A 57,671-nucleotide genomic window follows, 5' to 3' on the forward strand; every position below is an offset into this window, starting at 1 on the left:
CTTTCCGCGGACGAACTGGCAAGCCTCCTCACTCGTACCTCGCTGCGGGGTCTTGCCAGCCCGTTTTTCCGCAGGAGTCTCGCAGATTCCCTTCCCAAAAACAACATTATCGTTTAACAGAGCCTTTATTTTAAAAACGGATCGCAAAGTATATCTATCATTCAGAAAAAATGTAAAATTTTTCAATCTTAGAAAACGTGCTCACAACAAAGTATCCTATCTAATAATTATAAGTAGACTAATATTATACAGCTACTAAAGACAGAAGTGAGCTAGGTAAAAATAAGACAAATATAAATTTATGGGATAATCCATGCAGTACACGAAATTACAGTCATCCTATATCAGGGAAAAATTCGGTTTCTCTTTAGGAAAAACTCCGACATTTATAAAAAATAAATTGTTATAGAATATTAAGTAGGATCGAAAGACAACATAGGAAGGGTTTAGTGTTTTACATTGTTGAAAGGTGGCATCATTTTGTACAATTCAATCGTTAAAACAATCCCCAACCTATTTACGATGGGAAATTTATTATGCGGTGTTTTCTCGATCACTGCAAATATGAATGGATTTTTAAGAGTAGCGGCCATGCTAATATTCCTCGCCGCCTTTTTAGATTTGCTGGACGGACGCATTGCCAGGAGGTTAAAAGTAGATAGTGAATTAGGGGTGGGTTTGGACTCCTTAGCGGACATTATTAGCTTTGGTGTTGCGCCTATCTTAATATTCTATACATTGACGTCACATTCCTGGTTAACCTCATTTGCTTTTATGATTTATCCAACAATGGGGGCACTGAGGTTAGCGAGATTTAATGCTAAGCCGACATCAGGTTATTTCAGCGGGATACCGATCACATTTGCAGGGCTGGTTATGTCGGGAATGGGGGCTGTTCTCTACAGCAATCCATACATTACGATTGCTCTTTCTTTATTGATGGTGAGTCCGGTCAAAGTAAAAAAACTTTAGGAATTTCAGTATCAATTTCCTTTCGATAATTTTCGACAAAATTTTCAGGGACTTTCTCCTCAGAGAATCAGGGAATTCCCCTAGATACAGTATTGTTAAATTCTTGTAGTCTTAACTTTATATTCATGTTTTTACAACTTAATCGTTTGGGGGACTTACATTGAAACTTTCATTAGGAAAAAAACTGATTTTCGGGTTTCTAACTGTTGCCATCATGCTGGGGGTCATAAGTGGGATATTCTATTATTCTTTGATTAAGACCGATCGTGCTTATTCGGACCTGATTGACAGGAGAGCGGCCATTGCATTAAACGCCAAGGACATGCAGGCCAAATCTTTGGAACAAACTACTAACTTGCGTGGGTACATAATAACTGGAGAAACACAATTTCTCGATAATTTGAAAGCTGCAAATTCCGATATGGTTGAATTGATTAACAAAACAAGCCAAATGGTTCAGACGGAAGATAACCGAAAAACACTAAGAGAACTTGAAGATTTAAATGCACAATTTCGTACGAAATATGAACAGTTACTGGACATGCCCCAGGATGACAAACAAGCGCTTGCAGATTTTTTTATCAAAGAAATTTATCCTACCGGCAAAAAACTGTCTCCAAAAGCTAACATTATTTCCGAACGACAAAGAGAAACGATGGATACAGTTTCCCAAGAAACAAGCGATCAGGTGGATTCTTCCATTGTTTTGGTAACGGTACTCAGCATAATCGCATTCATTGCTGCCATATTAATTGGAGTTGTTCTTACCAGGATAATTTCACGTCCGGTCCAAACGGTTTCACAGGCGCTCACCCAGGTGGCTGAAGGAGACCTTACAGTAGAAGAAATGAAGGTTAAATCACAAGATGAAATTGGCGACCTTACGGCCGCCACAAATAAGATGGTCTATGATTTACGTGCAATCCTTTCGCAAGTGAGGGATGCGGCCATCCAGGTGGCAGCATCTTCCGAAGAATTGACTGCGAGTGCGGAACAAACGACAAAGGCGACAGAGCAAATTGCCTCCGCAACCGGGGAGTTAGCAGCAGGTACAGAGGACCAAATGAAGTCTGTGAGCGATACCGCTACTGCAGTCAATCAGATGTCAGCTGGAATTGAACAAATTGCCGTAAATAGTGAGGAAGTCTCGAGTCTTGCAGAAAACGCGTCACACGCGTCCTCTGAAGGTATACAAGCAGTAGATTCAGTACGGGTGCAAATGAATGATATTAAAACGGCTGTCCAAGAAACAGCTGCTATTATTACATTACTTGGCAACCACTCCAAAGAAATAGGGTCCATTGTGGACATGATTACCCAAATTGCCAGCCAGACGAATCTGCTTGCTTTGAATGCGGCGATCGAGGCAGCCCGTGCCGGTGAATCAGGACGGGGATTCGCGGTAGTGGCTGATGAAGTAAGGAACCTCGCCGAAGAATCGGCTAATTCAGCGAAGCAAATTTCGGGATTGATTGGAGAAATTCAAAAAGAAACCGAAAATGCCGTGGCTTCCATGAACCGCGGAACGGAAAAAGTGGAAGAGGGGGTTTCTGTCACCGAACAGGTGAGTGACGCATTCTCGGTAATAGAGACGGCAGTGTCAAGTGTTACCGGTAAGGTACAAGAGGTTGCTGCTTCCGTACAGCAAATATCAGCAGGCAGCCAACTGATCGTGGATTCGATGGATACCGTCAACCGAACAGCGATGGAAAGTGCCTCAGTGAGCCAGCAAACGGCATCCGCAAGCCAGGAATCCTTGGCAACAATGGAAGAAGTCTCATCATCCGCACAAGCGTTATCCCATCTTGCAGAGAATCTGCAGTTGACATTGACGAAATTCAAGATTTAATTTAAGTGTTATAAATACCTATAGGGAAAGGCTGCCGGAGTTTCTCCGACAGCTTTAATCTGTTAGTCCCGACCACTTTATTATTCGGACTCTTTCACTAGGAATGATATAATGTGATATTAGATTGTTTAAAAAATTCTTGCAATTCAAAATGTAACCGATTACTATAAATTTAAAGGTTTAGTTTTATAGTTCTAACTACTTACTACTTCCTTTATTTTATTAATCAGTTTTAGTAAAAGAAAATTTGTTGTATCATACAACGCAAAAATGTAACCGATTACATATTTAATTTTTAAAATGATTTTATTCTTATAGGAGGTGATTACGGAATTGAAGTGTTAAAAGAAACTTTCCATATCATTTCAAGTTAGAGGGGGAATGATTTTAAGAGATTAAAAGAAACCACTAAGGAAGTGATTACCCATTTGCAGCATTCATTTCGTAAAGGGGATCCTATTAACTTCGATATGGATTAGCAGATAGTGAAAGAAAAATAAAGTGGTCTATCTAGACTATAATTTTTAAAGGAAGTTTTTGGCCATACAAATATAAAATGTTGAGCTTAAATCCACAAAAGGAAACAGAGCTTAGCCACTAATTTCTTGTATTTTCATGAATAAAGTTTGAGTTTATTTGTTTAATAACTGGAGGGGTTATATGAAGAAGTTATTTTCGGTATTGTCCATTGTCATGATAATTACAGTATTAGCACTAGTTGGATGCAGCCAGGGAAGTTCAACTGGCTCTGAAGGAGAAAAGAACTCGATGCCAAAAGAAGCCGCTGCCACATCGGGACCTTTAACAATAAATAAGGAATTACCGAGTGATCAGGAAATACTTAGTAAAGGTCCGCATGGGGAAACTGCAGTATCAGCAAAAACATTAGAACTATCAGAACAAGATCTGGAGGAGATTAAAAAAGGCAAATATACTGCTGCATTAGTAATGCATTACGCCGGTAACGATTGGGCAAAAGCGCAAATCGATGGCTTAAAAGCGTCCTTCAAAAGAATGGGCATCAAAGTCGTAGCAACTACGGACGCACAATTTAAAGCAGAAAAACAGGTTTCAGATATTGAAACGGTCTTAGCGAAAAAGCCTGATCTTATCGTCAGTATTCCAGTGGATCCTGTTTCTACAGCAAGTGCATTTAAGAAAGCAGCAGAAGCCGGCGTCAAACTCGTGTTTATGGATAATACACCAAGTGGTTTAGAAGCAGGTAAGGATTATGTAAGTGTAGTTTCTGCTGATAACTATGGAAACGGCGTGGCTGCAGCAGATATTATGGCTGAAAAACTGAACAAAAAAGGTAAAATCGGAATGATCTTTCATGAAGCTGACTTCTTTGTAACAAAACAACGAACAGATGCATTTGAGCAAACCTTAAAGGACAAGTATCCTGATATGAAAATTGTTGCACGTGGCGGCATTACAGATCCGAATCAGGGTGAGAAAGTTGCTTCAGGTATGTTGACAAGAAATCCTGATTTAGATGGTATCTTTGTTGTTTGGGATGTACCGGCTGAGGGGGCGTTAGCAGCTGTTAGATCTGCGGGAAAAGAAGATATTGTAATTACTACAATTGACCTAGGAACAAATGTTGCTTTGGACATTGCTTCCGACGGACCAATAAAGGGACTAGGCGCACAGCTGCCATACGACCAGGGAATCGCAGAGGCTATTCTGGCAGGATATGCTTTACTGGGGAAAGAAACACCACCGTATGTTGCAGTACCTGCTCTAACTGTAACAAGTGAAAATATTCTAGATGCATGGAAACTTGTGTACCATACAGAAGCTCCTGACACAATTCAAAATGCGGTAAAGTAATCTTCACTCAATCCTGAATCTTATAAATAGGAGGGACAAGCATGAAAAAATTAAACATAGGAATGATTGGCGGAGGTTTTATGGGAAAAGCGCATGCTCTTGCATATGCCGGGATGCCCATGTTTTTTTGGCCGGCTCCGGCAATCCCCCATCGCCACACTGTAGTGGATGTGACGGATGAACTAGCCAAGGATGCCGCGCTTCGTCTCGGATTCGACAATTATTCTACTGATTGGAGAGCGGTAGTGGAAGATCCAAACATCGATATCATCGATATTGTTACTCCAAATGATTCACATGCTGAGATTGCTATTGCTGCTGCAAAGGCGGGAAAGCATGTTATTTCAGAAAAGCCTTTAGCTAGGGATGCGAATGAAGCAAAAACAATGCTAGACGCTGTAAAGGAAGCTGGAGTCAAGCATATGGTGGCTTTTAATTACAGAAGAACACCAGCGGTTGCTTTAGCCAAAAAATATATTGAAGAAGGAAGAATTGGAAAGATATTAAACTTCCGGGGAACTTACCTTCAAGATTGGTCTGCAGACCCAAATTCACCATTATCGTGGCGCTTCCAGAAAAAAATTGCTGGTTCCGGAGCATTAGGAGATATCGGAACACACGTAATCGACTTTGCCCGTCATCTAGTTGGTGAGATAACGGATGTCAATGCAATGACAAGGACGTGGATTCCTGAAAGACCAATGCAGACAGGAGGTGTAGATAAATTAGGTACCGTAAAAAGTTCTGAGGATGTCCCTAAGAGTGCTGTAGACGTAGACGATGAGTTTACTACAATGGTAAAGTTTGCAAATGGGGCGATTGGAAGCATTGAGGCAACACGTAATGCATGGGGACGAAACAATTTCTTAACTTTTGAAATTCATGGCGATAAAGGTTCCATATGCTTTAACTACGAGCGCCGTGATGAACTTCAAGTATGTTTCTCTGACGATCCGGGAGATGCCAAAGGATTCAGAACAGTTTATACCGGACCAGCCCACCCATACGGAGAAGGTTTATGGCCAATTCCAGCGTTAGGAATCGGTTACGGAGAAACCAAAATAATCGAAACTTATGATTTTCTTAAATCTATTACAGAAGACATATCGGTTTCACCAGACTTTAATGATGGATACCAGATTGCCGTTATTTCTGATGCTATCCTTGAGTCTGCTGAAAAAGGTGCATGGGTAAATTTGCAAGAAAACCTAGTAGTTTCAAAATAAAATCAATTAAAAGATGACTTTATTTTACGGCTAATATCCCCTATATAGTAGACAGTAAAAAGAAAGTGTTACATTGTCTACTATAATGGGGATTTTTTATGGTGAAAATTAGAAATGCATATCCCCTTGCGTTTAAAACAAACGTCTATAAATATGTATATAACTCAAGATGGAAGTTAAATTAAATTTAAAGAGTTGGGTCGCCTATTCAATACATGATTGTAATCGCTCATCAAAAAAAAGGTGGGATTCAAGTGTTAGTGGAAATTTTAATGAAACTATTTTAATTGTCTATTTTATGAACTCCTATATTATTAGAATCCTTGTTTTAAAGTCCTTAAATTAATAGCATTAGATTTCTATGCGGAGAGCTTAAATCATGCCATATAGCTAAAATTCTCAGATATCGATGAATCATTCATTAGTTAGCTTTAACCACGAATGAAAAATAAGAATAATAGATTGCTTTATAAATTTCGAATAAGTATTAAAAGTTTTAACTTGCAATTCTGAATGTAATCGATTACAATAATTCTTGAAAGAGACGAGTTAATATACTGATGAGATGAAGAAACAAAGATTTGTTTTTTTAATAGTTCATGTAATCGATTACATATTCTGTCGTTGTTAGTATAAAACAATTGCTACTCTCCAAGTAAAATAGGCAAGAAATGCAGAAATCCTTTACCTTTTGTGGAGGTGGTTGTGTTCAGAGAAAATAGTCTGAAATGCCAAAATACAATGAATCTTAATAATGGAGGGAACAATATGAAGTTAGGATATCAAACAAACACATGGGGAGGCGTTGTCGGACACCCAGGAGGAGTAACATCGGTGAAAGACAGCTATTACCTTGCCAATGGTTCTACTGAAGAAGCATTAAAGGATATTAGTGCAGCGGGATATAAGGGCTTTGAATTATTTGACGGAAATCTGATGCAATATAAGGAGAAGAAAGAAGAATTCAAGGCATTGATGAAAAATTACTCTCTCGACTTTATCGGAGTTTACACAGGCGGTAATTTTATTTTCCCGGACATCTTGGAAGAAGAATTGATCAAAATTGAAGATGTAGCATCTTTAGCCTCAGAGTTAGGAGCAGAACATCTTGTAATAGGCGGCGGGGCAATCCGTGCTAATGGCATTTTAGAAAGCGATTACACTGAGATGGGCAATGCTTTAAATCAAATAGTTGAAATAGCAGAGAAATATAACCTGATCGCAAGTTATCACCCACATATGGGTACAAATGTTCAAGCACCTGATCAGTTGGACAAGTTAATGCCATTAACAAAGATTAATTTAGTTCCTGATACGGCCCATATTGAAGCTGGCGGTGGAGATCCGGTAGAAGTCATTAGGAAATATGTAGATCGCATCAAATATGTCCATTTAAAAGACTATCAAAATGGTGAGTTCTTGCCGCTTGGAGAAGGACATCAAAAATTTGATGAAATGATTCAAATATTAAATGATGCACAATATGACGGGTGGATCACTGTGGAACTTGATAGCTATCCCGACCCGAAAAAAGGCGCTGAAATAAGCCATAAATTCCTGTCAAAGCTTGATATTAATAACTAGAATTCATTTTGTTGGATATCAGCTCACACTCACTGTTTTAATTACTAGTCTCATATGATTAATGAAAGCGCTTCTAATTTGACTTTAGTGATCAGAAGTAGAAGTTTCAACCTAGATACAAAAACTTTTACATGCTACTTAATTTGAAGGAGGACATTAAAATGAAAAAATTAAACATAGGTATGATTGGCGGAGGATTTATGGGGAAAGCGCACGCACTTGCGTATGCAGGCATGCCGATGTTCTTTTGGCCGGCACCAGCGATTCCACATCGCCACACATTAGTCGATGTTAATGATCAATTAGCACAGGATGCAGCAAATAAATTGGGATTTGAAAACTACTCATCTGATTGGAAAAAAGTAGTCGAAGACCCTAACATCGATATTATCGATATCGTCACTCCAAATGATTCTCATGCTGAAATCGCGATTGCCGCGGCTAAAGCCGGCAAACACATTATTTCTGAAAAACCGTTGGCAAGAACAGCCGAAGAAGCAAAAACAATGTTGGATGCGGTAAATCAAGCCGGTGTCAAGCATATGGTCGCTTTCAACTACAGAAGAACGCCTGCAGTTGCCCTTGCTAAAAAGTATATTGAAGAAGGCCGAATCGGTAAAATTCTGAACTTTCGTGGAACATACTTACAAGACTGGTCTGCAGATCCTAATTCACCTCTATCATGGCGTTTCAAGAAAAAAATTGCCGGTTCTGGAGCATTAGGGGATATCGGAACACATGTAATTGACTTTGCTCGTTACCTTGTCGGTGAAATTTCTGACGTCAATGCTATGGCAAAAACATGGATCCCTGAAAGACCAGTTCAATCGGGCGGTGCAGATAAATTAGGGACAGTGAAAGCGGAAGCCGATGTTCCGAAAGATGTTGTGGATGTTGACGATGAATTCATGACGATGCTGAAATTTGAAAACGGAGCCATCGGCAGCATCGAAGCAACACGTAATGCCTGGGGTCGCAATAACTTCCTGACTTTTGAAATTCACGGTGAAAAAGGTTCTTTATATTTCAACTATGAGCGCCGTGATGAATTGCAAGTTAGCTTCTCTGATGATCCAAGTGATGCAAAAGGTTTTAGAACCGTATACACTGGCCCGGCCCATCCATACGGTGAAGCGCTATGGCCAATTCCTGCACTTGGAATCGGTTACGGAGAAACAAAAATTATTGAAACCCATGATTTCATCAAATCTATCGTCGAAAATGCAGAAGTTTCCCCAAACTTCAATGATGGATACCAAATTGCGTTAATAAGTGATGCCATCCTTGAATCCGCCGAAAAAGCTGCATGGGTGAGTCTTGGGCAATCTGGAGAAAATCGATAAGAGTAGATTTTTGTTTTAAACTTTATAGAGGCTGCTCATAATGAGTAGCCTTTTCTAAAAAAGGTTCGTTCATCCGGACTATATTATTGAAGGAAATCTTTAATGATGGAAACAAAGTATCCATAAAGAATCTGCAATTCGATTTATACATTCTATACCGATTAAAATTAATCTACCCATGACTCGGTTGTAAAATAGTTACCTGAACAGGAGGAAAACAATTTTGGAAAAAATAAAAGTTGGAGTTATCGGGACAGGGTTTATCGGTCCAACTCATATTGAGGCAATTAGAAGGTTAGGATTTGTGGAAGTAGTTGGACTTGCGGAAAGCAGCCAGGAGTCGGCTGAAAAGAAAGCGGCTGAGCTACGGATTCCGAAAGCGTATGGTGATTATCGTGAGATGTTAAAGGATCCTGAGATCCAGGTTGTCCATAACTGCACGCCGAATCATCTTCACTTTTCGATAAATAAAGATATTATTTTAGCCGGCAAGCATGTAGTATCAGAAAAACCTTTGGCGATGTCAAGTGTGGAATCAGCTGAATTGTTAACGCTTGCAAAAGAACATAAAGTCGTACATGGCGTGAACTTTAATTATCGCCAATTCCCAATTATGAAACAATTGGCTGCCATGGTTAAAAATGATCAGTTAGGAAAAGTGAATGTAGTTCACGGTAGCTACTTACAAGATTGGTTATTGTACGAAACAGACTTTAACTGGCGTTTAGCTCCTGAAGTGGGAGGAAAGTCACGAGCCATTGCTGATATTGGATCTCACTGGTGCGATACCATCCAATATGTAACCGGTAAACGAATTGTAGAAGTCTTCGCCGATTTGGCAACGGTCATACCGGTAAGAAAAAAACCTAAGCATAATGGTTCGACGTTTGGTAACGAAAAAGCGGCAGAGGAAAGCTACGAAGATGTTTCAATCAATACAGAAGATTATGCGTCAGTCCTTGTGCGCTTTGATGACGGGACAAAAGGTGTGTTCACTGTTTCGCAAGTAAGCGCTGGGAGGAAGAACAGACTTAGCTTTGAAGTGAATGGCAGTCAAGCCTCAGCCTTCTGGAATCAGGAAGAGCCGGCGAAGCTATGGATCGGGCATCGGGATAAGCCAAATGAGATTCTTCACGCTGATCCAGCATTGTTCTTGCCGGAAGCAAGAGAAGCAATCCATCACCCTGGAGGCCATAACGAAGGCTGGCCGGACGCTTTGAAAAATATGATGCTTAATTTCTATACATTCATTCGTGAAGGCAAAGACCCTCTGCATGATCAGGCTAATTTTGCCACCTTTGAAGACGGACATTTATCCATGTGCATTACCGATGCCGTTCTCGAAAGCCATGTGCAGCAAAGATGGGTGAAAGTGGAGGTATCGAAGTGAAACTAGGGGTATTTACCGCTTTATATCAAAATATTCCGTTTGAAGAAATGCTTGATAAGTTAAAAGTCATGGGAGTTGAGGCTGTTGAACTGGGAACGGGTAATTACCCGGGAAACAGCCATTGTAATCCGGATGAGCTATTGGGAAGTCCCGAGAAACTAAAGTCTTTTAAACTGGCAATCGAAAACAGAGGCTTGACCATCAGCGGTTTAAGTGCCCATGGAAATCCTCTCCATCCGAATAAAAAGATTGCGAATGATGCCCATGAAGTATGGAGAAAAACTGTTTTATTGGCTGAACGTTTAGAAGTTCCTGTCATTAATGGGTTTTCCGGTGCTCCCGGCGATCACCCAAATGCAAAATATCCAAACTGGGTAACGTGCTCTTGGCCGCCGGAATATTTGGAAATTCTGGACTGGCAGTGGAACGATGTAGTCATTCCTTACTGGAAAGAAGAAGCCAAATTTGCGGAATCGCATGGTATCAACCAAATTGCCTTTGAAATGCATCCCGGATTTGTTGTCTATAACCCGGAAACATTGCTGAAATTAAGAGAACATGCCGGAGAAAGCATTGGAGCGAATTTTGACCCAAGCCATCTGGTCTGGCAAGGTATCGATCCGGTAGAAGCCATCAAAAAGCTTGGCCGCCAAAATGCAATCTTCCATTTCCATGCAAAGGACACTTATTTAGACGAAGCTAACATAAGTGTAAACGGTGTCCTAGATACGAAACACTACAGCAATATTTTAGACCGCTCATGGACGTTCAGATCAGTCGGATATGGACATGACGAAAAAATGTGGAAGGACATTGTAAGTACTCTGCGTGCTGTCGGATATGATTATGTTGTCTCCATCGAGCATGAGGATATGCTTGCCTCGGTTGATGAGGGGTTAAGTAAAGCAATCAGTCTACTGAAAGGGATACTCTTCAAAGAGCAATTGACTGAAATGTGGTGGGCATAAGACATTTGAAGTTGTCTTAATGCAAGAACCTAGTAGAAAACTTTAGTGGAGTCCTAGCTGATGTAATATGGATATGTTTCTGACACCATTAAGAACAACATACGATTTTGGGGTGATTATATTGAACACAGTTTTGGGAAAAGAACGAACAATCGGCGGACTTCCTGCACCATTGATTTGGGGCTATGTCGCTACATTACTATTTATGGTAGGTGACGGTCTTGAGCACGGGTGGCTGTCCCCCTATCTCATTGAACAGGGGCTGACCGTTCAACAGTCAGCCACACTTTTCACAGCATACGGAGCAGTGCTGGCCATTGCCTCATATTTTTCGGGAGTTCTTACGGAAGCGTGGGGACCGAGAAAAGTTATGCTAGTAGGTATGGTCACCTGGCTAATCGGTCAAATTCTTTTTATTGAATTTGGTTTAAAAGATCTTAATTATGCTGTCATGTTACCGACTTACGCCATTCGCGGGTTTGGGTATCCTTTATTCTGTTATTCATTTTTAGTTTGGGTTACTTATCGAAGCCCTGAACGTATACTGGCTACTGCAGTAGGTCTGTTTTGGGCTGCATGGAGTGGCGGACTCTATGTTGTAGGAAGTTATTTTCCGGCCTACATGATTCCGAAAATCGGGTACATTGGATTAATGTGGAGTGCCATCGTTTGGGTATTAGTCGGGGGAATAGTTGGTATTTTGGTGGTCAAAGACACCCAAATGAGCAAGAGCCCGAAAGGCAACGCGAAGGATAAGCTCAAGAGTTTATTAAGCGGCTTGACGATAAGTATTGAAAAACCAAAAGTCGCTATCGGCGGGATTGTCCGTATTATCAACTCGACTGGAATCGGTGCTTTTCCTATCTTTTTTCCTCTTTATTTGTCTTCTGAATACGGATACACCACTGAGGAATGGCTGCAAATCTGGGGGACGATGTGGGTGGCAAACATTGCATTCAATCTTGTCATTCCGTACATCAGTGATAGATGGCTGGGCTGGCGCAATACGATCATGTGGATCGGCAGTGTTGGTTGCGGAGTAATGACATTGGCCATGCTTTATACACCCCAAATCTTCGGTTATAATTACTGGGCGATGATGCTGGTAGGAATTTTCTTTGGAATCGTACTTACAGGCTACGTACCCCTTACGGCTTTGGTAAGTTCAATGGCGCCAGATCAGAAAGGCTCTGCCATGGCTGTCGTTAATTTTGGAGCAGGATTAGCTTACTTTATTGCACCGGCAATCGTTGGAGCTTTCATCGGTAGCCTCGGTGTGGATGGCGTCATGTGGATATTCGCTATTTTGTACTTTATCAGCGCGATATTAATGATTTTCATGAAATTACCTAATGAAGAAAATCAGGACGAAAGCATCGCCGAGAAACAACCGGTTAAAGGAAGGAAACTTGCAGAAATTAAATAAAATCATGCCGATTTGTGTTTAAAGGCCTTGTAGTAAATTAGCTACAAGGCCTTTACAATTAACTTAAAACCGCACCAGCTTCTGCCTTCACAAAATCAACCTCAAACCCTAAATCCGTAAGCATCCGATGGTCAGCAGTGCTTTCCTGTCCGGCGGTGGTTAAGTAATCACCTACAAATATCGAGTTTGCTGGATATAGGCCGAGCGGTTGCAGGCTCCGTAGATTCACTTCTCTTCCACCTGAAATTCGAATTTCTTTTGTTTGGTTGATATAACGCATCAGGCACAGAACCTTTAGGCAGTATCTTGGATTGAGTTCGTCGGTTCCTTCAAGAGGAGTTCCGTCAATGGCGTGCAGAAAATTAACCGGAATTGAGTCGGCATCCAGCGCTTTTAGGCTTCTGGCCATATCAATAACATCTTGCATGGTTTCTCTCATTCCGATAATGACACCGGAACAAGGGGAAATACCGGCTTCTTTAATAAGCTGCACAGTATCTACTCTGTCTTGGTACGTATGAGAAGTGGTAATCGATTCATGATGGCTTTCTGAGGTATTGATATTATGGTTGTAGCGCTCAACGCCTGCTTCCTTTAACCTTGTTGCTTGATCAGGCTTAATCAAGCCGAGGCAAGCGCAAATTTTAAGATTATAGTTAGCCTTAATTTCCTCTACAGCCGAAACGACGGTGTCAATTTCCTTATTGCTTGGTCCTCTTCCACTGGCCACAATGCAATAGGTGCCGACATTGAGATTATGGGCTTGCTCGGCGCCTTTTAAAATCGATTCTTTGTTCATCATTCGGTACTTTTCGATGGGGGCTGTTGAGACGCTGGACTGTGAGCAATACCCGCAGTTTTCTGGGCATAGGCCGGATTTTGTATTGATGATCATGTTTAATTTTACTCTGTTGCCATAGAAGTGCCGGCGAATTGTATAGGCGCCCTGCAACAGTTCCAGCAGTTCGTCATCAGGACTATTCAAGATAGCAAAAGCCTCGTCATCATTCAGTTCATAGCCATTTAAAACATGGAGTGCGAGCTGTTTCCAATCTCCCATTTTATTATCTCCCTTCTTATTTAAGCTGCCCGTTTTACATTTCTGAATTGGCTTTTAGATAGCAATGTCTTTTCTAAGCGGCGCGCCATAAATCCGGCACAAACAGCCAGGATGATGTCTTTTGGCAATGGAGGAATCATCCACATCCAGGCCAATTTGTATGTAAACCCTTCCGGTGCAGCGGCCCACAAATCATAAGCAAAGTACATCCAATTAGTACCGAATAAATAATTAATGATCATCCCGATTAAAGAAGCAAACACATATGAAGGCAGGCTATCATTCTTTTCGATGATTTTTCCGACAGCATACGCCGTAAAGATAAACGAAATGATAAAACCAAAAGTCGGTTTGATAATCATAGAAACACCGCCGCCAAATTGAGCAAAAATCGGAGCTCCAACTAGGCCTACAGCAGCATATACGATCATGGCAATTGCGCCAAGCCTGCTTCCGAGAATGGCCCCTGCCAAAATGGCAAAAAAGGTTTGCAATGTAATGGGAACCCCGCCTACCACCATAAATGGTGCGAAAGATGTAATGTTAGCACCGATAGCCATCAACGCAACAAACATCCCAACTAATGTTAAATCAATTGTTCTTAATTTACTGTTCATATTGAAGCTCCTTTTCAAAGTATTAAATTTAGAATAATAGAATTCTGAAGTTAGTGTCAACTAAAATTTATTCTTAGTTTACATATATAATGGGTATTTCCTAAAAATAGTAATTTAGTATGAATTTAAAATAGGTCTTTGTCATTGTTTTTAAATAGATTCATTGTTAATCCTTGAGTCGTAATTACCCATTGGAGTAAAATGAATTGACCATAATTTTACATTTAACGAGCGGTTAAGTATGGAAAATCTCCCCCGAATTTGAAGATAGAATACATTGTTTATATTTGATTTAGAGGTGATCATTGTGGGTTATTCAGAAGTATTACACTCCATCCATGCAGCCATATCCAGTCAATCAGCGGATCTTGGTGCGAAAATTGAGAGGTTAAGACGAGCCAAAAATGAGATTGACAATGAACAAAATGTAAGTCTGGGAGAAATAAAAAAAACACTTCAGCCTGAATTAGGGGACTCCTGGAATGGAACACTGGCGAGAAAATACGATGACGCCCGAGATGAGGCTTTTAGCGTAATGCAGGAAATCATAAATGATGACTATGAGCGATATAAAGAAAGAATAGAAACAAAGATTAACATGCTGGAAGTGGAGAGAACGGCTATGAGTCTTGCTAGCGCCATTGCCCATGAAGCAAACGGGCTGCTTTCAAAAGGGGAAGAAGCGGTCGATAGACTGGAAAATACCATAAGTGATTTGAAGAGGCGGGTATTCTAATGGAAACAATCAAACTAAGATACGATACGGTAATGAAGTCCTTGGATCAGGTACAACATGCCCTCGACTCTGTTAATATCCCGGGACCATCCTCAGGCGCACTGGGACAAAACAAGCTTGAATTCACTGATAAATGGCTGGACCGAGAAGCAAATATTCAAAAAATGGTAAAGCAATATATGGACGTCGTCTACAAAAACCTCGAAGATACCCGGGCAAATGTGGAGTTGCTGAAGGATCAGGATGAAGCCATGGTAAAAAAATAGATTGAGGGGCATGTGGGTAGATGGCAAATAAAATATATGAAGCGGAAACCTTGCTTTCGACAATGGAAGAGCGGGTTCAACAGTATAATGATTTAAAGGACCAACTAACTGGTTTGAAAAAAGAATTTACGAATATTGTAAACCTCGATGATAGTTTCCAGGGCCAGGGGGCTGAAGCGGTCAAAGGCTTTTTTCAGGCGCAGATTGAAGTAGTTGACGCCTGGATTCGTCTGATAGACCGGAATGTAGCCTTCTTTAACGGCATCCCGGGTTCTGCGTCAGATTTATCATTATCAGGAGATACTGTAGTCCAAGTTCCTTTTCTAGAAGATGAACTGCCCAATGCATACCAAAGAGCCAATAACATCGTAACGGCCCAGCAGGATGATCTGCAGAAAATCTTCAATACCATCGACGATTTAGTGCCACTGAATGTTTTTTCAAGAGAAGCCTTTGACGAGCACATTGACCGGGCGGAAAAGAAACGAAAAGAGACAATTGAAAAAGTAAACACATTCGACCAAGAATTGAAAAGTGAATACGAATCCTCGGAAAACGAAGAAATCTTCCTCAATGTACTGTTCAGCAATCTGCTCGAATCAAGCAGTAAAGGCGGCACCGTTTCCCCGTTATATTTCGATGTGCATTCCTACAAAAGCAGCGAGGTTTACAAACTCACAGAAGAAGCCAATCAACAAACAAAGGATTACCTGACCTTCAAGAAAGACCAGGGAGAAGCTCGGCGCATCGAAAAAGAAATGGAAGAGCTTGAAAACCGGCCATGGTATGAGAAAACATGGGACACCGTGGCAACTTTTACCGGGGAAGTCACCGGATATTATGATTTTAAGAGATCTACAGAGGGAGTGGACCCTGTCACGGGCCGAAAACTTTCAACAGCTGAGCGCGTGACAGCAGGTGCCATGGCCGCAGCCGGTTTTATTCCGATCGTTGGCTGGGCAGGAAGAGCCTTCAAAGGCGGCAGAGCCATTTACAGCACAGCCAAAGGATTTAACGCAGCCAGCCATGCGCTGGATGCCTACAAAAATGCGAGATCCTTCAGCGTCCTCCAGCAAACGGAAATGGGCATCTACGGACTAGTCGCAGCCAATGGACTGAGCGAGGCAGCTACCGGCAAGGACATGTTCGGCAATACACTAACGGAAGAACAGCGGCAAAACAGCCTGCTTCAGGCACTAGGGATTGGTGGCGTTGCGGGAACAGCTCGTTTCTTGGATCATCGTGCATCAAAAGGAGTAATATTACCGTACAGCAATCAAAATGCACAAAAAGTGGTAGAGCAGGGCAAGCAAACTATTTCAAACCTTGGAAATAGAATTGGGCAGATTCAAATGCCGGTAAAAATCCGTGTACAATCCGTAAGTTCAGAAACAGGCATTAAGGTTAATGTATATGGGGTTGAAAAGAAATCTATCAGTGAAATGGTACAGCGGTCTTCTAACAACAGTGTTAATACTAAAGATAATAGTAAGCAATCTGTTAATAATGAATTGACTATGAGTACTAAGAGTAAGGATAATCACGGTTCCCCATATACTGGAGTTAAAGAAGCTTCCCAATTTTTAATATCTGAAGGGGTACCACGTCGATTTAGGAAGCAAATTTTGGAGTCATTTGATATTCGGACAATAAAGATGGCTGTTGCAGATCAAAATACTTATGGTTTAAGGTTCTATGACAATGTAAACGCTAGTGCAAAAGGAAGATATTTGTTTGAAACTTTTACACATCAAACCAATCGTAGAAATTTGGCATTACCTCCTGAATGGAATGGTATGACGGGAATTCAGCAGTGGAAAATTAGACCAGATACTACTATTATCAAGGGAGACGCTGGACCACAATTTGAACAAGGTAATCAATATATTGGAGGTAGTGAGCAATGGTATATAAACAACTTGGAAGATCTGATAAAACCCTGAAATTTATAACACTAGCAAATAAAACAATAAAAGAAATAGAAAAAGAGATAATTGCGTATCAAAATAATAATGGAAAAGATGGGAATTTACCTCAATTAGAAAAAATACTACTAGAAGTTAAACAAATGCTGGACTTACAATCTCCGAAGAGATACATGCCGTCATATCCTAGAACAATCGTTGACTCATGGGACTATAAAAGTATATTAGGAAATATGTTACTAGAATTGAATGATTTATATAAGAATTTAGATTGAACTTCTAACTTTAAGAAATATATGAGGTTCGAAAATTAACAATAAGCTGTATAAATGTGGGTTTGAAATCGGCAGGCAGCGGATTTGAAAATCAAGAAGTGCTGCCAAGTCGGAAGCCATATGCTCCTGGTAAACTGCAGAAATAAACTGATTAATATGGAGTGATTGTAATGAATAATTCAGAAGAAAAAAATGAGCAAAATGTTACCGATGAACTAATATCAGCTGTTGTAAAGCATGTAAGGGCCCACAATGATGTCATTATTTTTGAAGACGGCGGAGTCTTGCGGTATTACACAAAAGAAGAGGTTGAAAGTCACAATCAGTTACTAGCATCCGGCACAATTACGCTGACCAACAAAAATTATGATACGGAGTGATAATAACGAATAAATCAGAAGAAAAAGTAATGGATCTCTTTGAACCCCACTTATCATATTGAGGAACAAGATTATTCGGTTGGTGTTGTTCTTCATTAAATCTATTAGTAACCGATATAGAGTGAAATATTAACGAATCAGGTGGTGTTCCTACTATGAAATTCATTGTTTTATTAATCGTATCCCTATTAATCCTTCCTTTTACCAAAGCAGGTTTTCTTAGAGGCCGAGCAATAATAAATTAGATTAATTAAGAAAAGACTTACTCTGTTAGGGGATAGTATAACCTAGTGAAAAGTGAATACGAATCCTCGGAAAACGAAGAAATCTTCCTCAATGTACTGTTCAGCAATCTGCTCGAATCAAGCAGAAAGGCGGCACTGTTTCCCCGTTATATTTCGATGTGCATTCCTACAAAAGCAGCGAGGTTTACAAACTCACAGAAGAAGCCAATCAACAAACAAAGGATTACCTGACCTTCAAGAAAGACCAGGGAGAAGCTCGGCGCATCGAAAAAGAAATGGAAGAGCTTGAAAACCGGCCATGGTATGAGAAAACATGGGACACCGTGGCAACTTTTACCGGGGAAGTCACCGAATATTATGATTTTAAAAGATCTACAGAGGGAGTGGACCCTGTCACGGGCTGAAAACTTTCAACAGCTGAGCGCGTGACAGCAGGTGCCATGGCCGCAGCCGGTTTTATTCCGATCGTTGGCTTGGCATGCAGGGCCTTAGGCGGCAGAGCCATTTACAGCACTACCAAAGGAATTAATGCGACCAGCCATGCGCTGGATGCCTACCGAACTCCTAAATCCTTCAGCATTCTCCAGCAGACTGAAATGGGGATATATGGCCTGGTAGCCTCCAACGGTTTGAGCGAGGCCATGACAGGCAAGGACATGTTCGGCAATACACTAACGGAAGAACAGCGGCAAAACAGCCTGCTTCAGGCACTAGGGATTGGCGGGGCTGCGGGAGCGGCGAGGTATGTGGATCACTTGCAGGCGAAGAATGCGCCGTTTATGGTTAATAAACCGAAAGATATTTTGACAAAGAATAAAGTAGTTAAACAATGCTCTAAAGAAATTGTGATCCATCCCCAAAAATTAGCGGTGGAGGAAGTAATTCGTTATGTAATTAAGAAACAAGAATCTGTAGATTCAGATTTACTATTAAGTGGTTCGGCAATTAAGAAGGTTATGGAGAAAGTAGGCCCGGAAACTACCCGTAGAGATATTGAAAAATTTAAGAGTGATCTGGTAGAAGAATTAACAATTAAAAATAAAGATAAACTAACACCTTCCCAAAGGGCAAGGCTCTGGCAGGGTTCGAATCCATATTTTGGTTTAGATGAGTATGAAGATATTATCTTGAAAAAGGAGATGTTGTTTATACTGGCTATCCTTTTCCAACTGGTTATAGTTTTCCAAAAGAGGTACTGGATGATCCGAATGTTATTAAGTTAAGTAATTTTCAAATAGATGCTGCAGAAGTTCAAAGAATACAAAACAGCATAAGCCTTATTGAGGATAGTGATGGAGGTATTAGATAATGAATGATTTGAAGAGTGGATTATTAGATATTGCAGGAGTTTTAATAAATCCTAACTCAAAATTGAGTGATATTAAATCAAAATTACCTTTGGATAAGGTGAATATCATTAAAGTTGACCAAGAAAATGAATCAATCAGATTACTAGGCCCTGTCGAAATAGGTAATAAAGATTTTTATGTTGTATTAGCTTTTTTCAATAAAGGGATACGCAGAATTGAATTGAGAACTGCTGACCCGACCATAGACGAATGGGATTATAAATCGATGTTGGCTCAACATGGTGATTGGCTTGTGGAACAAATTGGACATCCTGAGGGGATTTTAGATGAGAATATTTTTCAATGGGGTAAGATTATACAATGGGATGATCCGAGAGCCCATGATGCCGGAATAAAGATTCTATACTTCCAGCATCAATAATGAAAAATATGTAAATTAGTCATTAAAGACATCGAGACACAAATTGTAAAATAATTAGGAGTCTTATATTCTTAATTAATAATGTAATTGAGCAAGTCACTTCCAAAAAAGTTAAAAATATGGGTTGCTCTAAGAAGAGTTTTTAATTCGTTAACTTATGGTTTTAATTATTTTCTAAATGGATATATGTACCTGAAGTATAAGATAAGTATGTAGAACCCCCAATCATTTTGTTAAATGGGGATTCTTTTTTTTGTTACTATAAGTTACCAATTAAACCCTTTACTTTGTAAAGGAAATGAAAGAGCTTGAAAACCGGCCATGGTATGAGAAAACATGGGACACCGTGGCAACCTTTACCGGGGAAGTCACGGGATTAAGAGATCTACAGAGGGAGTGGACCCTGTCACGGGCCGAAAACTTTCAACAGCTGAGCGCGTACACAGCAGGTGCCATGGCCGCAGCCGGTTTTATTCCGATCGTTGGCTGGGCATGCAGGGCCTTTAAAGGTGGCAGAGCCATTTACAGCACTACCAAAGGAATTAATGCGACCAGCCATGCGCTGGATGCCTACCGAACTCCTAAATCCTTCAGCATTCTCCAGCAGACTGAAATGGGGATATATGGCCTGGTAGCCTCCAACGGTTTGAGCGAGGCCATGACAGGCAAGGACATGTTCGGCAATACACTAACGGAAGAACAGCGGCAAAACAGACTGCTTCAGGCACTAGGGATTGGCGGGATTGCGGGAGCTGCGAGGTATGTGGATCACTTGCAGGCGAAGAATGCGCCGTTTATGGTGGATAAGCAAAAAGAAACATTAGATACTAAGGGTACTAATGGGGCCGCAGACGATATTTTGAGAAATACAAAATGTACCAAATCGGATTTGCATGGATATCTGAAAAATATTGATGAAAAACGAGCAGATGAATACTTGAAAACAGGAAATTGGCCTGGAGAGATTCAAGTACCTAAAGATCCGAGTGTATTAAAGCCTAATGGTAAAATAGATTGGTCACAGGTTCCACATGATGGATTTAGGCTTGATGAGACTGGATATCCAATTAAAGAACCATATATTCCAAAGGTTGGAGAAGTAATTGATAGATATGGCCCTACTGAGGGGAGATTTACTTCACCGGTTATTGATGGAAAGCCATATACGTATGAACAGCGCTCTTTACCTTATCTCGAAGATACCTCAAAATATCATCAATATAAGATTACGGGCGACTTTAGTAAGATGGAGTCGTATATAAAAAATTGTCCTAACAAAGACTTAATAGCTGCGATTGATGGTTATATGAAAAAATATTCCTTAACATTTGATGATATAGTTATTCAGAAAGGGGATATCGCTTCAGGTTTTGGAACAGCAGGTGGAGGTATTCAATATCAATTGCCATTACCAGCAAAGCTTTTAGAGGATTTGGGTTTGATAAAAATCTTGTTCTAGGTTAGGAGAAATAGTATGAATAACGATGAAGCTAAGAAAATAATTAATAATGAAGAATTAGAAAATTATTGTTTTTTTTGTAACGAGACTTCCAATGAAGGTGAAGTAGTAATTGAAAAAGATGGTCATGAGTGGAAGGTATACACAAACAACGAGAGGGCAACAAAAACAGGGGAGAAAACATACAAAGAAGAAAGTGAAGCTTTACATGATTTTATCGAAAGACTAAGAGGAGACAAAGCAATGAGAAAGTACCTTAAAAAAGTATTGTAGATAAAATTTAAATTTACTTTTGAAACAAAAAATAACTGCGTTTGATCCTACAGGAAAATTAATTTGTTTTGATTATAAAATCATAAAGTTGACATAAATATAGTTATCTGAGAGCATGAAGATGCAGTGGGAAGAGAAATGCTAATGCGGAGGAAGGTCTTTATCCAATGCTCTGTTAGTGATATATAATTTATGGTCAGATGTTTGAAAAATCGATAGATAAAAGTTTGGGAAAAACCCCTATTTTTTAAACAATCAAGAGAGACTTAAAAGATTATATATCGGTAGTGATTCGGTTGAATGAAAATATTGTAAAGTTAAAAATCTACTATTTATTATCACAAAGAAAATATGCAAAATTGTAAATGAAAAGTTATGGGGAAACCCGGGTCAGTTCACAATGGTGGGCTGACTTTTTGTATGGGGATAAATTACATAGTATACAGAAAAAATAAAATCTTTCGGTTTATCGTAACAGTCGAAATATAAATGTAATGAGCCTATAACAGGAATGAAAAAATCAGATGATATACTTCGCTTAGTGTCAAAAATAGGTTTAACTGTTAATTGTTTTTTACTTAAGTCATTCAGACACGTTTTGAGAGATTAATAACAGCGCAGAAATTGCATTTTCATAGATACCAAATAGTTTGTCAGAAGTAAAAATTAATCATTGTCGAATTCCTGTATTATGATCAATTGCTAGAGATGCAGAGTTCAGACTTGGGAAGAAAGCAGGGGAATAAAAAATTGTTAAGAAAAAAATTGATTGCATTGAATATGATTGTTGTACTTGGATTGGGAGGTTTTTTTGCTATTCCGGCTGTTCAGGCTGAAACTAGTAAAACTGGAGTAGAGGAACAACGTGAGGGAATCCAGGGAGATATTAAAGGTGCCGATGAAGAAATTTCTAATCTTCGAGAGAAACAAGCTGCTCTTAATGAGCAACTCGAACGAAGTGAACTTGCTATCAAAGATAATACACAAAAAATAGATGATACAAAAAAACAAATTGCTGATACAAAATCAGAGGTCGAAGAATTCAATAGAGAAATACCTATAATAGAAGATAGAATTTCGAAGCGTAGTGAAGTGTTAAAAGAGCGCGCTCTTTCTTTCCAAGAGAGTGGTGGAGATGTAAGCTATCTTGAAGTGTTGCTTGGTTCTTCAAGCTTCAGGAACTTCGTTGACCGCGTAGGGGCCGTAGCAACTATTGTCGAAGCGGACCGTGAGATTCTCGAACAGCATGAAGCTGATAAAGAGGAATTAAAAACAAAAAAAGCAGCGGTAGAAAAAAAGCTTGCTGATTTGAATGAATCCAGAGTGGAACTAGAAGGCATGATGGCTCAAATCAAAGAGCAAGAAAACCAGGCAAAAACAATGAAGGAAGACCTAAATCAAGAGGAACAGCTTGCAGTTGCTTCTAAGGCTAATCTTCAAAATAAGTACTCAAGCCTTGCAACATATGAAACGGTTGCCACAGACTCTAAAGGAAAAGGCAATAAATCTATTGTAGTAAGAGCTGGAAATAAATATATCGGGAATTCCGTATATGTGTTTGGAGGGGGAAGAACGGCGTCTGATATCGCAAACGGAAGATTTGACTGTTCCGGATTTGTTGCGTGGGCTTATTCCCAAGCAGGCATCAAGCTTCCGGCACATACTGATGCGCTTAAGAATTCAGGAAGCCAGATTTCCTACAGCCAAATTCAGCCTGGAGACCTCGTATTCTTTGATACGTATAAACAAGATGGACATGTAGGCATCTATGTCGGGGGCGGAAAATTCATTGGTAGCCAGAGCTCTACAGGTGTGGCAATTGTAAACATGACGAGCGGTTACTGGGCAGGCAAGTTTAACGGACGTGTTGTAAGGATTTAATAGACTGATAGATAGATTGTGCAATTAAGGCAGGGGATTTTCCCCTGTCTTCTTTCATGGTTGAATTTGTCAGAGATAAAAGTAATTAAAACGAAACCTTTGTCTTTTGATTCCGTATATAATAATATAGGAAACGGACTATGCCTTTCTATAAGAAAATTACACAATGGAGGAATTACCTATAATGATGAAGAAGTTATTAACAGCAATGCTTATGTTATCGATTGCTTTTACTCCGGTAGGAAGCTTTGTGTCTGACGGGACGGACAATGTCGCAAGCGCAAAATCATATAAATCGGGAAAGAGAAGCTTTAACACCAACCCATCAAGCCCGGCTCAGAACAATAAAGCTGAGTCTAATTCCTTCACTAGAAAATCAAACAATACCAACAGTACTTTCAATAGAACTGGCGGCGGCTTAATGCGTGGCATTTTGTATGGCGGCATCGCCGGAATGCTTCTGGGTGGACTATTAGGTAATCTAGGTGCATTTGGTGGATTTATTGGTCTACTGATCAATGTACTGGCTGTTGTTGTGATTATCTCACTTGCCCGCAGAATTTTCAGAATGCTGAAAAATAAACGCAGAGAACAAGATGATAACCCGTGGAAACGCTAATCATTTCCGAGCAGGATGTCGTCAATGCGGTCTGTAAATACATCGCAGACAAAAAACAAATCCAACCTCAAGAGGTTGAAGTGGAACTGATGTATGATGATGATTACGGTTTTTCAGCAGAGGTATATGTTGCCGAGAGAAAACAGGTACTGATCACACAAAATTTAATTGAAGCCCTTCGCGGATGGCTCGACCAAGTGCTCAATATGAATCCTTATCTGGGTATTCAACTGGTCCTTGACGATGAAGAAGGGATCGTTGCCCATATTAAGGGCAGTTAAATAAAAAGGCTAACTTTCATTTAGAAAGTTAGCCTTTTTTACTAATGATATAAATGCTCCTACCTGGAATTTGACTCAAAAGGCCGCAGCAGCAAAAATTATAGTGGCAAAATCGAAAAGAGATTAAACGAGGATCCAGATATATGAGCGGTCGATAAACAGAACATCGTACAAAGCCTCTATTATCTAACGGATATGTAGATTATTCTATGACAGTGAGAATCCTGCAAACGTAGCAAGATTCTCACACATCAAACGTCTCAGCTAATAATTCGTATGATCGCAATTTAGCTTGGAAGTCATAAATATTCGTAATGATCATAAATTCGTCGGTTCTATAAATTTCTTTCAACAACAAAAGCTCCTGCTTCACCTTTTCGGGGGTGCCGATGATTGCTCTGCGCCGGTTATTCCTGATGATTTGCTTGTCTTCGTTGTTAAGAATAACCTTTTTTGCCTCATCCACTGAGAGAATTTGGGTGTCACTGCCTTTGCCGACGTTCAACAGCCAAATGTCCTGGCTCAATGCTAATTCTTCTGCTTCCTCTTCTGTTTCCGCGCATACAACAAAGATGCAAACGTTCATTTTCGGCTCTGAGAGCGAGATGGATGGCTGGAACTTTGTGAAATATTCTTCTGTTGCCCTTCGCCCTTCATTTGGTGAAATAAAGTGGCCATACGTAAATGCCGTTCCGTTTTCCGCGGCTAAACGGGCGCCTCGATGGGATATTCCAAGCAGCCACATTTCCGGTTTGGTATCCGAAAAAGGAGCCGCTTTTACCTCCTCATAAGGATGGCCCGCCGGCAGAGAATCGTATAAAAATCCCTGTAAATCCTTTAACTGGCGTGGAAACTCATTCATGCTTCTTCTTATCGAATCTGTAAGTGCCAGGCGTGTTGCTGTCGCTCCTCCTGGTGAGCGGCCAATTCCGAGGTCAATGCGGCCTGGAAATAAGGCTTCCAGTGTTTTAAAGTTTTCCGCGACTTTATAGGGGCTGTATTGCGGCAGAAGAACTCCACCGGATCCAACACGGATCTTACTAGTGTGGGAGGCGATATGAGAAATCAAGATTTCAGGTGACGAGCTTGCTAAACCATTTGTATTGTGGTGTTCGGCCAGCCAGAAACGCGTATATCCAAGCTGCTCTGCCCAAGTCGCCAATTGCAGGGTTTGCTTCAAGGCCGTGCGGGCATTTGAACCTTTTGAAATGGGTGATTGATCGAGAACACTGAGTTGCATGACGAAAGCTCCTTTAAGTAATCCAATGTATGAATAGTTTACTCCTTTTTTTAAGTTTTTCAAAAGATTGGTCTTGTATGTACAATTGAAAGAGAAAAGGAAGCATCCGCTTAAGATGCTTCCTTCTAAAATCAATCCGTCCGTTTTTTCATTAAAAATGGATAGAGCAACAATCCTATTACAAACAAGCCGATACCGAGCAGGAATGTAGTCATATCAGACGTACCTGTTTTAATCACCCATAAGGAATAGATTAGAGCAAGTATCGTCACGATCCCGTCCAGCTTTCGGGAGCCTTTGATTGTATCGTATGTTTCTCCGGTGATGACCAGCTTCAGCTGATAAATCGCAGAGACAAGATATGGAATCAGATAGGCAAGGGTGGCCACGACAATTACAAAATCGTAAGCCTCGGCTACCGTGCCTGAAATAGTAGAGAATAAGAAAATTTGTGTCATCAAATTTGTAAGTGTTAGTGAGTTTACAGGGCTGCCGTTTTTATTTGTTTTGCCAAAGAACGCAGGGAAAAGATCTGCTTTCGCGGCCTGATACGGCACTTCAGAACTTACGACAATCCAGCCGATTGTTGATCCAATCAGGGCAATGACCGCAAGAAGCGCCATCATGTAAACTCCGCTGGTCCCCACTACAGATTCCAACGCGTCCACTAAAGGTCTCTGCGATTCTCTCAATTGTTCCTGGGGAAGGGCGCCCATTGTCAGTAACGTGATCCCTATATAGATCGTGAGTGAAATCAGGAGCCCGATAATGGTTGCTTTTTTTACATCGCTTTGGGACTTAGCCCGATTGGAGAGCATGACCGCCGATTCAATCCCAATGAATGCCCAGAGAGTTGCGATAGCTGCGGCATTGACCTGGCTTCCTAAAGAACGAACGTGTCCTTGGGTATCGACAAAATCCTTGGCATTGCCTAAGTTCGCGGTATCAAAGATAAAAACAGTGACAACGATGAACAAGGTGAATCCTAATACTTTCGTTACGGTTGCGATTAGATTCATCTTACCGGCGCTATTAAAGCTTCTTGAAAGGATGGCTTGAATTCCCCACAGCATAATCGAACAGATAAGAAATGTAGTAAGTTTTCCTGTATCTAATGTAAAAGATCCGATGTTCATTACTGGTTTCGTGCTAATCATAATGGGAAAGAAGGTGGACAGATAGCCGGCAAATGTAATAATCACTGAGGCAGTTGCTGCCCAGTTTGCCGCCCAATATCCCCATGCCATGCTGTATCCGGCAACTCGTCCGGTTTTAGGTGATGAAAACATCGCCTGCGCGTAGCTCTGCGGCCCCGCCTTTAAATCGGGCTTGCGGACGGCCAAGTTTCCAAAGACTAAAGCAATCATAAATACCCCGAACCCCGTAATGATCCACGCGAGCGTCGAGCCTAGCGGACTTGATTTTAATGCCATATTTGCCGGCAGCATGAAAATACCGCCGCCGACCATATTTCCAATAACGAAGGTTGTTAAGATCCACAATCCCCATTTTTTATTATTCATTTAATTATCTACCTTTCTATATCGTTGGTAAAATTCATTATTGTAGAGTGCGTCAAACTAGTTAAGACGCGGCAGTATTTGAAATATCAGTAATATGATAAAGGGAAAAATTTATTCTACAGGTAATGGTATAAGCATGAAAAAAATGTGTGATACAGGTCCATAACTTCTTATCCCTTAATTCATACATTCCTACCTCTTAAATTACTATGCTAGTATATAATAATATTTTAGTTTGGTAAAGTAATAAAGTAAAAATTATGATTTACCCTTTATTCATAAATCAGATTTTCTAAGTAAAAGCATGAGTATGGGAAAGGGGCTGTGTTCATATTTTTTCTTAAATAAGATTAGAGAGAGAAAAGTAATAAATACATTGATGATTACCATAAATTGGATCGATTGGAATATCGCTATTTATAAGGCTTTCCCTCTATATACCTATATTTCAACAAAATAGGAATTGTAAATGGTTATTTTATAATTTATAATTTTAAGAAAATATTAACTTTTCAAAATAGGAGGTCAACATGAAGTTATATATCTCTGCAGATATGGAGGGCATCACAGGACTCGTTGACCATACGCATGTAGACTCGGGGAAACACAATTATGAACGAGGGCGTATCATTATGACAGATGAAGTCAATCACGTTATTACCTCCGCCATTGATGAGGGGTGCAGGGAAGTAATAGTGAATGACAGCCACTCCAAGATGAATAACCTGTTAATTGAGAGGCTTCATCCGGAAACCCAGTTGATTACAGGAGATGTGAAACCTTTCTCAATGGTTCAGGGCCTTGATGAATCTTTTACAGGAGCTATGTTTGTCGGGTACCATGCACGAGCCGCTTTAAAAGGTGTTATGTCCCACTCGATGATTTTCGGTGTTCGCAATATGTACATAAATGATGTTGCAGTAGGGGAACTCGGTTTTAATGCTTATGTTGCAGGTTATTATGATGTTCCCTTGTTAATGGTTGCGGGTGATGATCGTGCTGCTAACGAAGCAGAACAGCTTATTCCCAATATAACGACTGCCATTGTGAAGGAATCCCTCTCGAGGTCAGCAGCTAAATCCTTAACTCCTGCAAAAGCAGGACAATTGCTTAGGAAACAAACTGCTATCGCTCTTGAAAATAAAAATAATGTGAAGCCACTCACACCGCCTGATCGTCCAATGCTCGGAATAGAGTTTACGAACTATGGCGAGGCGGAGTGGGCAAATTTGATGCCGGGAACGGAGATGATGCCTAACTCAACGATCGTTCAGTTTCAGGCTAAGGATATTTTAGAAGCATACCAGGCAATGCTCGTTATGACAGAGCTTGCCATGAGAACTACATTCTGTTAGGGAGTGCGGATATGAATACATACATTATCAAACGTCTCGCGGCCATGCTTGTTACATTATGGCTTATCGTTACCCTCACCTTTTTCCTGATGCATTCCATCCCTGGCTCACCTTTTAACGAAGAGAGAACGACGAGTGAAGCCGTCCAAAAGAATCTGGAAGCCTTTTATCATTTGGATGAACCCCTTTTGGTTCAATATGGAAGCTATTTAAAGTCACTGCTTACCCTGGATTTTGGACCGTCAATCAAAAATTCTTCCCAAACGGTCAACGATATGCTCGGAAGGGGTTTCCCGATTTCCTTTGAATTAGGGATGTGGACATTAATTGTTGCGATTATCTCCGGCATTACTCTTGGAGTAATAGCCGCACTCCGCCACAACGGAATTGTTGATTATATTGCGATGGCGATTGCCGTTATCGGAATATCAATTCCTAACTTTGTTATGGCGACTTTACTGATTCAGCAATTAGCGGTTAAATGGTCTATTTTTCCGGTTGCAACCTGGTCAAGCCCCATGCATATGGTTTTACCGACTTTAGCACTAGCAACCGGGCCGATGGCAATTATCGCTCGTCTTACTAGGGCAAGCATGCTTGAAGTTTTGACACAGGACTACATAAGGACAGCAAAGGCGAAAGGATTATCGCCATTTAAAATTGTTGTGAAACATGCGCTAAGAAACGCCCTTTTGCCGGTCGTTACGGTGTTGGGAACTTTAGCAGCGAGCATATTGACAGGAACCTTTGTCATTGAAAAGATATTCGCGATTCCCGGGATGGGGAAGTACTTCGTCGACAGCATCTCCAATCGCGATTACCCGGTGATCATGGGTACGACTGTGTTCTACAGTTCAATTCTAATTATCATGCTTTTCCTAGTTGATCTAGCATACGGAATATTAGATCCGAGAATCAAACTGCATAAGAAGGAGGGAAAATAGTGGAGCTTCGCAAACAGCATGAATCAAATATTTCATCAGACGTCCCTGATGAATGGTTTGTACCTAAGCCTAAGAACAGTAAAGAAGCAGAAGCTGTTGTTAGGCCAAGTCTCTCGTACTGGCAGGATTCGTGGCGACGCCTTTTGAAGAATAAACTGGCAATCGGAGGGTTGGTTTTTCTAGTCTTAATCGTGTTTATGGCCATTTTCGGGCCGCTAATTTCACCACATTCCCTCGATCAGGAGCTGACAAAGCAGAACTTGCCACCTTCCAGTGAATACTGGTTCGGTACGGATGATCTGGGCCGCGATGTGTTTACGAGAACGTGGCATGGCGCAAGGATTTCCTTATTTGTCGGTACGGCTGCGGCGTTAATTGACTTCATCATCGGGGTTATATACGGTGGCATCGCAGGTTACAAGGGCGGCAGGGCAGATAATATTATGATGAGGATTGTTGAAGTGCTGTACGGACTGCCTTATCTGCTTGTTGTTATTTTATTGATGGTAGCAATGGGACCGGGCTTATCTACAATTATTGTTGCCTTATCTGTTACAGGCTGGATTGGAATGGCACGGATTGTCAGGGGCCAGGTTTTGCAAATTAAAAACTATGAATTTGTGCTTGCTTCAAAAACATTCGGGACAAAAACAGGACGCATTCTTAGAAAGAACCTGTTGCCTAACACAATGGGACCGATCATTGTCCAAATGACTCTGACCGTTCCTACGGCGATATTTGCTGAAGCATTTTTAAGTTTCTTAGGATTAGGCATTCAGCCTCCGCATACAAGCTGGGGAATGATGGCCAATGATGGTTTGTCTACGATTCTATCAGGGCATTGGTGGCGTCTATTCTTCCCTGCGTTTTTCATTTCGGCAACGATGTTTGCCTTTAACGTTTTGGGAGATGGCTTGCAGGATGCTCTTGATCCAAAGCTGAGGAGGTAATCATCATGGAAAAAATACTTGAAGTAAATGACCTTCATGTTTCATTTGCTACTTATGGGGGAGAAGTACAAGCAGTCCGCGGGGTTAGCTTTGAATTGTACAAAGGGGAAACCTTGGCGATTGTTGGTGAATCAGGCTGCGGAAAAAGTGTGACCACTCAGAGCATCATGGGACTTGTTCCTAATCCCCCAGGCAAAATTACTGGAGGCGAAATCCTTTTTAAAGGTAAAGACTTAACTCAATTAAAAGAATCTGAGCTTCGCAAACTCCGCGGTGCTGATATATCAATGATCTTCCAGGATCCGATGACTGCATTGAATCCTACTCTTACGGTTGGCGAACAGATTATGGAAGGTATTATGCAGCATGAAAAAATATCACGGGCTGAAGCAAAGCAAAAGACGATTGATATGCTTCATTTAGTAGGCATTCCGGCACCGGAATCACGCCTGAAGCAATACCCGCATCAATTTAGCGGCGGAATGCGCCAGAGAATTGTGATTGCAATGGCTCTTGTATGTGAGCCTGAGGTCTTAATTGCTGATGAACCGACAACTGCACTTGATGTAACGATTCAAGCTCAAATACTGGAGTTATTCAAGGATATCCAGCAAAAAACTGGAGTTTCGATTATTCTGATCACCCATGACTTGGGTGTTGTAGCCAAGGTAGCTGACCGTGTTGCGGTCATGTATGCCGGTAAAATCGTCGAGGCTGGAAATAGGAGGGATATTTTTTATAATCAACAACATCCCTATACAAAAGGATTACTGAATTCCGTACCACGCCTTGATATGGAGGATGCAGAGCTGATGCCGATTAACGGTTCACCTCCTGACTTATTTTCGCCACCGGCAGGCTGTCCTTTCGCTGCCCGTTGTGAGTATGCAATGGAAGTATGCGACCGTATTTATCCGAATAAGACATATGTGGACAATGAGCATAACGTCGATTGCTGGCTGCAAGATGAAAGGGCAAAAACACTTCTGGCAGTAAAGTAGGAATGTAATGATAAAGGGGTTAGCGATAACGGGTATAACTTGTCCGTAGTCCAACTGAAGCGGATTATGGACAGTTTAATACATAGATAAAATGAGGGGGAAGAAAATGAAAAAGCTAGTTACATTGTTAATGTTTTCAATCGTTGTATTAGTTTTGGCAGCCTGTACGGCAAGCAACGAAGCAGGCAGTGAAAAGGATAGTGGCGGTGAAGGGAAAAAAGAAAAGGTATTACATTTGAAGAATAATACCGAACCTACTTCATTGGACCCTTCCATCGGATTTGATGCTGTTTCATGGGATCCTTTGAATAATATCATGGAAGGCTTGACACGCTTAAGCAAAGATCATGAACCCGAAGCCGCTACCGCGGAAAAATGGGAAGTATCAGAGGATGAGAAAACTTATACATTTTTCATTCGCAAAGATGCAAAGTGGTCCAATGGAGATGACTTAACGGCCAATGATTTTGTTTATGCATGGAAACGCTTGTTGGATCCTAACACCGGGTCTTCTGCTTCATTCCTCGGATATTTTATCGAAGGCGGGGAAGCATTTAATTCAGGCAAAGGCAAAGCTGAGGATGTAAAGATTAAAGCTGTTGATGAGAAAACGTTTGAAGTAACTTTAACTAGTCCACAGGAGTATTTCCTAAGCGTAATTGCCAACCCGGCTTTCTTCCCGATTAATGAGAAGGTTGCAACGGAAAATCCGAAATGGTTTGCCGAGGCTGTGTCTTTTGTTGGAAACGGTCCATTTACATTGGCAGAGTGGGCGCATGATGATCACATTATGATGGAAAAAAGCGATACGTATTGGGATGCTAAAAGCGTGAAACTCGATAAAGTTCACTGGGCAATCATCGATGATACAAATACACAATATCAAATGTTCGAAAAAGGCGACCTTGATGTTTCTGATGTCCCTGCAGACATGAGTGAGCAACTTTTCAAAGAAGATAAAGTTTTGGTGGAAGATCAGGCCGGTCAATACTTCTATCGATTAAATGTTAACAAAGAACCTTTCCAAAATGCGAATATCCGTAAAGCATTCGCCATGGCGACAGATCAAAAGGAAATGGTTGATTATGTAACGAAAAGACAACAAAAACCGGCATATGGTTTTGTTTCATACGGATTTAAAGATCCATCCGGAAAAGACTTCCGTGAAGCAAGCGGCGACCTAATTAAAACAGATGTAGAACAAGCGAAAGAATTACTGAAAAAAGGTATGGAAGAGGAAGGCTATAAAGAACTTCCGGAAGTAACCTTAACATACAGCACGGATGATGTTCATAAAAAAATGGCAGAAGCCATGCAACAAATGTTCAAAAAGAACTTAGATGTAGATGTTAAATTGGCAAACATGGAAGCAAACGCGTTTGCTACAGAACAAAAAGCGTTGAAGTTCCAATTTTCCCGCAGTTCGTTCCTTGCAGACTATGCGGACCCGATCAACTTCCTGGAAAATTTCCAAACTGGCCACTCTATGAATCGTACAGGCTGGAGCAATGCGAAATATGATCAGTTGATTAAAGAGGCAAAAATTGACGCGAATGAAGAAAAACGCTTTGAAAAGATGTATGAAGCCGAAAAGATTTTGTTCGAGGAAACGCCAATCATTCCGATTCATTTTTACAACCACGTTCAGTTGCAAAATGATGATGTGAGCGGAATTGTCCGTCACCCGGTTGGTTATATCGAATTGAAGTGGGCGGATAAGAAATAACTCATCTTATACCATTCCCTCGATTAAGTTTTACAGCATGGGTTTTCTTTGGGTGTTCGACTCCAAAGTTGTTTAGAGGGAAGTCGTAAACCTTTATGTTCATTTGAGTTTTTTAAAAACTAGAGAAGGGGGTGTTCGTTTGAACATCCCTTTTTGACTAGAAGCATATAGTGATAACAAGTTATAAAGGAATACTATTAATCTGAAAATTAAGCTCTTAGAGGCGTCGGTACATTGTTTCGCCAATTTGGGCATACATAAAGATAAAGGATGAGAAGGAATGAAACTAGCAAAAATTGAAACCTTCCGAGTAGCGGTACCGCTTATTAAACCGTTTAAAACAGCGCTTCGAACCGTTGAAATAGCAGAGTCGGTTTTTGTGAAAGTTACCTGTGATAACGGCATGATTGGCTGGGGAGAAGCTCCCCCGACCATTGTCATCACTGGTGACAGCATACTTAGCATTGAATCTGCCATACACAATGTTTTGAAGCCCGCTTTGCTTAACAAAAGCCTGCTAAGCTATGAAACCATTTTCCAGGAAATGAAAATAATACTGATTGGAAATTCAAGCGCCAAAGCAGCTATAGACATGGCCATCTACGACTGCCTCGCGCAGTATTGCAAGCTACCACTCTACCAATTTCTTGGAGGCCATAAAAGTGAATTGGAAACAGATTTTACCGTAAGTGTAAACGGACCTGAGGAAATGGGTGAGGATGCCGAATCCTATGTAAAGCAAGGCTTTAATGTTCTGAAAGTAAAAGTTGGCAAAGATGATATTTCAACTGATCTCGAAAGGATAGAGGAGATTAGAAAGCGCGTTGGCTATAATGTGAAGATTCGATTGGATGCAAACCAGGGTTGGAATCCAAAGGATGCTATACGGGCAATCCGTAAAATGGAAGACAACGATTTACAAATCGAATTGGTTGAGCAGCCGGTCAAAGCTGATGATATTGAAGGGTTAAAGCAAGTAACCGACTCTGTGGATACATTAATTATGGCGGACGAAAGTATTTTCACCCCCAAGCAGGCCTATCAGGTTTTAAAAACACGAAGTGCCGATTTGATCAATATAAAGCTGATGAAGGCAGGAGGCATCTACCAGGCCCAGATCATCAATCAACTGGCTGAGGTCTGCGGGGTGGAATGCATGGTTGGCAGCATGATTGAGACCCGCCTAGGCATAACGGCGGCCGCTCACTTTGCGGCAAGCAAAAAGAATATTACCCGATTTGATTTCGATGCGCCGCTTATGCTCGCCAAGGAAATCGTTGAAGGCGGAATTACGTATAATGGCAGGAAAATAACTCTTCCTAATGGGTATGGATTAGGACTCGACCACGTAGATATAGAAAGGGGGGGTTAGGCGGTGTTCCATCAGAAAACGGTAGTAAACGTTGCGGTGGCAACTGTATGGACAACAGATAAGTCGTCCAGGGCAATTGATGCAGAGGCCACTTCATTCCCGGCGCAAATAGATAGCTGGCTCAGCAAATTAACCTATGAAACTCGTTTAGAACTTTGTAATGCGAATTTGGTCCAATCACAAGTGTTGTTCGGACAGGAAGTAATCATCACCGATGAACAAGATGGCTGGGCTAAGATTTTCGTACCGGAACAGCCTTCAGGCAAAGACCACCGAGGATATCCGGGCTGGATGCCTAAGGAACAGCTTGCTGAGAGTGTTGAATGGGATATAAGTGAAGGTCCGGTCGCAACTGTAATAAGCAAGAGAGCGATGCTTTATTCAGAAAATGAGCTACTATTATTTGAAGTAAGCTATCAAACGATATTGCCAGTTATAGCAGAAAAACCTGATAGGGTGATCGTGAAATTACCAGAAGGCACTGGTTATATAAAAACAGAAGACGTAGTTGTTTCTCATTCCTGGGATGATAGACCAAAGGGAAGCGGAAAGGATATAGTTGCCGAGGGAGAAAGGTTCCTGGGCCTTCCATACTTATGGGGTGGTATGAGTTCATTTGGTTTTGACTGCTCAGGATTCAGCTATACGTTGTGCCGGGCAATCGGATACATCATTCCGCGCGATGCCGCAGATCAGGCAGCGGCAGGAAAACAGATTGAACTGGATGCGATCCAACCAGGTGATTTATTATTTTTTGCCTATGAAGAAGGTAAGGGAAGCATTCACCATGTCGGAATATATTATGGGGATGGAAAGCTTTTGCATTCTCCTAAAACAGGGAAACATGTCGAAATTATCGAGTTGGCAGGTACCATTTACGAAAAAGAACTTTGCCGAGCGAGCCGTTATGGGCAAGAGACGGAGGAGTAAAACATGAATAGGGAAGTTCTATTAACAGTTAATGATTTGAAAAAGCATTTTGCCATTGGAAAAAACGAAACACTAAAAGCAGTAGACGGAATTTCTTTTCATGTCAATAAAGGTGAAACCTTTGGAATTGTGGGCGAATCCGGTTGTGGAAAATCTACAGCGGGCCGGACCATTATCGGTTTATATGACCCAAGCGACGGAGAGGTTATTTTTAACGGGCAGAATGTCCACAACATGAATGAGAAGGAGAAATTTGCCTATCATCGTAGCATGCAAATGATTTTCCAAGATCCGTATGCTTCATTAAATCCGCGCTCGACCGTCCGTGAGATCATTTCTGAGCCAATGGAGGTACACAGGCTGTATCCGAATAGACAAGAGAGACTAGAGCGTGTTTATCAATTGTTAGAGGATGTCGGGTTAAACCGGGATCATGCGAACAGGTATCCGCATGAATTCTCTGGAGGGCAACGGCAGAGGATCGGGATTGCCCGGGCACTTGCGTTAGACCCGGAGTTTATTATTGCTGATGAACCGATTTCGGCATTGGATGTGTCTGTACAAGCCCAGGTCGTTAATTTGCTAAAACGCCTGCAGAAGGAAAAAGGCTTGACTTATTTATTCATCGCTCACGATCTTTCTATGGTAAAACAAATCAGTAACCGCATTGCTGTGATGTATTTAGGACATATCGTCGAGCTAACGACAAGTAAAGAACTATATAATCAACCGCTTCATCCCTATACACAGGCTTTATTATCAGCAATTCCGATACCTGATCCCGATGTTGAGGATGAGCGTGAACGGATCATCTTAAAAGGTGAGCTGCCAAGCCCGATAAATCCGCCGAGCGGATGTGTATTCAGAACGAGATGTCCGTATGTGATGGAAGCATGCGCTACACATAAGCCCGAGTGGCAGGAAGTTGAAGAGAACCATTTCGTTGCTTGTCACCTGTATAACAAAAAGCTGACAGGTGACCATGATTTCTCTCAGGTGGCGGTGACGAAATAGAAGGGACGGAAGGCCAATGGAATGGATCGCTTTGGAAGAATCGATCATGCATTTAAAGAATCATGCTAACGGCAGGATCGGTGTACACATCGAAATAGATGGTAAAGTCATTGAAAGTGGCAGTCAAGAAACTTTTCAATCTGCAAGTCTAATTAAAATTCCTATTTTAATAGAAGCATTCCGCCAAAATGAAGAAAAACACATTTATTTGAATCAGCCTGTTACCATACCGATGACTGAGAGGGTAAAAGGATCAGGAGTCATATATGCTTTAACGGATAAAGTATTTATGACGATAGGGGATATCATCACTTTAATGATTATTGTTTCGGATAACACGGCGACGAACCTATTGATCAATTTCTTGGGTCAGGATGAAATTAACAGGTGTATCAAAGAGTTAGGTCTGGATAAGACGGTTTTAAATCGAAGGATGATGGACTTTGAGGCAATCAATCAAGGCAAGGACAATTTAACCAGTGCCACTGATATGCTTGTTTGTCTAAAAGCGATAAAAGAGGAGACCTTTCTTTCAACAAAGAGCAATGAACAGATACTTTCCATTATGAGAAAACAGCAAATGACCGACAAACTTCAGGCTCTTATGGATCCTGAAAAAGTATCTGTAGCGAACAAAACAGGCAGCTTGCCAGGCATTGTCCACGATTGTGCAATTATTACGTATGGTGAAAAAACAGCATATGTTGCCGTACTGACGAGTGTCTCCTCAGAGGAAGAAGGAAGGCAAGTGATAGCTAAGATTGGCAAGCTCGTTTATGAATACTTAGTGCAATAGTAGGAACGTAAAAAAGGTCATGCTCAAGAAGGAAGAAGCATGATCTTTTTTAGTCATTCAGTACTAATCTTTTGCGTCTCATTTTCAAGCTTTTGTTTAACATATTCTCCAATTTCATCGATAGCTTTGCTGGCTTCCGGTGTTGTAAATTGCTGAAACACGTGCCACATGTCCTCCCATACTTTTAAGGTGGCTTCGACCCCAGCTGCATTGGCACGTTCAACGAGACGGACTGAATCATCGAGAAGAATTTCATCGTTTCCGACGTGCACTAACATAGGAGGAAGGCCCTGTAAATCAGCATATATAGGCGAGACAAGAGGATGACGGCGGTCCATGCTGCCAATATATAAAAACGGCGCAGCGCGATTCTGTTCGGGATTTAGCCAAGGATCTGCATCTGCACGTGACTCCATCGACTCTCCGGTTCCTTCCATATCCGTCCAAGGGGAGAGGAGAATCGCTGAAGCAGGCAGAGCATCTCCAGCATCTCTTAGCGATAAAAGCATTGCCATCGTGAGGCCACCGCCAGCCGAATCTCCTCCTACAACGATTCGTTCAGGAGAAATACCTGAACGAAGCAACCATCGATAAGCTGTAACCGCATCTTCAATTCCAGAAGGGAAGGGATGTTCAGGAGCCAGTCGGTATTCAATCACCAGTACACGGGTTGCTGTCGAACGCGAGAGTTTGGCAGCCAAATCTCTGTGCGTATTTAAGCTCCCAAGCATGTACGCACCTCCGTGAAGATACAGGAATACCCGATCGCGGGCCGCATTTGGAGCAATGACCCATTCCGCAGGGGTATTTTCAATCATTATTTTTTCTGTTTTTATATCCGGATCAATTGGGATGGAAGCCAATAATGCTTCTAAACGATTTCTTGATTCTTGAATTGTAAGCTTTTTCGGCTGGGATGCAACATATTCTATTAGACGGTTGCGTTCTGCAAGACTTTCTTTGCTGGCCATATTTTGTCCCCCCACTCATAATGTTTGTAAGCGTATTCATTAAGTATATTTCGTTTCTATTCTTGAAAAGTCCTTCTAATTCATCAATTTTTATCTATCCAATACTAGAATTGCTGTGAAAAAAGCGGGGTCCATCCGTCATTTACTTTAATGGTAATCCGTCTAAGAAAGCAATTAAAAATAGCCTTGTTGACACAAGGCAAAAGTGTTATTTCCATTTGTATGATTGGTAGATTGATCCTTTCTTATACTTTAGATTCTCGTCATTAAAAACATCGTCATATAAATGATCCCAATAGTTATGGCTGTAGCGATTACGGTTTTTCACCTTTCTTTTGTGAAAGCCTATTAGATTCACTTTTCTCATTTATTCACCCTCTTCTCTGTTTATTTATCATATTCGCTTTATAGACGGAGTGTATGGACAGGTTTCCTATTAGAATAAATAAAAAGATCATGCCCATTATAAGCATGATCTTTTGCAATATATTTTTTAAAACGCCCAGTCACCTTTACGGAAGATGGCTTCAGTGCTGCCGTCTTCTCTAATCCCGTCGATATCCATTTCAGAAGATCCGATCATGAAATCAACGTGGGTGATGCTTTCGTTAAGTCCGTTCTTTGCAAGTTCTTCAGGGGACATCTTTTTGCCGCCTTCAAGGCAGAAGGCATAAGCGCTGCCGATCGCCAAGTGGTTAGAAGCATTTTCATCGAACAACGTGTTAAAGAAAAGGACGTTTGATTGTGAAATCGGTGAGTTGAATGGCACGAGCGCGACTTCGCCTAAATAGTGAGAGCCTTCATCTGTTTCCACTAATTGCTTTAAAATTTCTTCGCCTTCTTCTGCTTTCACTTCGACAATTCGGCCTTGCTTAAATGTAATCGAAAACTTATCAATGATGTTTCCGCCGTAGCTAAGCGGCTTCGTGCTGGAAACAGTGCCGTTTACTCCTGTTTTTAAAGGAACCGTGAAAACTTCTTCTGTAGGCATATTTGCCATGAACGCATGTCCTTGTTCGTTAATGCTGCCTGCACCGACCCACAGGTGTTGCTCAGGAAGTTCGATTGTCAGGTCCGTCCCGGAAGCTTTGTAATGAAGTTTTGTATAGCGTTTGCCATTTAAATAATCGACTTTTTCATGAAGAGACTCGTCGTGTTTTTTCCAGGCAGCAACCGGATTTTCCGTATCTATACGGGTCGCTTTAAAGATAGCATCCCATAGCTTATGTACTCTTTCTTCTGCGGCAGCATCAGGGAATACCATGTCGGCCCAGGCATGGGATGGAACCGCAACAATTGACCAACTGAACTTATCGGCTTGCACGTACTGACGGAATTGTTTAAGCGCAGTGCCTGAAGCTTTTTGGAAGTTGGCGATCCGCTCCGGCTTCACACCTTTCAACAGGTCAGGAGGCGATGAAATCACTGATAAGTAAGCAGCACCCTTTTCCGCCCATTCAATCATTTCCTTAGCGCGATGCTCCGGATATTCCGTGAATACTTCATCCGGTGCCAAATCATATTTGATACGGTTAACGGTATCATCCGTCCAGTTGACGATTACATTGCGCGCGCCGATTTCATAAGCTTTCTTAACGATTAACCTGACAAGATCCGCACCTTCCAAAGCTGTATTTATAACAAGTGTTTGCCCTTTTTGGACATTGACGCCAACCTTGACCGCAAGCTCTGCGTATTTTTCTAAATTTGCTTGGAAATTACTCATACATTACTCTCCTTTACCAGAATCTTCATTTACATTGTAGCGATTATACAGCAAAAAAGATAGATTTTAAAACGAAAACTGCCTATCCAATTTGGACAGGCAGTTTTCGTTTATCTTACACCTTGCATATAACCCTGAATTTTCGGAGAAAGCATGAAAAGAAGGAATCCAAGCAAAATGGATAGGCTACCGATCACTCCAAAGTACAGGATTTCTGATTCAGGATTAAAGAACCGGACAACCTGGGCATTAATCGCCTGTGCCGCCGCATTTGATAAAAACCAGAGACTCATCGTCTGAGCGGAGAACGCTGCCGGTGCGAGTTTCGTCGTAGCCGAAAGTCCGACAGGGGACAGACATAACTCACCCAAAACCACGAGGAAGAAGCTGAGTACCAGCCATAACGGGTTTACCAATGTATCGGTACCGTTTAGATAAGCAGGGAAAATCATCACTAGGAACGAAAGTCCCGCGAAAAATAATCCGAAAGCAAACTTTTTCGGAGTAGAAGGCTGCCTATTCCCAAGCTTGACCCAAAACCAGGCAAAAACAGGCGCAAGCATGACGATGAATAACGGATTCAATGATTGAAACCATGCAGATTTAATTTCTATGCCCGCAATGTTAAGTTGCGTGCGATTATCAGCATACGTCGCTAATATATTGGAGCCCTGTTCCTGGATTGCCCAGAACATGACGGCTGCGATGAACAGCGGGATGTATGCGATCAGCCGTGAGCGCTCAACCTCTGTGGTTTTCGGACTACGGTACATAAAGATAAAATAGAGGGTTGGAATGACTATCCCTGATAAAGTAACTAGTAAAATAAAGCGTTCAATCGTCAAATACCCAGCCGGAATAGTGATAGCGGCCAAGATGACGATTACAAGCGCCCCGATCCCAATTCTAGTGAATACTTTCGTTTTTTCATTTTTAGACAGCGGATTGGGTACATAGGAACCTGCAAGTCCCAAAGTTTTCTTTTTTGTTAGAAGAAACGTGACAAGGCCCAAGAACATACCGATAGCGGCAATCCCAAAGCCGAGATGGTAATTATATTCCTGTCCGATCGTTCCGACAATCAACGGCGCCAGAAAACCGCCCAGGTTAATACCCATATAGAAAATACTGAATCCAGAATCACGCCGCGGGTCTTCCTCGCTATACATTTCACCAACAACGCTTGAAACATTCGGTTTCAGTAGACCCGTACCGATGACAATCAAAACCATCGATGAAAACAATGTCGTAACACCGCCCGGCAGTGCGAGAATGATGTGTCCAAACATTATCAAAGCGCCGCCGTAAAAAACAGTCCGGGTCGTCCCGAGTAATCTGTCCGCAATCCAACCTCCGATAATTCCGGACATATAAACGAGTGATCCGTATACAGACATAATCGAATTGGCTGTAGTTTGGTCTAAGCCCAGTCCTCCCTCGGAAACTTTATCATACATGTAATAAATTAAAATGGCGCGCATTCCATAATAAGAAAAACGTTCCCAGAATTCAGTGAAGAACAGGGTAAATAACCCTTTGGGATGTCCAAAAAAGCCGGTCTGCGGCACACTTTGAACAATAACGTCCTTATCTCTTGTCTGCATCCTAAATCCTCCTTTTAAAAATTGTAAGAATAATTCAAATGATATAAGGAACAATTATTTTACTATAGCACTTTTGGTTTTGTATTAAAAGTTTCTCGCTTAATATCGGAGAATTATGAAAAATAATACATAAATTGAAGAAAGATATGAAAATTGGTCAGCGGTAAGGAGTAAAATGCAGACTCAAGCATAGGGAGAAGCGCAATAAATGGGGAGAAAATAATTAAAAAAACCAACCACCTCTTTTATAAAGGTTGTTGGTATTATAATCATGTTTTATATTAAATGGGACTCAATTTCTTTCATTAATTTCTCTGCACCCTCCGGACTAAGTCGAAGCTGCCCTCCGGCTACAGCAAAATTCTTTTCTGAAATCTCGCCAGTTATCACACATGAATTACTAGCTTTATATTTTTGAAGAATAATCATGTCACCATCAGTGAAGATTTCCAACCCATCTCTTTCATTAATATTAAAATTTCTCCGTATTTCTTTAGGGATGACGACCCTTCCTAAATTATCTAAGTTTCTTACTACACCGGTAGCGCGCATATAAATTTTCCCTCCATACATTTATACTTAAATATTACCATATTGTAAAAATGATTAACAGTTTTGTAAATTAATATGAATTTTTTGTTTTCTACTTTGAATGCTTTGCTTTTTTATATTCAAGTTTTTAAAACTTTTTCAAGATAATCGTAACTTTGTATAAAGCAAAAGGGTTTGTAAACCTTGAATAGGGAACCAAAATGATAAGGATGGCTAGAATAATAGAATCAATTTGATGAATAGGGAAGATCACTTTGAAAAAGCATCCGAAAAAATCGGATGCCTTAGTAATAGGGTGTATCAAAACTACTATTTTAAAATATCGTGATCAACATAACGCTCGCCATTCAGTTCACTGATTACATTGATCGCTACTTTGGCTCCGTCTCCTGCGGTGATAATGGTGTGCATACTGACACCCGCACAGGTTCCAGCAGCCCAGACACCCTCGATGTTCGTTTTTCCGGCGGTATCGCAGTCAACGATTGTCTTAATTCTTGGCTCTGTGCCAGGCTTGGTATTAATACCAGCCTTTTCGGCGAGTTCAACTACCATACCGGTGGCCAAGATAATGTGCTTTGCTTCGTATTCGCCGTTCTCCGTTTCAATTTTGAAGCCATCATTGGATTTTTCAAAATTGACCGTTTTTGTTTGGACAAGTTCCGCTCCGAATTTTTTGGCCTGGTTCTTACCAATTTCAACGAGATCGGGTCCGCTGATTTCATTCACGCCATAATGGTTTTGAAGCCATGCCCTTTTTGTAATGCTTTGGTCACTGTCTAACAGTAAAGTCTTTTTCCCGGCCTTTGCCGCAAAAAGTGCAGCGCTTCCGCCTGCCGGTCCAGCTCCGATTATCGCGATATCATACATAGGAAAAATCCTCCTTTTCAATATTCGACTTAATTTTATCAATAAGGAGGAAATTTCACTACTTAAAAGAACTGAAATCCGAATTTTTAATTGAATGAATTTATTGTTATCAAGGTTGTTTCTTTGTATGGTCATCTGAAGGAAACAAAAATAGAGGAAGGGTATAAAAGATATGCAAAGCGAAAAAGATTTAGTTATGATTTCCCTGCGGCCGCAAACTGAGTAAAAATGATGTTTTATTCATTATCAAATTTATGAATTTTTACGTTCAGGTAAATGGTCATCCAGGATACAATTACAAATATAATCGTTCCTGTGACGGAGTTTGAAAACGGGAATAGCAAAAATTCCATAATGGTTCACCACCTCAGATCTTCATTTTTATTTGCAGGGAAACCAGATTTTTATATCGTAATAAGATATACTTCATATTTAAATTATATCGTGTTAAGATATATTTATCAATAGGAAAGAAGGCGAATTTTTGGATTCACTTTTGTCAAAAGACGTTTATGAATACCTTGGAGAATTTAGATATCAACTAAGAAAGTTTCAGAAATTCAGTGATTCTGCAGCCCAAAAACACGGCGTCACCCCTCATCAACATCAATTATTATTGGCTATTAAAGGGTTCCCGGGCCGTGATTGCGCTACTCCGAGAGAGTTAGCGGAGCGTCTGCAAATTACTCATCATGCATGTGTAGGTTTAATAGACCGCTCTGAACAGCTTGTGCTGGTTTCCCGAAGACAGAATCCAGAGGATGGCCGTAGTGTATTAATTGAAGTCACTTCTCAAGGAAGTGAAATACTGGAGAAATTGTCGGAGATTCATTTGGAGGAAATAAAAAGAATTGGTTTGTTCAAGGAATTAGGAGAATTTTAGCTTCCATGTGGTTAGTTTCAAATTATCGAATGTCGTTAGCAGGGGAGTTAGGGTACTAAATTATAAGAAACGTAGAAAACGGGATCATATTAAAAAGCTAGCCCTGTCGCAGAGCTAGCTTTTGCTTAATTCTCTTTTCTTTTCAAACTGCCATCTCACTGTCTGTTTCACATTTTAGGCACTTTAGCCAGTACAACATACACGCACATTTTTTCATTACCAGTATTTTTAATGCTGAGCATTTGATCATTGCTGCAATGAATAACGTCCAGCTGCTGGATTTTAAAGTCCCGGTTGTCAATAAAACACTCACCTTCTCCTTCAAGGACAAGAAGATAGACTTGAGAATTCGGGTGGCTATGTGAAGGTAACATCTGACCAGGCATCAAGTTTAAAATGAAGGCATTACTTTTTTCTTCAGTAAATAACAATTGTTTATTTATACGTTGATCTTCAAAGACTTGTACTTCCTGAATATTTTTTACACTCATATCTTCCACCTCATTTTCAATTTTTAAAACCGCTAAAATGTAAATGAATCAGTCTTAGTTAATGTGGGATCCCCAGTGCGATTTTTGCGTAACGGGACATGAGATCTTTCGACCATGGCGGACTCCAGACAATGTCAATATCAATCGTCTTTAATTCTTTTAGACTATCAGATAATTTCTTTTTTGCTTTGGCTATTATTTGTCCGGCTAACGGGCATCCCATCGAGGTCATGGTCATCTGGATAGAAGCATTGTTCTCTTCATCTACGTTTATCCCATAAACAAGACCTAGATTAACAATATCCACGCCAAGCTCGGGATCAAGCACTTCTTCCAGCACTTTATACATGCTATCAACTAATTCCTTATTCATCGTTTCCTCACCTCTTGGATTTATTGTGAAGCGGGTTGCAACTTAATAGAATTATTACCCTTTAGATTTTTGATAAAATACGCTTTTCACCGGATATATCTTGAATCGGCGCAATATTTTGCGTGAATTCAAGAGTGCCTTGGTATTTTCCGTCTTTATTGCGGACTGCAAAATAACGAATATAAACAAACTTATCGCGGAACTTAATCCAGAAATCTTCACAATCCTTTTTGTCTGATTTGAAATCTTCCAAAATCTCTTCAACGGCATGAACACTTTTAGGGGGATGGCAATTTTGCACGGTTCTCCCGATTACCGCCTTTGTCCGGGCAAAGATCCGTTCCTTTCCGTAAGAGAAGTAGCGGACAACATCATCTTTATCTATGAATGTAATATCTACAGGCAAATGGTTTAGCATCAATTCTAACTGGTTTAACGATAAAACTCCTGTTTCCATCTTGATAAATCCTTCGGAGATCGAACCCGCTTCAATAGCTTTCCTTTCAGGTATCCATACGCCTGCCGGACCGGTCAAGCAGAAGCCGATTTGGTCGCTTTCATGGGCAATCTTGATCCATTCATCTTCTGTTAGTGTTTGCATTGCCATCGGGAATAAAATATTCTCTTCCTTGAATATCATTTCACTTACTTCGCGTATTACAAAGGTAACGGCTTCGATGACCGCTTGTTTATCTCCGTTATTGTTTGCCAGTTGATTTTTCGCCTTTTTGATTGCCGCGCGAATGCTATCATCCACCCCCCACATCACTTGGGTTGGCCCGAAGATGCCGTATTTTTCTAAATAGGGAAAAAGCAGATTTTCTTTACGGCTGTAATGTTTATCAATATCTAGCAATAGATTTAAGTCCTCAATAAGTTTGTAGCTGTTTTCTTCCGTATCTTCTTTTTCAAACCGCTCAAGATGCAGTTGAATTTTGAAGTTTACAAGCATGTCAATTTCCTTGTTTTCCAGCTTAAACGTATGGATGGGGTGTCCAGATTGATCCTCTTGCTTGTCAGATTGGTGAATTTCCTCAATGGAGCCTTTAAAAATGGCCGTATGAACGGAGCAAAGACGCTGTACTTCTTCTACAGGAATACCTTCTTCCTCCATAAGTGCCTGCTCCATTTGGGAAATTTCCGCAACAGTTACCGTACCAACTGCATCTTCAAACCGTGTTTTGACATCCTCGACGTTTTTACCGTTATGCAGGTCGATAATGACTTGTTTTAAGATTTCCTGCCGTTTCGTTTGACTCATTTGCTGCTGTTCGCGATTGTTAATGATTTCACTCATAAGAATCCTCCTTTACTCTTTAATGGTAAATCCGTGCTTTTGAAAAGCGGCTTTGACCGTATCCAACGGTATCCTTTTCATTCTGCAGCCATTTGATATTGTCATCACACGTCCTGCGGAATGGAGCATCGCCGGGTTTGTAATGTTTTCAAAACCAAGCTCTTTCATAATAGGGATGATTTCCGGATAGTGCTTACATAAATCGAGGACCGTTAGATTAAAATCAATGATTTTCGCCATGATTCTCACCTCTAAATGAATTGATAATGTTTCTCAATGAAAAATTAACATAAAGAAAAAGATGAGAAAGTGTTTTAAATCACATTCTCATCTTTTTATGAATTTAAAAAATCTCTTCTTCTAATTTATCTGGATTAATGATAAAACAACCGGATTCATCTAAATCAATCAGCGCTTTTTTTCTTAGTTGATTAATGGTTCGATTGACCGATTCTCTAGATGTTCCAATCATATTAGCGAGCTCGCGGTTCGTAAAATGAGTAGTTATTTTGTATCCATCATCAATCTGTTTTCCATTTGATTTACACAAGCGGAGCAACAGCATAATAATTTGTTCATATGTATTATGCAGAATTTGCTCTTCCAATCTATTTTGAAGGTCGACGATTTTTTCTCCGAGTACATTAAATAATTTAATGCATAATTCAGGATAATGAATCAGGATTTTTTCAAAATCGGCGATTGGCGTCACGATTAATTGAGCCGTTTCAAGAATTTCAGCATGTGCCGGGAAGGAGCCTCTCCGAAAAAAACCTGCATGAGGAAACATTTCGCCAGCTTGAAGTATGGAAACAATTTGTTCTTTCCCGGTTACATCCGTTTTATAAATCTTTACCTTACCGGAATGAATAAAAAACACCCGATCCAGCTTGTCACCCTGCATAAATACATATGACCTTTGCCTATAGATATGCATGTTCGATATTTCAACGATAGGCTGGATTTCTTCTTCTGAAAGTCCTTTAAATAATGAAACTTCCTGCAAATGCTTTTTGATCACTTCTAAACTCATATTTATCTGCTCCTTCAAACTTTTATCCAGGTAATTAAATTATATCAAGCCAACGATCAAAAGAGTGATATAAATCACCCTTTCGATCGTAAATATGAATTTTTTTTAAAGCTGGAAAGTGTGATTAATTTCATAATGACTTATTGCTGCAACTCACAATTTCCTTCATTTTTTCCTTTTACAATCAACTTATACAAACAGAAAGGAAGTGGATAAAAGATGGAACCACTACGAAAAAGGAATCCTGTTGTTTCTGGCAAAGTAACGCCAAGCAACAAAAACAGTATCTTAAAATCTACCTTAGTATTTACGATACTCATAAGTTTTACGGTTCTATTATTAGGCGGATATTGGATCTTTAAGGGGATGGCACCAAGGCCATTGGAAATAACAAATGAGAAAGGAGACGTGTTAGTCACCCAGGAATCAGTGAAGGGTGGTCAGGCTGTGTTTCAAAAGTACGGGTTGATGGATTATGGTACGGTCCTTGGCCATGGTTCATACATGGGCCCCGATTACACGGCTGAAGCATTGAAAGTGTACACACAAGGAATGCAGGATTATAAAGCGCAAGATGCTTACGACAAAGCCTTTGCTGACTTATCTGATGATGAGAAATCAGTCATTGAAAAACAAGTCATAAAGGAAATGAGAAAAAATCGTTATAACAAAGATACAGAGAATCTTAAGCTTACCGATGCACAAGTAAACGGACTCGAAAAAGTCCGAGAATACTATCGGGACGTGTTTACAAAAGGAGACGGTTGGGGTTTAAAACCTAATGTCATTAAAGAAGGCGACATGCCTGAGACCAATCGCTCATGGGTAGCGGAAGGCGATCAAATTACCCAAATTTCGGATTTCTTCTTTTGGACTGCCTGGCTATCGAGCACAGTCAGGGATGGTGACACGATCACTTATACAAATAACTGGCCTTATTTCGAAGACGCCGGTAACACGATGTCATTCTCTGCGGTTTGGTGGAGCGGTGCCAGTGTAACCGTATTGATCTTATTTGTCGGTATAATCTTGTTTATTTTTTATCGATATCAGCTTGGAATGCAGGAGGCATATAAGGAAGGAAATTTTCCTCGAATTGATTTACGTAAACTTCCATTAACGTCTTCACAGGTGAAGTCAGGGAAGTATTTTGCAGTAGTGTCGATCTTGTTCTTTGTTCAAGCGATGTTTGGAGCTTTGTTGACACACTATTATGTAGAGCCTGACAGTTTCTTTGGGATAAAGTGGATTTATGATATCCTGCCATTTAGCATTACGAAAGGGTATCATATCCAGTTGGCTATTTTTTGGATTGCAACTGCATGGCTTGGAATGGGAATCTATGTCGCCCCGTTAGTTGGAGGACGTGAACCGAAGCGTCAAGGGCTGTTAGTGGATATTTTGTTCTGGGCGCTGGTGGTGCTTGTCGGGGGAAGCATGCTGGGTCAATGGCTCGGTGTCAACGGATATCTAGGAAACAACTGGTTCTTGTTCGGGCATCAGGGTTGGGAGTACTTGGAGATGGGCCGGATTTGGCAAGTCATCTTCGTTATTGGCATGTTAATTTGGTTATTTATCGTCTTTAGAGGCATTAAGAGTGCACTGAGGCGCGAGAGTGACAAAGGTGGATTAATCCACTTGTTGTTCTATTCTGCGATTGCTGTCCCGGCGTTTTACTTCTTTGCCTTCTTTATGAATCCCGGTGGAAACTTCACAATGTCCGATTATTGGCGCTGGTGGATCATCCATTTATGGGTAGAAGGGATTTTTGAAGTATTCGCCGTTGTTATTATAGGTTTCTTGTTAGTTCAAATGAAATTAGTCACAAAAAAATCTACGGTGAGACAGCTTTACTTCCAGCTAACGATTTTGCTGGGCAGCGGTGTAATTGGCATAGGGCATCATTATTATTACAATGGCTCTGCTGAAGCATGGATCGGATTGGGGGCTGTTTTTTCAGCATTAGAAGTTATCCCGTTAACATTGCTCGTCCTGGAAGCGTATGAACAGTATAAGATGATGAGAGACGGAGGAATTGATTTCCCTTATAAATCAACATTCTGGTTTCTTATATCGACTGCCATTTGGAATTTAGTTGGAGCGGGAGTTTTAGGTTTCTTAATCAATCTTCCGGCGGTTAGTTATTTTGAACACGGTCAATTCCTTACACCCGCACATGGCCATGGAGCGATGATGGGTGTGTACGGAATGTTTGCGATAGCCGTTCTGCTTTATTCACTCCGGAACATCGTGCATCCTGATAAATGGAACGATAAAATCCTAAAAATTGCTTGCTGGGCCTTGAACATAGGCTTAGCAGGGATGATACTGATTACCCTGCTCCCAGTCGGTTTCTTGCAATTAAAGGAAGCATTTGATAAAGGCTATTGGGCATCACGTTCACCAGAATTCTTAAAACAGGATTTAATTCAAAACTTGTTAACAGTTCGCGCGGTTCCAGACACCATTTTCTTAGTTGGTGTCATCATTATCATGATATTCAGTGTAAAAGCGCTGTTTAATCTCCGCAAGCCGACTCATAAAGAAAATGAACCATTGCCGGTAAAAGACTTGGCGGCTGAGGAAGATTAATAAACGCAAAAAAAGGAGGAAATAAAATGTTACAATTTACAGCAAAAATCAATGCGCCAGATTATGCTCCAAGAGACAAACATCCTGTTATCTTTCAAACATTTGATAGATTAAGATCGGAGGAAGTGCTGGAACTTATAAATGATCATGACCCAAGACCACTTCATTATCAATTTATGATCGAAAGACCGGATCAATTCACTTGGGAATACCTTCAAGAAGGACCGGAGATTTGGAGAGTTGCAATCGGAAAGAAATAATTTTACTTAAAAAAGTTCCTGATGCTTTAGCGTCAGGAGCTTTTTTAAGTGGGGCGAAAAATCTGCTGTACGACTCCATCAAAGATTCACGCAATATTAAACTTTCCGCTACGAAAACAGGGACAGACAACAAAAATGAAATTCCGGCAAGCAAAGTCCATGTACTGGCAACAAAACGAAAATTCCCGCTACAAACGTCCTCAGCAGAGAGATTTCTAGAATATTGAATTTTCGCCAAAACGACGTTGCCACGCTAGTCGTTCTTCCTTAATAAGGGCGTCGACGCAACACATAATGATTGATTCGCAGTTCTATTACTTATGCCTTTTTTACAGATTTGTGGCATGAATTTAATTAGTGATTTATCTCACAATATTGCTTCGTAAATACTCTTACAATGGGGATAGATAGTACTATTGGAGGGGTTAATCGTGTTTAATCGTGACTATAATGAAAATCCGTTTATCGTGATATGGGAGTTAACAAGGGCATGCCAATTGAAATGTCTTCATTGCCGCGCTGAGGCCCAATATCATCGGCATCCGCTGGAATTAACCTTTGAAGAAGGAAAAAAATTGATCGATGATATCTATGAAATGGATAACCCAATGCTTGTGTTTACTGGTGGAGATCCATTGATGCGTCCGGATGTCTTTGATATAGCTGAGTATGCAGTTAAAAAGGGTGTCCGGGTATCCATGACTCCAAGTGCCACACCGAATGTTACGAAAGAAGCGATCCAAAAAGCAAAAGAGGTCGGCCTTGCCAGATGGGCCTTCAGTTTGGACGGCCCCACAGCTGAAATACATGACCATTTCAGGGGTACGAATGGCTCGTTTGATTTAACGATGAATGCAATCCGGTATTTGCATGAATTAGAAATTCCAATTCAAATCAATACCGTGATTTCGAGATATAATGTGGATGTTTTAGAAGATATGGAAAAATTGGTCGAAGAATTGGACTGTGTTTTGTGGAGTGTATTTTTCCTCGTACCAACAGGGCGCGGCAAGGAAACCGATATGATTTCACCCGTCGAACATGAACAGGTATTCCAGTGGCTCTATCAGTTAAGCAAAAGAGTTCCCTTTGATATAAAAACGACAGCAGCCCAGCATTACAGGCGGGTAGTCATTCAGCAAAAAATGAGAGAAAACAAAGATCAAGAGCGGGCTATTCATTATGAAGATGCCCTTATGAAAGGAATGACTGGACAGATTGACGGGCTTGGCCGTGCTCCAAAAGGGGTGAATGACGGGAATGGCTTTGTGTTTATTTCCCATATTGGCGATGTATATCCAAGCGGTTTACTACCTGTAAAAGCCGGGAATGTTCGAACAACCCCGCTGGCGGACATTTATCGTGATTCACCAATTTTTCGGGATTTGCGTAATCCTGATAAATATAAGGGGAAATGCGGTGTTTGTGAGTTCCGTAATGTTTGCGGCGGATCCCGTTCCAGAGCCTATGCCATGACCGGAGATTATATGGAAAGCGAGCCTTTTTGTGTATATATACCAAAAGCGATGCGAAAACAGAAAGAAAATGCATAAAGATTCTTATCGTGAAAATCAGAAAGAAGTCCAGGCACTTACGCTTGGACTTCTTTATTGGTTTCACATGGTTGAATGGGAATTAGCGTGAAGTTATTTAAAATAAATTCTAAAAATTGACGCACGTCAAGGTTGATAGATGCCTTTCACTTTATGATTGAGATGTAGAAAAAAGAAAGGAGAAATGAAAAATGAAAACAGTAAAATTTCAAATGGAAGAACTGACTTGCCCGAGCTGCATTAAAAAAATTGAAGGTGCTCTTTCAAAGCAAAAAGGGGTGAAGGAAGCAAAAGTACTTTTTAGTTCTAGTAAAGTAAAAGTGGTATTTGACGAAGCGGTCGTAACAACAGAACACCTCAAAGATATTGTACAAAAACTGGGTTATCCGGTCCTGGAAACCAAGGTTGCCTAAAGCAAGGGGGAGCTCGTTTCCCCCGTTTTATCTATCACAAGTGGTATTTCCAAAATTATGTGAAAGGGATGAAAGGACATGAGTAGAAAACAAAGAGGTTTCATTGTGTTAATTTCAGGTATCTTGCTTGCTTTGGCCTTCTTATTTAACCAATTAACGATGAATGATATGAAAGAAGCTTCTTTAATTCTTGCGACTGTAATTGCTGGCTATCCAATTATGAAAAAAGCTTGGCAGTCTGTTCGAATGAAAGCATTTAGTATAGAGCTGCTTGTAACCATTGCTGTAATTGGCGCCTTGTTCATCGGTGAATACGTAGAATCTGCGGCCGTTACATTCTTATTCTTATTTGGTGCCTATTTAGAAGCGCATACATTGGAAAAAACACGATCATCTTTAAAATCCCTAATGGATATGGCTCCGCTTGAGGCAAAGGTCATAAGGAACGGCAAAGCGGTTACCATTCCTGCTGAAGAGGTCCAAAAAGGGGAACACGTTCTTATTCAATCCGGTGAGAAAATAGCCATAGACGGGAAAGTGGTTTCCGGTCAGGCATTCATTAACGAAGCAGCTATTACAGGGGAATCTGTTCCTGCCAGAAAGAAAACAAATGATCATGTATTTAGTGGAACCATTGTAGATAATGGATATGTTGAAGTGGTTACTGAAAAAGTCGGTGAAGACACCACGTTTGCCAAGATTATTGAACTTGTGGAAGAAGCACAGGAATCAAAAGCCAAAACTCAAAAATTCCTCGAAAAATTCGCTTCCTTCTATACACCGGCTATTCTGATCCTTTCTATCATTGTATTTATTTTTACGAGAGACATTGAATTGACATTAACCTTTTTGGTTATCGCTTGCCCTGGCGCCTTAGTGATTTCTGCCCCCGTATCCATTGTAGCGGGAATTGGAAATGGAGCTAAAAGGGGTGTGCTCGTAAAAGGCGGAGAAATGATGGAGAAGCTCTCCAAAATAGACGTGGTAGTCTTTGATAAAACCGGTACATTGACAAAAGGACAGCCTGAAGTGACAGCTATTCGAGCATACGGAATAGAGGAAGACCATCTATTAACCATGGTAGCAGAAGCAGAAGTGATTTCGGAACATCATTTAGGTCAAATCATCGTTAAAGAAGCTGAAAACAGAGGATTAGACCTTGTCAATAAGCCGAATGATGTGGAAGTAGTCAAAGGAAACGGGATTAAAGCCACCATAAACGGGAAGAACCTGTTCATTGGAAACAGAAAATGGATGAAAAAGAATCATACCAACATTACAAATGAAGTAGAAGCATATTCCATCGAACAAGAGAAGAAAGGGAATACAGCTGTTTTTGCAGCTGTCGACTCCCATATAATCGGCGTAATTTCGATTGCCGACCAAATTCGTCCAGAAGCACGTGAAACGATTCAACAGTTAAAACAAAGCGGCGTAAAACAAGTGTTCATGCTCACCGGAGATAACCGGCATACTGCTGAAAAAGTAGCACAGCAGCTTGGGATTGATCAGGTGTTTGCTGAGTTACTTCCGGAAGATAAGGTTGCTAAGATAAAGGAACTGAAAGAGCAGGGTTACAAAGTAGCTATGATTGGAGACGGCATTAATGATGCACCTGCGATTGCGACTGCCGACATTGGGCTTGCCATGGGCGGGGCCGGTACGGACGTAGCCATGGAAACGGCGGATGTCGTATTAATGGCAGATAAGCTCGATAAGCTGACCCATGCCTTCAAATTATCAAAGGCTACTGTCAGGAATATGAAGCAGAACATGTTCTTCGCTGTATCTATTGTCATCGTATTATTAGCTGGTGTCCTAACAAAAAATATTTTCCTTGCTTCCGGCATGTTCATTCATGAATTAAGCGTACTGATCGTGATCCTAAACGCTATGAGGCTGGTGCGTTATAATAAAGAAAAGAAAGAAAAAATAACCGCGCAATCAGAATTAGTGGCAGAATAGGAGCAATTACAATGACTCAATGCGAGCACCACCTTCAGGAAGAAAAGAATGTAAAAAAGCTTTGTATTTCCTTGGTCCCCATTTTTAATCATCTGCAAAATGATGAAATGCTTCAGATTGCGGAAAAAAGTCGCCATACATCGTATCAAAAGGGGGAAACCGTGTTTGAAGACGGTGACTCATCCGATCATTTATATATTGTGCACCAGGGACAGGTGAAAATCTATCGTTTATCAGAGTCGGGTAAAGAACAATTAATCCGGATCCTGGAGCCGGGAGATTTTATGGGGGAGCTTTCATTGTTTACGGATGAGACATTGACAAGTTATGCAGAGGCAATGAAAAAAACGGAAATTTGCGTGATTCACAAATCGGATCTCAGGGGGATCATCCTGGCAAAGCCGGTTATTGCCTTAAAGATTTTGGAAACCTTCAGCAAACGGTTGAACGAAGCTGAAAAAACGATCGAAAGGTTTAGTTCGCAGGATGCTGAAAAACGAATCGCTTCTTATTTAATAGACCTTTCCAATTCACTGACTGTGACCCCATCTTTTGATGAACCATTTGAAGTAAACCTGCCTATGAGCAAAAAAGATTTAGCCTCTTATATAGGGATGACTCAAGAAACATTAAGCCGTCGTCTTTCTTCTTTTCAGGAACTTGGCTGGATCGGGCAAACCGGACAAAGGAATCTTAAGATACTCGATTATGAAGCCATCCTCGAAGCTGCAAGAGAATAATTTAACCAACCCTCCGATTAAAACTTGATCGTATATCAGTTTTGATTGGAGGGTGTTTACCTTTCATTCCGAGTTCATCGTTTCCACATCTTTAATCTGGATCAATAGGCAGGATAGGGTTACATATCTATGTGCGGTTTAGAGAGTAGATTTTGACTTGACCGTCTATTTATTAGCTTATACGTTTTCTAAAAATCCCTACACTTTAGATTTTTTCAAATAGAATATACTACGGAAGCAGGGCCAACCGGAACGTTTGACATATAAGATTTTTAAAGTTTAATCTGGACTATGAAATGACCTATCAAAAAAGAGAGAGGAATGATAGTAAATGGATCTTGAGCTGAAAAATAAGACAGCACTTGTAACAGGCGGCAGTAAGGGAATTGGAAAAGGTATTGCCCTGGCATTTGCGAAAGAAGGAGCCAACGTTGTCATCTGTGGACGGGGTGCAGAAGCATTGGAGGAAACTAAAAAGGAGATAGAAAAAAACGGTGGAAATGTTCTTGCCGTTCAGGCTGATTTATCCAAGCAGGAAGATGTGGATCATCTTGTTTCATCAGCTATTGATCGTTATCAAACCATTGATATTCTTGTTAATAATGCGGGAATAGCCAGCGGGTTTGATGATTTTGAATCCTTGGAAATAGAGGACTGGCAGCATCTCTTTGATATAAATCTTTTTGGCACAGTGCGTGTCACCAAAGCGGTAATCCCTTTTATGAAAAAAGCAGAATATGGTCGGATCATTAATATTTCTTCTGAATCCGGAGTCCAACCGGACCCATTTATGCCACATTATAACGCTTCGAAAGCAGCCCTGATCAATTTCACGAAAAGCTTATCAAAAGCATATGCAAAACAGGGGATATTAGTGAATACTGTATCGCCGGCATTTATCATGACACCGATGTTGGAGAATCTTTTGAAAGGCAACGCCGAAAAGCAAAATATCAGCTACGACGAAGCCATTCAGCAATTTCTTAAAGAGAATCGCCCTCATGTAGAAGTTAAACGTCCAGGTACGGTTGAAGAAGTCGCAGCAGCTGTTTTATTCTTAGCCTCAAGCAACGCGGGTTTTATTAACGGAGTGAATTTACGCGTTGACGGCGGGTCAGTAGCAAGCCAATAAAACAAGGTATTGTAACAGCCCCTTCATGAGATTTTAACTTTCAATTCTCCTTCGCTAAAGGAATACTGTCTATGATTGCCAATAAAAAAGCCGTATCCCCGAGAAAGGGAAACGGCTTTTCGATTTGATTTTACTTATCAAGATTTACCCATACGCTTTTCACTTCGGTATAGTTGTTCAGAGCGTAGGAGCCCATTTCACGTCCCATACCTGAAGATTTATAACCGCCGAATGGAGAGGCTGCGTCAAAGGCATTATAGCAGTTTACCCAAACCGTGCCGGCACGAAGCTTGCTTGCAACATAATGGGCATTGGATAAATCGCGCGTCCATAGGCCAGCAGCAAGGCCGTATTCATTCTCGTTTGCACGTTTAATGACCTCGTCAAGATCCTCAAAAGGCATGGCCGCGATAACCGGACCGAAAATTTCTTCACGGGCGATCGCCATTTCATCCTTGACCGCGGCAAAGATGGTAGGCGATACAAAATACCCATCATCCTGTGGCTTTCCACCGCCGACCAGCATTTCAGCACCCTCGTCCAAGCCTTTTTCAATATAGCCGAGAACTCTGTTTTGCTGTTCTTGGGATACCAAGGGACCGATTTGTGTTTCAGGATTGAGTCCGGCACCTTGTTTGATATCTTTTGCATGAGATACCATATCGGCCACTACATTATCATAATGTTTCTTTTGAATGAATACGCGTGAACCCGCACAACAGACCTGGCCCTGATTAAACATTACGCCGTTCAAAGCACCTGGAATAGCCTTCGAGAAATCGGCATCAGGCAGGATGATGTTTGGTGATTTTCCGCCTAGCTCAAGGGTAACTCGCTTTAATGAGTTGGCTGCAGTCTTCATGATATGCTTACCGACGGCAGTGGAACCAGTGAAGGCAATTTTATCAACTAAAGGATTGTTAATCAGCGCTTCTCCGGCCGTTTCGCCGAATCCTGGAACGATGTTGATGACACCTGCAGGAAATCCGGCTTCTTCTATTAATTCTGCCAAATAAAGAGCAGACATCGGTGTTTGCTCCGCAGGCTTCAATACAACGGTACAACCGGTAGCAAGCGCTGCACCGAGCTTCCACATCGCCATCAGCAACGGGAAATTCCAAGGAATGATCTGTCCAACAACCCCGACAGCTTCGTGTCTTGTATAATTAAAATAATTACCGTTAACCGGAATCGTTTGTCCCACAATTTTTGTAGACCAGCCGGCATAATATCTCATATGTTCAATCGCCAAAGGGATATCGGCATTCGTTGTTTCGCCAATCGGTTTCCCGTTGTCTAACGTTTCTAACTGTGCCAACTCTTCTTTATGCTTCTCCATTAAGTCGGCGAGTTTATACATAAGCCGGCTTCTCTCGGCAGCGCTCATTTTTGACCACGGACCCTCATCAAAAGCCCGCCGTGCTGCTTTTGCGGCTAATTCGATATCAGCTTGATCGGCTTCGTACACTTCGGCCAACGTTTCACCTGTAGCTGGATTAGGAGTAGAAAAGGTTTTTCCTGAGGCACTTTCGATAAACTCCCCATTAATATAGAGCTTTTTTGGCCCTTGTAAAAACTGCTGCAATTTTTTGTTGATTTCCAATGTAAGATTTGTCATGAATACCCTCCTTGAATTTTGGTAATGGTATTGTGCAAACCAAGATGCAAAACTACCTTTTTGGAAACGCTTTCAACCACCTAAACTATCATATCGCGAATAGTTCAAATTTTCAATAAATAAAAGCCGACAGAATTTGTAAAGAAACGACAAGTTTGAATGTTTTTATAGTAGAAAGCAGAAATAATAGGTAAAATAGGAAAGAATTGATTACCTTTATTGAGGTTTGATTTAGGAGGATGTTATGGGAAAGAAAAATAAATCAGTTTCAGAACGTAAATTGCTTGGCATTGCAGGCATGGGCTGGATGTTCGATGCCATGGATGTCGGCATGCTTTCGTTTATTGTCGTTGCCCTGGCACAGGAATGGAATCTCTCACCCCATGAGATAGGATGGATAGGGAGTGT

57 protein-coding genes and 1 pseudogene (1 of these 58 running past the window's edge) are annotated in these 57,671 nt (G+C 40.9%); 42 read left to right on the plus strand and 16 right to left on the minus strand.

Features of this window, described 5'->3' with window-relative positions:
• The first annotated feature begins 480 nt into the window (after window positions 1-480).
• From pssA to LQ216_RS09845, 9 genes are all read left to right on the plus strand, one after another.
• Window positions 481-972 (plus strand): CDP-diacylglycerol--serine O-phosphatidyltransferase, encoded by a 492-nt coding sequence (gene pssA / locus LQ216_RS09805; protein WP_230129128.1) that lies wholly within the window; start codon window positions 481-483, stop codon window positions 970-972.
• A 160-nt stretch (window positions 973-1,132) separates the two neighbouring features.
• Window positions 1,133-2,821: a methyl-accepting chemotaxis protein gene (locus LQ216_RS09810; RefSeq protein ID WP_230129129.1), complete on the plus strand. Its 1,689-nt coding sequence runs from the start codon at window positions 1,133-1,135 to the stop codon at window positions 2,819-2,821.
• Between the two features lie 660 nt (window positions 2,822-3,481).
• A complete protein-coding gene (locus LQ216_RS09815) occupies window positions 3,482-4,654 on the plus strand; it encodes a substrate-binding domain-containing protein (protein WP_230129130.1) in 1,173 nt (390 codons plus the stop codon).
• A 41-nt stretch (window positions 4,655-4,695) separates the two neighbouring features.
• Window positions 4,696-5,880, plus strand: coding sequence for a Gfo/Idh/MocA family oxidoreductase (locus LQ216_RS09820; RefSeq protein WP_230129131.1), 1,185 nt, complete (start codon window positions 4,696-4,698; stop codon window positions 5,878-5,880).
• 768 nt (window positions 5,881-6,648) lie between these two features.
• A complete protein-coding gene (locus LQ216_RS09825; RefSeq protein ID WP_230129132.1) occupies window positions 6,649-7,464 on the plus strand; it encodes a sugar phosphate isomerase/epimerase family protein in 816 nt (271 codons plus the stop codon).
• A 161-nt stretch (window positions 7,465-7,625) separates the two neighbouring features.
• Complete coding sequence (locus tag LQ216_RS09830; RefSeq protein WP_230129133.1) at window positions 7,626-8,807, plus strand: Gfo/Idh/MocA family oxidoreductase; 1,182 nt, start codon at window positions 7,626-7,628, stop codon at window positions 8,805-8,807.
• Between the two features lie 223 nt (window positions 8,808-9,030).
• Complete coding sequence (locus tag LQ216_RS09835; protein WP_230129134.1) at window positions 9,031-10,197, plus strand: Gfo/Idh/MocA family oxidoreductase; 1,167 nt, start codon at window positions 9,031-9,033, stop codon at window positions 10,195-10,197.
• Window positions 10,194-11,165, plus strand: coding sequence for a sugar phosphate isomerase/epimerase (locus tag LQ216_RS09840; RefSeq protein WP_230129135.1), 972 nt, complete (start codon window positions 10,194-10,196; stop codon window positions 11,163-11,165). The genes LQ216_RS09835 and LQ216_RS09840 overlap by 4 nt, the downstream gene beginning before the upstream one ends.
• Window positions 11,166-11,286: 121 nt before the next feature.
• Window positions 11,287-12,591, plus strand: coding sequence for an MFS transporter (locus tag LQ216_RS09845; protein ID WP_230129136.1), 1,305 nt, complete (start codon window positions 11,287-11,289; stop codon window positions 12,589-12,591).
• Between the two features lie 58 nt (window positions 12,592-12,649).
• Here the strand turns inward: LQ216_RS09845 and bioB are convergent, their stop codons facing one another.
• Window positions 12,650-13,651 carry a biotin synthase BioB gene (bioB, locus tag LQ216_RS09850; protein ID WP_230129137.1) on the minus strand — a complete coding sequence of 334 codons (1,002 nt, stop codon included), beginning with the start codon at window positions 13,649-13,651 and terminating at the stop codon, window positions 12,650-12,652.
• Window positions 13,652-13,671: 20 nt separating this feature from the next.
• Window positions 13,672-14,268 (minus strand): biotin transporter BioY, encoded by a 597-nt coding sequence (locus LQ216_RS09855; RefSeq protein WP_230129138.1) that lies wholly within the window; start codon window positions 14,266-14,268, stop codon window positions 13,672-13,674.
• 307 nt (window positions 14,269-14,575) lie between these two features.
• On the opposite strand from LQ216_RS09855, the gene LQ216_RS09860 reads away from it, so the two are divergent.
• The 14 genes and pseudogenes from LQ216_RS09860 to LQ216_RS09925 all read left to right on the plus strand — a co-directional run bounded on the left by LQ216_RS09860 (window position 14,576) and on the right by LQ216_RS09925 (window position 24,339).
• Complete coding sequence (locus tag LQ216_RS09860) at window positions 14,576-15,004, plus strand: DUF5082 family protein (protein ID WP_230129139.1); 429 nt, start codon at window positions 14,576-14,578, stop codon at window positions 15,002-15,004.
• Window positions 15,004-15,270 (plus strand): YwqI/YxiC family protein, encoded by a 267-nt coding sequence (locus tag LQ216_RS09865; RefSeq protein WP_230129140.1) that lies wholly within the window; start codon window positions 15,004-15,006, stop codon window positions 15,268-15,270. The genes LQ216_RS09860 and LQ216_RS09865 overlap by 1 nt, the downstream gene beginning before the upstream one ends.
• A gap of 20 nt (window positions 15,271-15,290) precedes the next feature.
• Window positions 15,291-17,213 (plus strand): T7SS effector LXG polymorphic toxin, encoded by a 1,923-nt coding sequence (locus tag LQ216_RS09870; protein ID WP_230129141.1) that lies wholly within the window; start codon window positions 15,291-15,293, stop codon window positions 17,211-17,213.
• Complete coding sequence (locus LQ216_RS09875; RefSeq protein ID WP_230129142.1) at window positions 17,174-17,470, plus strand: hypothetical protein; 297 nt, start codon at window positions 17,174-17,176, stop codon at window positions 17,468-17,470. Before LQ216_RS09870 ends, LQ216_RS09875 begins: the two co-directional genes overlap by 40 nt.
• Window positions 17,471-17,640: 170 nt before the next feature.
• Window positions 17,641-17,850, plus strand: a complete 210-nt coding sequence (locus tag LQ216_RS09880; RefSeq protein WP_230129143.1) for a hypothetical protein — start codon at window positions 17,641-17,643, stop codon at window positions 17,848-17,850.
• Between the two features lie 403 nt (window positions 17,851-18,253).
• Window positions 18,254-18,499, plus strand: a complete 246-nt coding sequence (locus tag LQ216_RS09885; protein ID WP_230129144.1) for a pre-toxin TG domain-containing protein — start codon at window positions 18,254-18,256, stop codon at window positions 18,497-18,499.
• Window positions 18,500-18,520: 21 nt separating this feature from the next.
• Window positions 18,521-19,318 (plus strand): hypothetical protein, encoded by a 798-nt coding sequence (locus LQ216_RS09890; RefSeq protein ID WP_230129145.1) that lies wholly within the window; start codon window positions 18,521-18,523, stop codon window positions 19,316-19,318.
• Window positions 19,319-19,403: 85 nt separating this feature from the next.
• Window positions 19,404-19,826 (plus strand): hypothetical protein, encoded by a 423-nt coding sequence (locus LQ216_RS09895; protein WP_230129146.1) that lies wholly within the window; start codon window positions 19,404-19,406, stop codon window positions 19,824-19,826.
• A 289-nt stretch (window positions 19,827-20,115) separates the two neighbouring features.
• Window positions 20,116-20,595, plus strand: a pseudogene (locus LQ216_RS09900) (pre-toxin TG domain-containing protein); the annotation flags it as partial.
• Window positions 20,596-20,622: 27 nt separating this feature from the next.
• The gene (locus tag LQ216_RS09905; RefSeq protein WP_230129349.1) at window positions 20,623-21,285 is read left to right on the plus strand and encodes a TNT domain-containing protein; all 663 of its coding nucleotides are present in this window, start codon (window positions 20,623-20,625) and stop codon (window positions 21,283-21,285) included.
• A 15-nt stretch (window positions 21,286-21,300) separates the two neighbouring features.
• Window positions 21,301-21,558, plus strand: coding sequence for an Imm59 family immunity protein (locus LQ216_RS09910; RefSeq protein WP_230129147.1), 258 nt, complete (start codon window positions 21,301-21,303; stop codon window positions 21,556-21,558).
• 750 nt (window positions 21,559-22,308) lie between these two features.
• Complete coding sequence (locus LQ216_RS09915; RefSeq protein WP_230129148.1) at window positions 22,309-23,439, plus strand: C40 family peptidase; 1,131 nt, start codon at window positions 22,309-22,311, stop codon at window positions 23,437-23,439.
• Window positions 23,440-23,623: 184 nt separating this feature from the next.
• Window positions 23,624-24,058 (plus strand): hypothetical protein, encoded by a 435-nt coding sequence (locus tag LQ216_RS09920; protein ID WP_230129149.1) that lies wholly within the window; start codon window positions 23,624-23,626, stop codon window positions 24,056-24,058.
• Complete coding sequence (locus LQ216_RS09925; protein ID WP_230129150.1) at window positions 24,046-24,339, plus strand: YxcD family protein; 294 nt, start codon at window positions 24,046-24,048, stop codon at window positions 24,337-24,339. Before LQ216_RS09920 ends, LQ216_RS09925 begins: the two co-directional genes overlap by 13 nt.
• A 244-nt stretch (window positions 24,340-24,583) precedes the next feature.
• On the opposite strand, the gene LQ216_RS09930 is transcribed toward LQ216_RS09925, so the two are convergent.
• Both LQ216_RS09930 and LQ216_RS09935 read right to left on the minus strand, forming a co-directional pair.
• The gene (locus LQ216_RS09930; protein ID WP_230129151.1) at window positions 24,584-25,579 is read right to left on the minus strand and encodes an LLM class flavin-dependent oxidoreductase; all 996 of its coding nucleotides are present in this window, start codon (window positions 25,577-25,579) and stop codon (window positions 24,584-24,586) included.
• A gap of 131 nt (window positions 25,580-25,710) precedes the next feature.
• The gene (locus LQ216_RS09935; protein ID WP_230129152.1) at window positions 25,711-27,102 is read right to left on the minus strand and encodes an amino acid permease; all 1,392 of its coding nucleotides are present in this window, start codon (window positions 27,100-27,102) and stop codon (window positions 25,711-25,713) included.
• 530 nt (window positions 27,103-27,632) lie between these two features.
• On the opposite strand from LQ216_RS09935, the gene LQ216_RS09940 reads away from it, so the two are divergent.
• The 9 genes from LQ216_RS09940 to LQ216_RS09980 all read left to right on the plus strand — a co-directional run bounded on the left by LQ216_RS09940 (window position 27,633) and on the right by LQ216_RS09980 (window position 37,190).
• On the plus strand, window positions 27,633-28,457 hold the full coding sequence (locus tag LQ216_RS09940) for a M55 family metallopeptidase (protein ID WP_230129153.1): 825 nt from the start codon (window positions 27,633-27,635) through the stop codon (window positions 28,455-28,457).
• A gap of 11 nt (window positions 28,458-28,468) precedes the next feature.
• Window positions 28,469-29,401, plus strand: coding sequence for an ABC transporter permease (locus LQ216_RS09945; protein ID WP_230129154.1), 933 nt, complete (start codon window positions 28,469-28,471; stop codon window positions 29,399-29,401).
• A complete protein-coding gene (locus LQ216_RS09950) occupies window positions 29,401-30,351 on the plus strand; it encodes an ABC transporter permease (RefSeq protein WP_230129155.1) in 951 nt (316 codons plus the stop codon). Before LQ216_RS09945 ends, LQ216_RS09950 begins: the two co-directional genes overlap by 1 nt.
• Before the next feature lie 5 nt (window positions 30,352-30,356).
• A complete protein-coding gene (locus LQ216_RS09955; protein ID WP_230129156.1) occupies window positions 30,357-31,352 on the plus strand; it encodes an ABC transporter ATP-binding protein in 996 nt (331 codons plus the stop codon).
• A 106-nt stretch (window positions 31,353-31,458) separates the two neighbouring features.
• The gene (locus tag LQ216_RS09960; RefSeq protein WP_230129157.1) at window positions 31,459-33,078 is read left to right on the plus strand and encodes a peptide ABC transporter substrate-binding protein; all 1,620 of its coding nucleotides are present in this window, start codon (window positions 31,459-31,461) and stop codon (window positions 33,076-33,078) included.
• A 280-nt stretch (window positions 33,079-33,358) separates the two neighbouring features.
• On the plus strand, window positions 33,359-34,450 hold the full coding sequence (locus LQ216_RS09965) for a dipeptide epimerase (RefSeq protein WP_230129158.1): 1,092 nt from the start codon (window positions 33,359-33,361) through the stop codon (window positions 34,448-34,450).
• A gap of 3 nt (window positions 34,451-34,453) precedes the next feature.
• Complete coding sequence (locus LQ216_RS09970; protein WP_230129159.1) at window positions 34,454-35,380, plus strand: C40 family peptidase; 927 nt, start codon at window positions 34,454-34,456, stop codon at window positions 35,378-35,380.
• A gap of 3 nt (window positions 35,381-35,383) precedes the next feature.
• Complete coding sequence (locus LQ216_RS09975; RefSeq protein ID WP_230129160.1) at window positions 35,384-36,394, plus strand: oligopeptide/dipeptide ABC transporter ATP-binding protein; 1,011 nt, start codon at window positions 35,384-35,386, stop codon at window positions 36,392-36,394.
• 16 nt (window positions 36,395-36,410) lie between these two features.
• Complete coding sequence (locus LQ216_RS09980; RefSeq protein WP_230129161.1) at window positions 36,411-37,190, plus strand: serine hydrolase; 780 nt, start codon at window positions 36,411-36,413, stop codon at window positions 37,188-37,190.
• Window positions 37,191-37,243: 53 nt separating this feature from the next.
• Here the strand turns inward: LQ216_RS09980 and LQ216_RS09985 are convergent, their stop codons facing one another.
• The 6 genes from LQ216_RS09985 to LQ216_RS10010 form a co-directional block, all read right to left on the minus strand.
• Window positions 37,244-38,161, minus strand: a complete 918-nt coding sequence (locus LQ216_RS09985) for an alpha/beta hydrolase (protein ID WP_230129162.1) — start codon at window positions 38,159-38,161, stop codon at window positions 37,244-37,246.
• A gap of 208 nt (window positions 38,162-38,369) precedes the next feature.
• Window positions 38,370-38,528 (minus strand): hypothetical protein, encoded by a 159-nt coding sequence (locus LQ216_RS09990; RefSeq protein ID WP_230129163.1) that lies wholly within the window; start codon window positions 38,526-38,528, stop codon window positions 38,370-38,372.
• Between the two features lie 126 nt (window positions 38,529-38,654).
• Window positions 38,655-39,887 (minus strand): aminopeptidase, encoded by a 1,233-nt coding sequence (locus LQ216_RS09995; protein WP_230129164.1) that lies wholly within the window; start codon window positions 39,885-39,887, stop codon window positions 38,655-38,657.
• Between the two features lie 110 nt (window positions 39,888-39,997).
• Entirely contained in the window at window positions 39,998-41,491 is a 1,494-nt protein-coding gene (locus tag LQ216_RS10000) for a peptide MFS transporter (RefSeq protein ID WP_230129165.1), read from the minus strand.
• Between the two features lie 276 nt (window positions 41,492-41,767).
• Entirely contained in the window at window positions 41,768-42,043 is a 276-nt protein-coding gene (locus LQ216_RS10005; protein WP_290369257.1) for an AbrB/MazE/SpoVT family DNA-binding domain-containing protein, read from the minus strand.
• 309 nt (window positions 42,044-42,352) lie between these two features.
• Window positions 42,353-42,913: an FAD-dependent oxidoreductase gene (locus LQ216_RS10010; protein WP_230129166.1), complete on the minus strand. Its 561-nt coding sequence runs from the start codon at window positions 42,911-42,913 to the stop codon at window positions 42,353-42,355.
• 484 nt (window positions 42,914-43,397) lie between these two features.
• On the opposite strand from LQ216_RS10010, the gene LQ216_RS10015 reads away from it, so the two are divergent.
• Window positions 43,398-43,796 (plus strand): MarR family transcriptional regulator, encoded by a 399-nt coding sequence (locus LQ216_RS10015; protein WP_230129167.1) that lies wholly within the window; start codon window positions 43,398-43,400, stop codon window positions 43,794-43,796.
• A 167-nt stretch (window positions 43,797-43,963) separates the two neighbouring features.
• Here LQ216_RS10015 and LQ216_RS10020 read toward each other — a convergent pair whose 3' ends face one another.
• From LQ216_RS10020 to LQ216_RS10040, 5 genes are all read right to left on the minus strand, one after another.
• Window positions 43,964-44,287, minus strand: a complete 324-nt coding sequence (locus LQ216_RS10020) for a cupin domain-containing protein (protein WP_230129168.1) — start codon at window positions 44,285-44,287, stop codon at window positions 43,964-43,966.
• 58 nt (window positions 44,288-44,345) lie between these two features.
• On the minus strand, window positions 44,346-44,660 hold the full coding sequence (locus LQ216_RS10025) for a metal-sulfur cluster assembly factor (RefSeq protein WP_230129169.1): 315 nt from the start codon (window positions 44,658-44,660) through the stop codon (window positions 44,346-44,348).
• Between the two features lie 61 nt (window positions 44,661-44,721).
• Window positions 44,722-45,957 carry a DUF438 domain-containing protein gene (locus LQ216_RS10030; RefSeq protein WP_230129170.1) on the minus strand — a complete coding sequence of 412 codons (1,236 nt, stop codon included), beginning with the start codon at window positions 45,955-45,957 and terminating at the stop codon, window positions 44,722-44,724.
• Between the two features lie 12 nt (window positions 45,958-45,969).
• Window positions 45,970-46,197, minus strand: a complete 228-nt coding sequence (locus tag LQ216_RS10035; protein WP_230129171.1) for a DUF1858 domain-containing protein — start codon at window positions 46,195-46,197, stop codon at window positions 45,970-45,972.
• 103 nt (window positions 46,198-46,300) lie between these two features.
• Window positions 46,301-46,990 carry a Crp/Fnr family transcriptional regulator gene (locus LQ216_RS10040; protein WP_230129172.1) on the minus strand — a complete coding sequence of 230 codons (690 nt, stop codon included), beginning with the start codon at window positions 46,988-46,990 and terminating at the stop codon, window positions 46,301-46,303.
• A 219-nt stretch (window positions 46,991-47,209) separates the two neighbouring features.
• Between LQ216_RS10040 and LQ216_RS10045 the strand changes: the two genes are divergently transcribed.
• From LQ216_RS10045 to LQ216_RS10080, 8 genes are all read left to right on the plus strand, one after another.
• On the plus strand, window positions 47,210-49,582 hold the full coding sequence (locus LQ216_RS10045) for a nitric-oxide reductase large subunit (protein WP_230129173.1): 2,373 nt from the start codon (window positions 47,210-47,212) through the stop codon (window positions 49,580-49,582).
• A 26-nt stretch (window positions 49,583-49,608) separates the two neighbouring features.
• Entirely contained in the window at window positions 49,609-49,842 is a 234-nt protein-coding gene (locus LQ216_RS10050) for a DUF2249 domain-containing protein (protein WP_230129174.1), read from the plus strand.
• Complete coding sequence (locus LQ216_RS10055; protein ID WP_230129175.1) at window positions 49,815-50,069, plus strand: hypothetical protein; 255 nt, start codon at window positions 49,815-49,817, stop codon at window positions 50,067-50,069. Before LQ216_RS10050 ends, LQ216_RS10055 begins: the two co-directional genes overlap by 28 nt.
• A 204-nt stretch (window positions 50,070-50,273) precedes the next feature.
• Window positions 50,274-51,395, plus strand: coding sequence for a TIGR04053 family radical SAM/SPASM domain-containing protein (locus LQ216_RS10060; protein ID WP_230129176.1), 1,122 nt, complete (start codon window positions 50,274-50,276; stop codon window positions 51,393-51,395).
• 191 nt (window positions 51,396-51,586) lie between these two features.
• On the plus strand, window positions 51,587-51,808 hold the full coding sequence (locus LQ216_RS10065) for a heavy-metal-associated domain-containing protein (protein WP_230129177.1): 222 nt from the start codon (window positions 51,587-51,589) through the stop codon (window positions 51,806-51,808).
• 78 nt (window positions 51,809-51,886) lie between these two features.
• Window positions 51,887-53,773, plus strand: a complete 1,887-nt coding sequence (locus LQ216_RS10070; protein ID WP_230129178.1) for a cation-translocating P-type ATPase — start codon at window positions 51,887-51,889, stop codon at window positions 53,771-53,773.
• Between the two features lie 11 nt (window positions 53,774-53,784).
• Window positions 53,785-54,513: a Crp/Fnr family transcriptional regulator gene (locus LQ216_RS10075; RefSeq protein WP_230129179.1), complete on the plus strand. Its 729-nt coding sequence runs from the start codon at window positions 53,785-53,787 to the stop codon at window positions 54,511-54,513.
• A gap of 331 nt (window positions 54,514-54,844) precedes the next feature.
• On the plus strand, window positions 54,845-55,645 hold the full coding sequence (locus tag LQ216_RS10080) for a glucose 1-dehydrogenase (protein WP_230129180.1): 801 nt from the start codon (window positions 54,845-54,847) through the stop codon (window positions 55,643-55,645).
• 130 nt (window positions 55,646-55,775) lie between these two features.
• Here LQ216_RS10080 and LQ216_RS10085 read toward each other — a convergent pair whose 3' ends face one another.
• A complete protein-coding gene (locus tag LQ216_RS10085; RefSeq protein ID WP_230129181.1) occupies window positions 55,776-57,263 on the minus strand; it encodes an aldehyde dehydrogenase family protein in 1,488 nt (495 codons plus the stop codon).
• A gap of 244 nt (window positions 57,264-57,507) precedes the next feature.
• Between LQ216_RS10085 and LQ216_RS10090 the strand changes: the two genes are divergently transcribed.
• Window positions 57,508-57,671, plus strand: the start of a protein-coding gene (locus tag LQ216_RS10090) for an MFS transporter (RefSeq protein ID WP_230129182.1). The gene runs 1,048 nt beyond the window's last position; only the first 164 of its 1,212 coding nucleotides appear in the window; the start codon lies at window positions 57,508-57,510; the stop codon falls past the right edge of the window.

This window comes from Bacillus sp. CECT 9360 (assembly GCF_918741275.1).
Taxonomy (GTDB): domain Bacteria; phylum Bacillota; class Bacilli; order Bacillales; family DSM-1321; genus Peribacillus.

Coding starts and splice junctions, on each gene's coding strand:
- LQ216_RS09880 (WP_230129143.1), top strand. CDS start 17,641: ATGAATAATTCAGAAGAAAAAAATGAGCAAAATGTTACCGATGAACTA.
- LQ216_RS09990 (WP_230129163.1), bottom strand. CDS start 38,528: ATGAGAAAAGTGAATCTAATAGGCTTTCACAAAAGAAAGGTGAAAAAC.
- LQ216_RS09930 (WP_230129151.1), bottom strand. CDS start 25,579: ATGCAACTCAGTGTTCTCGATCAATCACCCATTTCAAAAGGTTCAAAT.
- LQ216_RS09920 (WP_230129149.1), top strand. CDS start 23,624: ATGATGAAGAAGTTATTAACAGCAATGCTTATGTTATCGATTGCTTTT.
- LQ216_RS09820 (WP_230129131.1), top strand. CDS start 4,696: ATGAAAAAATTAAACATAGGAATGATTGGCGGAGGTTTTATGGGAAAA.
- LQ216_RS09855 (WP_230129138.1), bottom strand. CDS start 14,268: ATGAACAGTAAATTAAGAACAATTGATTTAACATTAGTTGGGATGTTT.
- LQ216_RS09910 (WP_230129147.1), top strand. CDS start 21,301: ATGAATAACGATGAAGCTAAGAAAATAATTAATAATGAAGAATTAGAA.
- LQ216_RS10070 (WP_230129178.1), top strand. CDS start 51,887: ATGAGTAGAAAACAAAGAGGTTTCATTGTGTTAATTTCAGGTATCTTG.
- LQ216_RS09895 (WP_230129146.1), top strand. CDS start 19,404: ATGAATGATTTGAAGAGTGGATTATTAGATATTGCAGGAGTTTTAATA.
- LQ216_RS09875 (WP_230129142.1), top strand. CDS start 17,174: ATGGTATATAAACAACTTGGAAGATCTGATAAAACCCTGAAATTTATA.
- LQ216_RS09815 (WP_230129130.1), top strand. CDS start 3,482: ATGAAGAAGTTATTTTCGGTATTGTCCATTGTCATGATAATTACAGTA.
- LQ216_RS10010 (WP_230129166.1), bottom strand. CDS start 42,913: ATGTATGATATCGCGATAATCGGAGCTGGACCGGCAGGCGGAAGCGCT.
- LQ216_RS09825 (WP_230129132.1), top strand. CDS start 6,649: ATGAAGTTAGGATATCAAACAAACACATGGGGAGGCGTTGTCGGACAC.
- LQ216_RS10000 (WP_230129165.1), bottom strand. CDS start 41,491: ATGCAGACAAGAGATAAGGACGTTATTGTTCAAAGTGTGCCGCAGACC.
- LQ216_RS10025 (WP_230129169.1), bottom strand. CDS start 44,660: ATGAATAAGGAATTAGTTGATAGCATGTATAAAGTGCTGGAAGAAGTG.
- LQ216_RS09980 (WP_230129161.1), top strand. CDS start 36,411: ATGGAATGGATCGCTTTGGAAGAATCGATCATGCATTTAAAGAATCAT.
- LQ216_RS10045 (WP_230129173.1), top strand. CDS start 47,210: ATGGAACCACTACGAAAAAGGAATCCTGTTGTTTCTGGCAAAGTAACG.
- LQ216_RS09940 (WP_230129153.1), top strand. CDS start 27,633: ATGAAGTTATATATCTCTGCAGATATGGAGGGCATCACAGGACTCGTT.
- LQ216_RS10080 (WP_230129180.1), top strand. CDS start 54,845: ATGGATCTTGAGCTGAAAAATAAGACAGCACTTGTAACAGGCGGCAGT.
- LQ216_RS09865 (WP_230129140.1), top strand. CDS start 15,004: ATGGAAACAATCAAACTAAGATACGATACGGTAATGAAGTCCTTGGAT.
- LQ216_RS10035 (WP_230129171.1), bottom strand. CDS start 46,197: ATGGCGAAAATCATTGATTTTAATCTAACGGTCCTCGATTTATGTAAG.
- LQ216_RS10075 (WP_230129179.1), top strand. CDS start 53,785: ATGACTCAATGCGAGCACCACCTTCAGGAAGAAAAGAATGTAAAAAAG.
- LQ216_RS09955 (WP_230129156.1), top strand. CDS start 30,357: ATGGAAAAAATACTTGAAGTAAATGACCTTCATGTTTCATTTGCTACT.
- LQ216_RS09975 (WP_230129160.1), top strand. CDS start 35,384: ATGAATAGGGAAGTTCTATTAACAGTTAATGATTTGAAAAAGCATTTT.
- LQ216_RS09995 (WP_230129164.1), bottom strand. CDS start 39,887: ATGAGTAATTTCCAAGCAAATTTAGAAAAATACGCAGAGCTTGCGGTC.
- LQ216_RS10085 (WP_230129181.1), bottom strand. CDS start 57,263: ATGACAAATCTTACATTGGAAATCAACAAAAAATTGCAGCAGTTTTTA.
- LQ216_RS10020 (WP_230129168.1), bottom strand. CDS start 44,287: ATGAGTGTAAAAAATATTCAGGAAGTACAAGTCTTTGAAGATCAACGT.
- LQ216_RS09960 (WP_230129157.1), top strand. CDS start 31,459: ATGAAAAAGCTAGTTACATTGTTAATGTTTTCAATCGTTGTATTAGTT.
- LQ216_RS10065 (WP_230129177.1), top strand. CDS start 51,587: ATGAAAACAGTAAAATTTCAAATGGAAGAACTGACTTGCCCGAGCTGC.
- LQ216_RS09830 (WP_230129133.1), top strand. CDS start 7,626: ATGAAAAAATTAAACATAGGTATGATTGGCGGAGGATTTATGGGGAAA.
- LQ216_RS09905 (WP_230129349.1), top strand. CDS start 20,623: ATGGTGGATAAGCAAAAAGAAACATTAGATACTAAGGGTACTAATGGG.
- LQ216_RS09945 (WP_230129154.1), top strand. CDS start 28,469: ATGAATACATACATTATCAAACGTCTCGCGGCCATGCTTGTTACATTA.
- LQ216_RS10050 (WP_230129174.1), top strand. CDS start 49,609: ATGTTACAATTTACAGCAAAAATCAATGCGCCAGATTATGCTCCAAGA.
- LQ216_RS10030 (WP_230129170.1), bottom strand. CDS start 45,957: ATGAGTGAAATCATTAACAATCGCGAACAGCAGCAAATGAGTCAAACG.
- LQ216_RS10040 (WP_230129172.1), bottom strand. CDS start 46,990: ATGAGTTTAGAAGTGATCAAAAAGCATTTGCAGGAAGTTTCATTATTT.
- LQ216_RS09870 (WP_230129141.1), top strand. CDS start 15,291: ATGGCAAATAAAATATATGAAGCGGAAACCTTGCTTTCGACAATGGAA.
- bioB (WP_230129137.1), bottom strand. CDS start 13,651: ATGGGAGATTGGAAACAGCTCGCACTCCATGTTTTAAATGGCTATGAA.
- LQ216_RS09985 (WP_230129162.1), bottom strand. CDS start 38,161: ATGGCCAGCAAAGAAAGTCTTGCAGAACGCAACCGTCTAATAGAATAT.
- LQ216_RS09965 (WP_230129158.1), top strand. CDS start 33,359: ATGAAACTAGCAAAAATTGAAACCTTCCGAGTAGCGGTACCGCTTATT.
- LQ216_RS10005 (WP_290369257.1), bottom strand. CDS start 42,043: ATGCGCGCTACCGGTGTAGTAAGAAACTTAGATAATTTAGGAAGGGTC.
- LQ216_RS09935 (WP_230129152.1), bottom strand. CDS start 27,102: ATGAATAATAAAAAATGGGGATTGTGGATCTTAACAACCTTCGTTATT.